Annotated in this window: 42 protein-coding genes and 9 pseudogenes (1 of these 51 running past the window's edge); 31 read left to right on the top strand and 20 right to left on the bottom strand. The window is 35.3% G+C overall.

Translation table 11 applies throughout. The annotated features are described in order from the left end of the window. The 10 genes and pseudogenes from STRPS_RS01720 to STRPS_RS01680 form a co-directional block, all read left to right on the top strand. Positions 1-1,475 carry the 3' portion of a CD1107 family mobile element protein gene (locus tag STRPS_RS01720; RefSeq protein ID WP_007896303.1) on the top strand. Its footprint begins 715 nt before the window's first position, so the window shows 1,475 of its 2,190 coding nt (coding positions 716-2,190); the start codon falls outside the window, past its left edge; its stop codon occupies positions 1,473-1,475. A gap of 97 nt (positions 1,476-1,572) precedes the next feature. Then, on the top strand, positions 1,573-3,279 hold the full coding sequence (locus STRPS_RS01715; RefSeq protein WP_007896555.1) for a DNA topoisomerase 3: 1,707 nt from the start codon (positions 1,573-1,575) through the stop codon (positions 3,277-3,279). A gap of 84 nt (positions 3,280-3,363) precedes the next feature. Beyond that, on the top strand, positions 3,364-4,167 hold the full coding sequence (locus STRPS_RS01710; protein ID WP_002843620.1) for a KilA-N domain-containing protein: 804 nt from the start codon (positions 3,364-3,366) through the stop codon (positions 4,165-4,167). Positions 4,168-4,249: 82 nt separating this feature from the next. Next, positions 4,250-11,573: pseudogene (locus tag STRPS_RS01705) on the top strand (helicase-related protein); the annotation flags it as partial. Between the two features lie 576 nt (positions 11,574-12,149). Continuing rightward, positions 12,150-13,822, top strand: a pseudogene (gene ltrA / locus STRPS_RS01700) (group II intron reverse transcriptase/maturase). Between the two features lie 88 nt (positions 13,823-13,910). Beyond that, a pseudogene (locus tag STRPS_RS01695) lies at positions 13,911-15,305 on the top strand (helicase-related protein); the annotation flags it as partial. 40 nt (positions 15,306-15,345) lie between these two features. Then, positions 15,346-16,005: a hypothetical protein gene (locus STRPS_RS01690; RefSeq protein WP_007896208.1), complete on the top strand. Its 660-nt coding sequence runs from the start codon at positions 15,346-15,348 to the stop codon at positions 16,003-16,005. Between the two features lie 110 nt (positions 16,006-16,115). Further along, positions 16,116-16,337, top strand: a complete 222-nt coding sequence (locus STRPS_RS01685; RefSeq protein WP_007894591.1) for a helix-turn-helix domain-containing protein — start codon at positions 16,116-16,118, stop codon at positions 16,335-16,337. 167 nt (positions 16,338-16,504) lie between these two features. Continuing rightward, positions 16,505-16,681, top strand: a complete 177-nt coding sequence (locus STRPS_RS10325; RefSeq protein ID WP_009346340.1) for a sensor histidine kinase — start codon at positions 16,505-16,507, stop codon at positions 16,679-16,681. A 75-nt stretch (positions 16,682-16,756) separates the two neighbouring features. Beyond that, positions 16,757-17,098: pseudogene (locus tag STRPS_RS01680) on the top strand (response regulator transcription factor); the annotation flags it as partial. 179 nt (positions 17,099-17,277) lie between these two features. On the opposite strand, the gene STRPS_RS01675 reads toward STRPS_RS01680, so the two are convergent. The 4 genes from STRPS_RS01675 to STRPS_RS01660 form a co-directional block, all read right to left on the bottom strand. Next, positions 17,278-18,495: a tyrosine-type recombinase/integrase gene (locus STRPS_RS01675; RefSeq protein ID WP_001291561.1), complete on the bottom strand. Its 1,218-nt coding sequence runs from the start codon at positions 18,493-18,495 to the stop codon at positions 17,278-17,280. Positions 18,496-18,576: 81 nt separating this feature from the next. Then, the gene (locus STRPS_RS01670; RefSeq protein WP_000814511.1) at positions 18,577-18,780 is read right to left on the bottom strand and encodes an excisionase; all 204 of its coding nucleotides are present in this window, start codon (positions 18,778-18,780) and stop codon (positions 18,577-18,579) included. A gap of 460 nt (positions 18,781-19,240) precedes the next feature. Then, positions 19,241-19,471 carry a helix-turn-helix domain-containing protein gene (locus STRPS_RS01665; protein WP_000857133.1) on the bottom strand — a complete coding sequence of 77 codons (231 nt, stop codon included), beginning with the start codon at positions 19,469-19,471 and terminating at the stop codon, positions 19,241-19,243. Next, the gene (locus STRPS_RS01660) at positions 19,468-19,890 is read right to left on the bottom strand and encodes a sigma-70 family RNA polymerase sigma factor (protein WP_000804885.1); all 423 of its coding nucleotides are present in this window, start codon (positions 19,888-19,890) and stop codon (positions 19,468-19,470) included. The genes STRPS_RS01665 and STRPS_RS01660 overlap by 4 nt, the downstream gene beginning before the upstream one ends. A gap of 504 nt (positions 19,891-20,394) precedes the next feature. On the opposite strand from STRPS_RS01660, the gene STRPS_RS01655 reads away from it, so the two are divergent. Continuing rightward, entirely contained in the window at positions 20,395-20,748 is a 354-nt protein-coding gene (locus STRPS_RS01655; RefSeq protein WP_001227347.1) for a helix-turn-helix transcriptional regulator, read from the top strand. A gap of 59 nt (positions 20,749-20,807) precedes the next feature. On the opposite strand, the gene STRPS_RS10315 is transcribed toward STRPS_RS01655, so the two are convergent. The 14 genes and pseudogenes from STRPS_RS10315 to STRPS_RS01590 all read right to left on the bottom strand — a co-directional run bounded on the left by STRPS_RS10315 (position 20,808) and on the right by STRPS_RS01590 (position 34,800). Further along, the gene (locus STRPS_RS10315) at positions 20,808-20,993 is read right to left on the bottom strand and encodes a cysteine-rich KTR domain-containing protein (RefSeq protein WP_011058338.1); all 186 of its coding nucleotides are present in this window, start codon (positions 20,991-20,993) and stop codon (positions 20,808-20,810) included. 100 nt (positions 20,994-21,093) lie between these two features. Continuing rightward, entirely contained in the window at positions 21,094-23,013 is a 1,920-nt protein-coding gene (tet(M), locus tag STRPS_RS01645; protein WP_000691727.1) for a tetracycline resistance ribosomal protection protein Tet(M), read from the bottom strand. 15 nt (positions 23,014-23,028) lie between these two features. Further along, positions 23,029-23,076: pseudogene (locus STRPS_RS10930) on the bottom strand (hypothetical protein); the annotation flags it as partial. Between the two features lie 313 nt (positions 23,077-23,389). Then, complete coding sequence (locus STRPS_RS01640) at positions 23,390-24,322, bottom strand: conjugal transfer protein (RefSeq protein ID WP_001224319.1); 933 nt, start codon at positions 24,320-24,322, stop codon at positions 23,390-23,392. Beyond that, the gene (locus STRPS_RS01635) at positions 24,319-25,320 is read right to left on the bottom strand and encodes a bifunctional lytic transglycosylase/C40 family peptidase (protein ID WP_000769868.1); all 1,002 of its coding nucleotides are present in this window, start codon (positions 25,318-25,320) and stop codon (positions 24,319-24,321) included. The genes STRPS_RS01640 and STRPS_RS01635 overlap by 4 nt, the downstream gene beginning before the upstream one ends. After that, on the bottom strand, positions 25,317-27,494 hold the full coding sequence (locus STRPS_RS01630) for a CD3337/EF1877 family mobilome membrane protein (RefSeq protein WP_000804748.1): 2,178 nt from the start codon (positions 27,492-27,494) through the stop codon (positions 25,317-25,319). Before STRPS_RS01630 ends, STRPS_RS01635 begins: the two co-directional genes overlap by 4 nt. Positions 27,495-27,496: 2 nt before the next feature. Beyond that, on the bottom strand, positions 27,497-29,944 hold the full coding sequence (tcpF, locus tag STRPS_RS01625; RefSeq protein ID WP_000331160.1) for a conjugal transfer ATPase TcpF: 2,448 nt from the start codon (positions 29,942-29,944) through the stop codon (positions 27,497-27,499). Further along, a complete protein-coding gene (locus STRPS_RS01620) occupies positions 29,928-30,320 on the bottom strand; it encodes a conjugal transfer protein (RefSeq protein ID WP_000723888.1) in 393 nt (130 codons plus the stop codon). Before STRPS_RS01620 ends, tcpF begins: the two co-directional genes overlap by 17 nt. 88 nt (positions 30,321-30,408) lie before the next feature. After that, on the bottom strand, positions 30,409-30,906 hold the full coding sequence (locus tag STRPS_RS01615) for an antirestriction protein ArdA (protein ID WP_000342539.1): 498 nt from the start codon (positions 30,904-30,906) through the stop codon (positions 30,409-30,411). Between the two features lie 116 nt (positions 30,907-31,022). Continuing rightward, positions 31,023-31,244 (bottom strand): hypothetical protein, encoded by a 222-nt coding sequence (locus tag STRPS_RS01610; RefSeq protein ID WP_001009056.1) that lies wholly within the window; start codon positions 31,242-31,244, stop codon positions 31,023-31,025. A gap of 42 nt (positions 31,245-31,286) precedes the next feature. Further along, positions 31,287-32,492, bottom strand: coding sequence for a MobT family relaxase (gene mobT, locus STRPS_RS01605; RefSeq protein ID WP_000398284.1), 1,206 nt, complete (start codon positions 32,490-32,492; stop codon positions 31,287-31,289). A 177-nt stretch (positions 32,493-32,669) separates the two neighbouring features. Continuing rightward, on the bottom strand, positions 32,670-34,055 hold the full coding sequence (locus tag STRPS_RS01600; protein ID WP_000813488.1) for an FtsK/SpoIIIE domain-containing protein: 1,386 nt from the start codon (positions 34,053-34,055) through the stop codon (positions 32,670-32,672). A 28-nt stretch (positions 34,056-34,083) separates the two neighbouring features. After that, positions 34,084-34,470 (bottom strand): YdcP family protein, encoded by a 387-nt coding sequence (locus tag STRPS_RS01595; protein ID WP_000985015.1) that lies wholly within the window; start codon positions 34,468-34,470, stop codon positions 34,084-34,086. A 15-nt stretch (positions 34,471-34,485) separates the two neighbouring features. Further along, on the bottom strand, positions 34,486-34,800 hold the full coding sequence (locus STRPS_RS01590; protein ID WP_000420682.1) for a YdcP family protein: 315 nt from the start codon (positions 34,798-34,800) through the stop codon (positions 34,486-34,488). A 330-nt stretch (positions 34,801-35,130) separates the two neighbouring features. Between STRPS_RS01590 and STRPS_RS01585 the strand changes: the two are divergent. From STRPS_RS01585 to STRPS_RS01565, 5 genes and pseudogenes are all read left to right on the top strand, one after another. After that, positions 35,131-35,454 (top strand): annotated as a pseudogene (locus STRPS_RS01585) (winged helix-turn-helix domain-containing protein); the annotation flags it as partial. Continuing rightward, positions 35,447-36,424 (top strand): sensor histidine kinase, encoded by a 978-nt coding sequence (locus STRPS_RS01580; RefSeq protein WP_007896182.1) that lies wholly within the window; start codon positions 35,447-35,449, stop codon positions 36,422-36,424. The pseudogene STRPS_RS01585 and the gene STRPS_RS01580, both read left to right, overlap by 8 nt. A 100-nt stretch (positions 36,425-36,524) precedes the next feature. Continuing rightward, positions 36,525-37,214 (top strand): ABC transporter ATP-binding protein, encoded by a 690-nt coding sequence (locus STRPS_RS01575; protein ID WP_007894576.1) that lies wholly within the window; start codon positions 36,525-36,527, stop codon positions 37,212-37,214. Continuing rightward, positions 37,201-39,696 carry an FtsX-like permease family protein gene (locus tag STRPS_RS01570; RefSeq protein ID WP_007896358.1) on the top strand — a complete coding sequence of 832 codons (2,496 nt, stop codon included), beginning with the start codon at positions 37,201-37,203 and terminating at the stop codon, positions 39,694-39,696. Before STRPS_RS01575 ends, STRPS_RS01570 begins: the two co-directional genes overlap by 14 nt. Positions 39,697-39,910: 214 nt before the next feature. Further along, entirely contained in the window at positions 39,911-40,495 is a 585-nt protein-coding gene (locus tag STRPS_RS01565; protein WP_007896416.1) for an ABC transporter permease, read from the top strand. Positions 40,496-40,536: 41 nt separating this feature from the next. Here the strand turns inward: STRPS_RS01565 and STRPS_RS01560 are convergent, their stop codons facing one another. Together STRPS_RS01560 and STRPS_RS01555 are read right to left on the bottom strand one after the other, a co-directional pair. Beyond that, positions 40,537-41,868 carry a relaxase/mobilization nuclease domain-containing protein gene (locus STRPS_RS01560; RefSeq protein WP_007896471.1) on the bottom strand — a complete coding sequence of 444 codons (1,332 nt, stop codon included), beginning with the start codon at positions 41,866-41,868 and terminating at the stop codon, positions 40,537-40,539. Between the two features lie 5 nt (positions 41,869-41,873). Then, positions 41,874-42,224, bottom strand: a complete 351-nt coding sequence (locus STRPS_RS01555; RefSeq protein ID WP_000013643.1) for a plasmid mobilization protein — start codon at positions 42,222-42,224, stop codon at positions 41,874-41,876. A gap of 340 nt (positions 42,225-42,564) precedes the next feature. On the opposite strand from STRPS_RS01555, the gene STRPS_RS01550 reads away from it, so the two are divergent. From STRPS_RS01550 to STRPS_RS01475, 15 genes and pseudogenes are all read left to right on the top strand, one after another. Next, positions 42,565-43,155 (top strand): TetR/AcrR family transcriptional regulator, encoded by a 591-nt coding sequence (locus tag STRPS_RS01550; RefSeq protein WP_002989371.1) that lies wholly within the window; start codon positions 42,565-42,567, stop codon positions 43,153-43,155. 11 nt (positions 43,156-43,166) lie between these two features. Further along, positions 43,167-43,754, top strand: coding sequence for an MptD family putative ECF transporter S component (locus STRPS_RS01545; protein WP_007896325.1), 588 nt, complete (start codon positions 43,167-43,169; stop codon positions 43,752-43,754). A 20-nt stretch (positions 43,755-43,774) separates the two neighbouring features. Then, entirely contained in the window at positions 43,775-44,389 is a 615-nt protein-coding gene (locus STRPS_RS01540) for an energy-coupling factor transporter transmembrane component T (RefSeq protein WP_007896495.1), read from the top strand. An 80-nt stretch (positions 44,390-44,469) separates the two neighbouring features. Further along, a complete protein-coding gene (locus STRPS_RS01535; protein ID WP_007895192.1) occupies positions 44,470-45,867 on the top strand; it encodes an ATP-binding cassette domain-containing protein in 1,398 nt (465 codons plus the stop codon). A gap of 33 nt (positions 45,868-45,900) precedes the next feature. Further along, positions 45,901-47,646 (top strand): ABC transporter ATP-binding protein, encoded by a 1,746-nt coding sequence (locus tag STRPS_RS01530; protein WP_007895173.1) that lies wholly within the window; start codon positions 45,901-45,903, stop codon positions 47,644-47,646. Then, positions 47,640-49,373: an ABC transporter ATP-binding protein gene (locus STRPS_RS01525; protein ID WP_007896127.1), complete on the top strand. Its 1,734-nt coding sequence runs from the start codon at positions 47,640-47,642 to the stop codon at positions 49,371-49,373. Before STRPS_RS01530 ends, STRPS_RS01525 begins: the two co-directional genes overlap by 7 nt. A 35-nt stretch (positions 49,374-49,408) precedes the next feature. Next, entirely contained in the window at positions 49,409-50,767 is a 1,359-nt protein-coding gene (locus STRPS_RS01520) for an MATE family efflux transporter (RefSeq protein ID WP_002989491.1), read from the top strand. 343 nt (positions 50,768-51,110) lie between these two features. Further along, positions 51,111-51,521 (top strand): annotated as a pseudogene (locus STRPS_RS01515) (sigma-70 RNA polymerase sigma factor region 4 domain-containing protein). A gap of 666 nt (positions 51,522-52,187) precedes the next feature. Further along, positions 52,188-53,981: a recombinase family protein gene (locus tag STRPS_RS01505; RefSeq protein WP_007896252.1), complete on the top strand. Its 1,794-nt coding sequence runs from the start codon at positions 52,188-52,190 to the stop codon at positions 53,979-53,981. Continuing rightward, a pseudogene (locus STRPS_RS01500) lies at positions 53,941-54,258 on the top strand (23S rRNA (uracil(1939)-C(5))-methyltransferase RlmD); the annotation flags it as partial. The gene STRPS_RS01505 and the pseudogene STRPS_RS01500, both read left to right, overlap by 41 nt. A 153-nt stretch (positions 54,259-54,411) precedes the next feature. Beyond that, positions 54,412-55,032 (top strand): class I SAM-dependent methyltransferase, encoded by a 621-nt coding sequence (locus tag STRPS_RS01495; RefSeq protein ID WP_007895229.1) that lies wholly within the window; start codon positions 54,412-54,414, stop codon positions 55,030-55,032. 106 nt (positions 55,033-55,138) lie between these two features. Continuing rightward, positions 55,139-55,918: a replication initiator protein A gene (locus tag STRPS_RS01490; RefSeq protein WP_037598976.1), complete on the top strand. Its 780-nt coding sequence runs from the start codon at positions 55,139-55,141 to the stop codon at positions 55,916-55,918. After that, entirely contained in the window at positions 55,915-56,766 is an 852-nt protein-coding gene (locus STRPS_RS01485; protein WP_007895243.1) for an ATP-binding protein, read from the top strand. Before STRPS_RS01490 ends, STRPS_RS01485 begins: the two co-directional genes overlap by 4 nt. Further along, positions 56,763-57,248 (top strand): PcfB family protein, encoded by a 486-nt coding sequence (locus STRPS_RS01480; RefSeq protein WP_007895175.1) that lies wholly within the window; start codon positions 56,763-56,765, stop codon positions 57,246-57,248. Before STRPS_RS01485 ends, STRPS_RS01480 begins: the two co-directional genes overlap by 4 nt. Further along, positions 57,245-57,671 (top strand): annotated as a pseudogene (locus STRPS_RS01475) (VirD4-like conjugal transfer protein, CD1115 family); the annotation flags it as partial. The gene STRPS_RS01480 and the pseudogene STRPS_RS01475, both read left to right, overlap by 4 nt.

Raw genomic sequence — 57,671 nt, 5'->3', positions numbered from 1 at the left:
GTGTCCCATATCTTGAATTACCTTTAGAGGATTTATATAAGAGGGTAGCGAATGCGTCAGCTCAAACAGACAATAAGGATACAAAGAATCAGGAAAGTCAGACAAAAAGTGAAGTAAAGGTCAAATATCAATATCAGGATGGAAAGGTATATAAGGAGTATTCAGCTTTCTTTGACAAAAATCAGGTGATTGACGCTTCTGATCTTGAAATGCTTCCTGATAACATGAGCTTTAATGACGATTTTGTAAACTACACAGTAAAAGGTGATGGAAGCGATAGTATTATCCGAATTGTAAAAAAGTTAGAAAGTAATGCTCAGACGCAGACAGAAAAGCCAAAAACAGAAGATAAGGGAACTCAAACAGAGCTTAGCAAAGATGATATTTCAAAAATGGAAAAGGAATCTAAGGAACTTCAGGAAAAACTTGATAAGCTAAGTCAGGAGATTAAGGACAAGGATAAATTAAGCGACAAGCAAAAGGAGAAAATCAAAGACCTTGAGGAAAAAATAGATAAGCTGAAGGAAAAACTTGAAAAGAGAAAAGACGATAAGGACTTATCGGCGGATATGAAAAAGGAGATTGAGAAGCTAACTGAGAAAATTAAGGAGCTTGAGAAAAAGACGAATGAGGTTGGCAAGGCTACAGTTACGCATAATCCTACTGTAACACCAATCAGCCCTATCTCTGGAATGAAAACAGGAACAGGAAACTTTCCTCAAACATCTGTAAGTGATACGGGTAAAGGCTCATCATCACAGGATAATACAGGAAAGATTACAAAGGACACAAATGTTGACAAGACCGATGAAAAAGAAAAAGAAGTTCGTTATCCCAATAAGCTGACACCGAAACAGCCTGCCAATAACAGCAGTCAGGATTCCTCTATGGATGGTTCAAGTAAGAATGTAAATACCAATAAAGGAGTTGCTTCTGCTCCATCAAAGGCACGAGGAACTGTTACGGAAAATAAGGATAATGCGAACAAGGATTATCCAATTCGCCATAATGACAGTAAAGATAATAAAGAAACGGATAAATATTCTGCTGATGCAAGACAGTTTGTTACCTTTACTACTAAGAATGGCAAGACCTTTCATTTAATCATCAATCACGATGAGGATAGCGAGAATGTCATGCTCCTAACAGAAGTATCAGAAGATGATCTTCTCAATATGGTTGAAAAGAAAGAAGCTCCGAAACAGGAAATTAAAAAGGAAGAACCTGAAAAAGAAGAACCTAAGCCAGTAAAAAAAGAAGAAAGCAGCAATATGGGAACTTACTTAATTCTCATTCTTGTAGTAGCAGGAGCATTAGGGGCAGGATATTATTTCAAGGTCATTAAGAAAAAAGAAGATAAGGAGCTTGAAGGCTTTGAGGAGGAAGATGATGATTTCTTTTCGGAGGAAGAAGAAAGTGAAAATGAAGTAGATGAAGCAGAAACAGAAGATAAACAGGCTGATGAGGTAGAATGAGTTTGCACCCAAAACTATACAATATTTGGTGCAAAACACAGGGCGAGAGAGTAAAATCTTTCGCCCTTTTATATTGAAAACAGGAGGAAAAATATAGATGAAACTTGTAATTGCTGAAAAGCCAAGTGTTGCAATTTCTATTGCAAAAGTAATTGGAGCTACAAAAAAGAAAGACGGATATTATGAAGGAAACGGATACAAGGTAAGCTGGTGTGTTGGACATTTAATTCAAATGGCAAATCCTGATAGTTATGATGAAAAATATGCGAAGTGGAATATGGCTGATTTACCGATTATTCCAAAGGAATATAAGTATGAGATTGCAAAGTCTACAAAGAAACAATTTACGATTCTTAAAAAGCTAATGAATGATAAGGACATAGATATTGTGATAAATGCCTGCGATGCAGGGCGTGAAGGAGAAGCCATCTTTAGGCTTGTATATAATCAGGCAAATTGTAAAAAGCAGATGAAACGCTTTTGGATTTCATCAATGGAAGATAGTGCAATTAAAGAGGGCTTTGATAACCTAAAAGATGGAAGTTTTTACGATAATCTATTTGAATCATCACAAGCAAGGGCAATAGCAGATTGGCTTGTGGGAATGAATTTAAGCAGACTGTATTCGTGCCTATATAAACAGAGTTATTCTGTTGGGAGGGTACAAACACCAACTCTTGCAATGATTGTAAATAGAGATGATGAGATAGCAAATTTTAAGAAAGAAAAATATTATACAGTGGAATTAAGCCTTAATGGCTTTACACTATCAACAGATAGAATTGATGATGAAATAACAGCGGAACAGCTCTTAAATTTAGTAGGCGATAAGATAGAAATTACCGATGTTATTCAAAAGGAAAAGATAACAAAGCCTGAGCTGCCATTTGACCTGACAACGCTTCAAAGAGAGTGCAATAAATATTTTGGATACTCAGCTAAGCAGACACTTGATTATGCTCAAAGTCTTTACGAAAAGAAACTGATTACCTATCCGAGAACAGACAGCAGATGCTTAACGGAAGATATGATTACAAGTACCATCAATCATATCTTAGGAAAGAATGACTTTGATACGGGTCGTATTAAGACGGTATTTAACTCTAAAAAGGTTACAGATCATCATGCGATTATCCCGACAATCAGTTCCTTAAAAGAAGATGTTTCAGAACTTCCTTTAAGTGAAGCTAAAGTTTACTTCCTTATATCCGATAAATTCCACACAAGTGTGGGCTATCCTTTAGTGGAAAACACAAGGAAGATTGTAGCTGAATTTGACGGTTTTGAATTTACAAGCTCCGGCAAGACAATTAAAGATGAAGGCTTTACAAAATATCTTAAAGAATACAAGTCTAAGAAAAATGAAGATATGGCACTTCCTGATGTGAACATTGGTGATGTATTGAGCATTGAAAACAAGGAAATAAAAGAAAAGTATACAACATCACCTAAACACTTTACTGAAGATACTCTTCTTAAATCTATGGAGCTTGCAGGAAATGATGCACTTGAAAAAGGAGTAGAGGTTGAGCGAAAAGGACTTGGAACACCTGCAACAAGAGCAGGGATTATTGAAAATTTGATTTTCAAGGGATTTGTAGAAAGAGATAAAAAGAACCTTATTGCTACACATAAAGGAATCAGCCTTGTAACGATTGTAGCCGATACTTTTAAATCAGCAGAAACAACAGCAAAGTGGGAAATGGAGTTATCGGATATTGCACAGGGGCAATCTTCAAAGGAAAATTTTTTAGAAGCGATTGAAAATGAGATAAAAGAAGTGGTTTCCACTTATACCAAGTAAGATGCCACTAATTTCAAGGTGGAAAAAATGCCCTAAAAATGCTATAATATAAGGTAATCAATTTAATGATTGAGAGGTGATTATGTGTCTAAAATAAATGTTGAAGGTTCAGAAATCAGCATTATTGCCATAGATAATAGGGACTACATTTCTTTGACAGATATGGTTAGAAATATTGAGAACGGCTCTGCTTTAATAGAAAAATGGCTTAGAAACAAGAATACAATAGAGTTTTTAGGTATTTGGGAAGAAATGTATAATACAAATTTTAATTCCCCCGAATTCGAGGGAATTAAAAATGAAGCAGGATTTAACCGATTTATTTTATCTGTTAAGCAGTGGGTAGAAAAAACGAATTCTATCGGTATAGTTGCGAGAGCAGGAAGATATGGCGGAACTTATGCTCACAAAGATATAGCATTTGAGTTTGCTTCTTGGGTATCTCCATACTTTAAATTGTATTTGATTAAAGAATTTGAACGCCTAAAGGAAGAAGAACAAAAGAAGTTAGGCTGGGATATAAAAAGGAATTTGGCAAAAATCAATTATAGGATTCATACAGATGCCATTAAAAATAAACTTGTACCTGAAAAACTTTCAAAAGAAAAAATTAACTTTATTTATGCAAGTGAGGCAGATATTCTTAATGTTTCTTTGTTTGGAATAACAGCGAAAGAATGGCGTGATGAAAATCCGGATTTGAAAGGAAATATTAGAGATTATGCAGATATATCGCAGCTTGTATGCCTTTCTAATCTTGAAAATCTTAATGCGGTATTTATAAATGAGGGCATGAGTCAATCTGAAAGACTGGAAAAACTAAATTCAATAGCAATTGAACAGATGAAGATATTATCCGAGAGTGAATCAATTAAAAAGCTGAAATAGGATGATAATGCAATATTATTACAAAGGTGATTAGAGTAAAATCTAACCGCCTTTTTTATTTGTAAAAAAGAAGGAGGTAAACATGCGAATAAATGATTTTCATAACATTTTGGAACTAATAAAACAAGATGTTCTGCAGAGTGAAGCAGAATATCTGAAGCTCTTAAAGGTTGTCGGAAACAATCAGAAATATGATTTTAGAAGTCAGTTAAGTATTTATGATAAAAATCCTGAAGCGACAGCTTGTGCCAAGTTTGATTACTGGAGGGAACGCTTCGGAAGAACCGTTATGCGAGGTCAAAAGGGTATTCCCATTTTAGAGGACTACGGCACATACAAAAAGGTGGACTATATCTTTGATATTAGTCAGACAGTTTCCAAAAACAGAGATGTCAATGAGGTAAATCTTTGGAGATTTGATAAAGAAGCTCATAGAGATGTATTAAAAGAAATGATAAAAGCTGAAGGGTATGAAGAAAGTGAAAACACCTTAGAAAATATCTTTTCTTTAAGTAGGCTCTACGGAGATGAAAAGATAGATAGCCTTATGAATGAGCTTAGAATATCTGATGAGGACAGAATATCCTTTACCAAGTTTGCAAGGGACTCAGTGAGCTATGCAGTAGCTTCAAGATTTAAGTTAGACTATCCTATGGATAAGGAGCTGTTAAAGGAAAACTTTGCAATGCTTGACAGCATTTCTCTTATGAGCCTTGGAGAAACGGTATCGGACATTAGCGGAACAGTCATTGATGCAACCATTCAAAAAAGCAAAGAGTTAGAGCTTCAAAAAGAAGTTTTAAGAGGTAAAGAAGCAGGATATAATAGAATAAAAGAAAAATTAGAGGAGGTAGAAGAAAATGTACTTCGACGAGATGATCAGGAAAGAATTAGTGAAAACGAGCGAATTTTCCGAAATGGAGAGTACGGACGAGATAATAGAGAAAATCAAAGAGAATACACTGAATCAGTTGGAGGAAGAGATGGACTTTATGAGGGAATATCCGAATCCGACATACGCAGTGATGAGACTGGATTATCTTTCAAACAGCGAGGAGCAGAGCAACTTCGAGATGTTAGTGGATCTATACAAGGAGAAGAAACTGATAGGGCACCTGATGGATACTCAGAAACAGGCGATAGAATTTATGCGAGCAGAGAAGCCGAAACTGATGATGGCTTGGAAGATAGAGGACGAGAGCCATCCGCAGTACAAAGCGATGATTTCAGCCCTCAAAGAAATGACAATCAAGGAGATAGTGGAAATCTAAAAGAAAATACGGATAAAGAGATAAGAGAAGCTGACAAGGCTTCTTTTTCTTTACCCGAAAACAGATCAGGACAGATTAAACTTACAATACCTCTTACTCAAAATGATATTGACAGTATTCTTGTAAACGGTGGAAACCATGAGGGCGAAAGACTTCCTATCATTGCTGAATTTTCCAAAGGGAAAACAGTAGAAGAATTAGGAGAATACCTTAAAGATACCTTTAGAGGCGGAAATGGAATATATATTGATGAAAGAGAGGTATCTTCCTGGTATTCGGATAAAGGCGTTCATTTAGCTTATGGAACATCAGCAAGAGAAGATATGACGCAAATTTTAAGCTGGAGTGATGCTGCAAGAAGAATCAGTGAGCTTTTAGAAACAGGAGAGTTTGCTACAAATGTAGAGCTTTTAGAAGCACAGGACTATGAAAGAGATAGAGTTTCAGAATCGCTATGGTATCTATATCACGATTTAAGTGAAGAAGGGAAAGCACAAGGCTATTTTGACTTTATAGAAAGAGGTGGTGGCTTTCCGGAAGAAACAAAAATATTATCTGAGGCATTAAAAAATCCCCAATATCTGAAAGACACAATTAGGGAGTACAGCCGTTTTTTAGCAGGATACAAAGAAAACAAAGATGTACTAAGATTTCATTATCACAAGGTAGATAGCCTTTATCAAAAATTGCAGGAGCTTGAACTTCCGAGAAAGGAATATACCTCTTATCTTACCGAACTTCCAAAGGTACAAGGCTTTATTACTGAAGATGAAGTTCTTGCTACGATTTCAAGAGGAAGTGGAGTATCTCAAGGAAAAGAGCGAATTACTAAGTTTTTCAAAGAAAATCATACGCTTCAGGAAAAAGCGAATTTCTTAAAAGATGAGTATGGGATCGGAGGTCATTCTCATGCCGTTTCAGGAGCAAAGGGAAGTGATGAATGGCACGATGCAAAGGGACTTAAATTACAGAAGAATCATTGTAACGATGTATTTCTTACATGGTCAAATGTAGCAAAGCATATCGACGAGCTGTTTTCTAAAAAACTTTATTTTGAAGAAAAGGAAACAGAAAGTACAAAAGAGATAGAAGAACCACAATATTATTCTAAAGATAATCCTGAAAACCTAATGACTGAAGAAATGCTTGAAAGAGTGCCGGAGCTATATGCACAGGAGGATGTAGCATTAGCGGATAAAGAGGTTCATGCTGCATATATTATACCTTTCCGTTCTAATTGGACTTGGTATATGACGGAATATGATAAAGAAAGCGGCGATGCCTTTGGACTGGTACTTGGGATTGAACCTGAATGGGGATATTTTAATCTTGAAGAACTAAAGGAATTAAATGCCCAAAGGCTTATTTTAGAAGATTTTCCAAAGACCTTTAGAGAGCTGAAAGATACAGAACTTAAAAAGCAGATGGATGAGCGGGAGCTTCAATCCGTCTTTAACGGAGAACTTAGTTTTGAAAATAAAGCGGAACTTGAAGCATCTGAAGAAGCAGAAGAATTTACAAAGCCTGATGCAGTTCAAGCTACCTTATTTGATTACCTAAAGGATAGAGAAGAAGTAGAGCTTAATGAAAAAGAGGGAAACCATTTAGATGATTTTGCAGTTAAAGAGGGTAATACCGTCTATTTCAACCATGAAGAATATACTATAAAGGAGATTTCTAAAAACCAAATCACAGGAAGGAATGATTTATGGCTTGATCCGGTAAGAAGTGGAAATCATCAAATACCGGTTGTAACATTTGATGATAATGAGGACTTATTAAAGCAGGTAAGCCTTGAAAGACCAAACTTTATCGTTGGAGATGAAGTCAGATACAAGGATAAAGACTATACCATTACACGCTTTGATGATATGGGAAACAATCTAAAGACGGTAACGGTTAAGGACAATACAGAATATCTTGGCGGTATGATAACAGGCTCCGATGTGATTCCTTATCGTCTTGAAAGTGACCTTGAGAGGATATTTGAAAATCTGACATATCAGAATCCTGAAAAGACAACTGAAGAAATTGAAATAAATAAAGCTGATGCTCATAACTTCAAAATTAGAGAAGAAACGCTCCCTGAAAAGTTAAGTCCAAGCGAAAGGTTAAACCAAAACCTTGAAGCAATTTCTATGCTAAACAGAATCGAAAGTGGACAAAGAGAACTTGACAGTACAGCTCAGGAAGTTTTGGCAAAGTATGTCGGATGGGGCGGACTTGCTGATGTGTTTGATGAAAGTAAAGAGGGACAATGGGAAGTTGCAAGAAGTTTCTTAGAGGAAAATCTATCGCCATCTGAATATGAAGCTGCAAGAGAATCTACTCTAACGAGCTTTTACACACAGAAAACCGTTATTGACAGCATATATAAGACACTGGCAGGTATGGGATTTAAGCAGGGTAATATCTTAGAGCCAAGTATGGGTGTCGGAAACTTTATCGGCAATATCCCTGATGAAATGAATAAGTCTAAGTTTTATGGTGTAGAGCTTGACTCGGTAAGCGGTCGAATTGGAAAACTCTTATATCCTGAAAGTGACATACAGATCAAAGGGTTTGAAGAAACTTCTTTTTCCAATAACTTTTTCGATGTAGCAATCGGTAATGTACCTTTTGGAGAATACAAGGTAAACGACAGAGAGTATAACAAAAATAACTTCCTTATCCATGATTATTTCTTTGCAAAGTCCATTGATAAAGTTCGTAACGGTGGTGTTATCGCCTTTATCACATCAAGCGGGACGATGGATAAAAAGGACGAAAGTGTCAGACGCTACATTGCAGCAAGAGCAGAATTTTTAGGAGCCATCAGACTTCCAAATGATACCTTTAAGGGAGTTGCCGGAACGGAAGTAACATCGGACATTATTTTCCTAAAGAAAAGAGACAGTATTAGAGAGCGTGATGAGGACTGGATACATCTATCTGAAGATGAAAAGGGACTTGTATATAACAAATACTTTGTAGATCATCCTGAACAGGTGCTTGGTTCTATGGAAGAAGTATCGGGAAGATTTGGAAATACTCTTGCTTGTCTACCGAAAGAAAATGCTGACTTAAAGGGATTACTTACAAAAGCAAGTGAGGAAATCTCTAAAGATGCAAAGTATGAAGAAATAGAGCTACTTGATGATGAAATTACCTCAATTCCCGCAACAGACGATGTCAAGAACTTTTCCTATACCATTATTGACGATGAGGTGTATTACAGAGAAAACTCCCTGTTTGTAAAGAAAGAAGTAACGGATAAAAACAAGGAAAAGATTAAGGACTATCTTGAGTTAAATGCTGCCTTAAAGGATGTTATTTACAAACAGAAAGAAGATTTTTCAGATGATGAAGTAAAGAAAGCTCAGGAAAAACTAAATGAAATTTATGACAGCTTTTCTAAGAAGCATGGATATGTCAATAACCTTTCTAATACCAGAGCCTTAAAAGAGGATAGTAACTTCCCACTTGTTTCTTCCATTGAAATCCTTGATGAAGTAGAAAGCTTTAAGGCAAAGGGAGATATTTTTTCAAAAAGAACAATAACAAAGGCAAAGACAATCGACCATGTAGATACTTCCCTTGAAGCCCTTGTCTTATCTATGTCGGAAAAAGGTTATGTAGACTTTGACTATATGGGAAGTCTTACAGATAAAGACAGACCGACTTTGATAGAAGAACTTAGAGGGGAAATCTATCTAAACATCAGAGAAGAACAAAACTTTTATAGACCGTTATCCTTTAACTTGGAGGATGGTGATTTACCTTTCGCTTGTGCAAATGGCAGTAATTCCTATAAATATGGTTATGTAACAAAAGATGAGTACCTATCAGGAAATATCAGAGATAAGATTGCGATTGTTGACAGTTATCTTTCTAAGCTCAGACAAACGGAAAGAGAATTACCTCATCTTGGCTATTCAGAAGATGGCAAAGAAAAAGAGCTGATAAGCTATGAGATGAACCGTTTGGAATATCAAAAGGCAGAGCTTACAAAAGTTCTTCCAAAGGAGCTTGAAGCAAGTGAAATTAATGTGCGTCTTGGTGCTACTTGGATACCGAATAAGGATATTGAAAAATTCATCTTTGAAACGCTGAAAACTCCAGGATATGCCAAATGGGATATTAAGGTTAAATTTTCAAATCTGACAAGTGAATGGAATGTAGAAGGAAAGAGCAGGGACAGAGGAAATGACCTTGCAGAGATGACCTACGGCACCTCAAGGGTAAACGCCTATAAGCTGGTAGAAGATGCCTTAAATTTAAAAGAAACAAAGGTGTTTGATCAGATTGTAAATCCGGACGGTTCAAAAACTTCAGTATTAAATAAAAAGGAAACCCTTCTTGCAGGACAAAAGCAGGAGCTTCTAAAAGAAGAATTTAAGAACTGGATATTTAACGATCAGGAAAGAAGAAACCGCCTTGTAAAGCTATATAACGAGCGTTTTAACTCTATCAGAAATCGTGAATATGATGGAAGAAATCTCTCTTTTGAGGGAATGAATACGAAAATAGATTTAAGACCTCATCAAAGAAATGCTATAGCAAGAAGTTTGTATGGAGGGAATACGCTTCTTGCCCATGTGGTAGGTAGTGGAAAGACCTTTGAGATGGTAGCTTCTGCAATGGAAAGTAAAAGGCTTGGGATGTGTTCCAAGTCTTTATTTGTTGTACCGAATCACTTAACAGGTCAAATCGGCAGAGAGTTTATGCAGCTTTATCCTTCAGCCAATATCATGGTGGCAGATAAGAAAGACTTTGAGCCGAAAAATAGAAAAAGGTTTATCGGTCGAATTGCAACAGGAGAATATGATGCGGTTGTAATCGGGCATACGCAGTTTGAAAAAATCCCTATGTCAAAGGAATATCAGGAGAAACACATTCAGGATCAGATTGATGAAATCATAAACTATGTAGAGGAATATAAGCATGATAGAAATCAAAACTTTACGGTAAAACAGCTTGAAAAGACAAAGAAAAAGCTGGAAACAAGGCTTGAAAAATTAAATGATGATTTTAAGAAAGACGATGTTATTACCTTTGAGGAACTTGGTGTAGATAAGCTCTTTATTGACGAGGCACATAACTACAAAAACCTATACCTTTATACGAAAATGAGAAATGTAGCAGGTATCGGGCAGTCTGAAGCCTTTAAGTCCTCCGATATGTTTATGAAGTGCAGGTACATGGACGAAATGACAGGGGGTAAAGGTATTGTCTTTGCCACAGGAACACCTGTATCAAACTCTATGACCGAGCTTTATACCTCTTCAGTACGAAAGCCTTAAAAAGAATAATTTGGAGCATTTTGACGCTTGGGCAAGCACATTTGGAGAAACTCAGTCCGCTTTTGAGCTTTCTCCGGAGGGAACGGGGTACAGAGTTAAGACAAGATTTTCAAAGTTCTACAATCTGCCTGAGCTTATGTCTATGTTCAAGGAGGTTGCAGATATTCAGACAGCGGATATGCTTAATCTTCCTACGCCGGAAGCACACTATGAGGTTATAAAGACAATGCCAAGTGATGAACAAAAGGAAATCTTAAAAAGCCTATCTGAAAGAGCGGACGATGTTAGAAATAAAGTGGTAGAACCGGATGTAGATAATATGCTGAAGATTACCAATGATGGTAAGAAACTTGCCTTAGATCAGCGTTTAATAAATCCTCTGCTACCCGATAATTCTGAAAGTAAGGTCAATGTCTGCGTGAAAAATGTGTTTGCTATTTGGGATAAGACAAAAGATGATAGGTCAACACAGCTTCTTTTCTCTGATATGTCCACACCGAAGGGAAATGGAGAGTTTAATATCTATGATGATATTAGAGAGAAACTTGTAGCTATGGGCATACCGAAAGAAGAAATCGCCTTTATCCATGAAGCAAATTCCGACAAGCAAAAAGATGAGCTTTTTGCAAAGGTAAGAAAAGGAGAAATCCGTATTCTTATGGGTTCAACACAGAAGATGGGAGCCGGAACGAATGTGCAAAACAAGCTGATTGCACTTCATGATTTAGATGTCCCATGGCGTCCTGCCGACCTTGAGCAGAGAGCCGGAAGAATTGTAAGACAGGGCAATGAAAACAAAGAAGTGAATATCTATCGTTATGTTACGGAGAATACCTTTGATGCGTATTTGTGGGTGCGACATGAAGTCGCTTAATTTAACTGTTTGGTAAAATGACCAAACCAACTATTCCGTTAGTTGAGCCGAGTATCGACTGCACTTAGGTGTGGTAAGCCGATATTAAAGTAGCCCTACTTGAGGTAAAACCGTGAGGTAATACCGAAACTACTAGCAACAAAGTGGTTAGGGAGCGAGGCTTGATAATATGGCTAACATATGTGAACTACTGATAAATGTCGTTAAGGCGAACAGGCTAAAGTTGCTGATAAGCCTGAACCAAAATGGTGTGTAGTCGGATAATCCTTTCCATAGTGAGATTACACGGACAAAAAGACTACCGGCAGAGAGGTAGAGCCTAAGTTATCAACGTTAATTAAGTGAAACATGGTAAGCCTGTACTATTGCCATAAGGCAAGGCAAATCGTAAGAAATGCTGATAATGGTGCAGGTAAAGGAGAATGGAAAAAGCGAATGCCATCTTGTAATTAGATGGATAGGGGTTCAAAATTTGCCCTAACTTGAAAGAGTGCAGACTTCCATTTGGTTTTTAATCACAAGAGAACTTGTAGAATTTTTGAAAGGAGAAAGCAAATGAACAGTAAAATGTGTGCTACTACTAACAGAGCTAAAAACTGGGAAAGTATAGACTTTTCTCTAGCAGAAAGCTATGTTAAAAAACTACAAATGCGTATTGTGAAAGCGTGGGAAATGAGTAAATATGGAAAGGTAAAATCTTTACAACATTTACTCACAACTTCATTTTATGCAAAAGCCTTGACTATTAAGAGGGTAACTGAAAATCAAGGCAAGAAAACAAGTGGTGTTGATGGTGAATTATGGCTAACACCACAGGCAAAGTATAAGGCGATAGAAAAGTTAAATTTAAGAGGATATAAACCTAAGCCTCTTAAAAGAGTGTATATACCAAAGAAAAATGGCAAGAAAAGACCTCTCAGCATTCCTACAATGACAGATAGAGCAATGCAAACCCTATATAAATTTGCACTTGAGCCAATAGCAGAAACTACTGCTGACCCTAATTCTTATGGATTTAGGGCAAAAAGATGTACACAAGATGCTATCGAGCAGTGTTTTACATCACTTAATAAAAAGAAATCTGCAAAATGGGTACTGGAGGGAGATATAAAAGGTTGTTTTGATAATATAAGTCATGAATGGATATTAAATAATATCCCAATGAACAAGAAACTATTAAAACTTTGGCTTGAGTGTGGATATATAGAAAAACAAAAACTATTTCCAACAGAAACAGGAAGTCTCCAAGGCTCGCCAATATCACCTATTATTTCTAATATGGTATTAGATGGTCTAGAAAAAGCAATCAAAGAGAAATACCATAGAAGAACAGTAAATAAGAAAACATATTTCCCAAAGGTTAATTTTGTTAGATATGCAGATGATTTCATTGTTACAGGAGAAAGTGCAGAATTGCTTGAAAATGGTGTAAAGCCAATCATTGTAAAATTCTTGGCTGAAAGAGGGTTAGAACTGTCTGAGGAAAAGACACTCATAACGCACATAAATGACGGTTTCGATTTTCTTGGAGTTAATATTAGGATGTATAAAGATAAGTTGCTGACAAAACCATCTGATAAGAACTTTCAAGGCTATTGTCGATAAAATCAGACGAATCATAAAAGATAATCCGTCAATGAAACAAGAAATTTTAGATTAGAAAATTAAATCCAATCATTATAGGTTGGGTAAACTATCAGAAGTATAATGTTTCATCGAAAGCCTTTGAAAAACTTGACTATGAAATATATAAAAGTTTGTGGACCTGGTGCGTTCGTCGACACCCAAAGAAAGGTAGAAAATGGATAGCTAAGAAATACTTCCATACCATTGGGAATAGAACTTGGACTTTCAGTGTAGCAACTGGTGACAGAATGGAAAATGGCGAGAAATACTATCTTCGTCTTAAATATGCTACAGATACTGATATTAAGAGATTTACCAAGATACAAGCTGAAGCAAATCCATTTGATGAAAATTGGCAAATATACTTTGAAGAAAGAGAGGAGTTAAAAATACGAAACGAACTTAAAGGGCGTACAGTTATAAATAGACTGTATAAAACTCAAAACGGAATATGCCCTGTTTGTGGAGAGAAAATAACTCTGGATACAGACTTTAGAGTACATCAAACAACTCAAAACAATATTACCCTTAAAACATTAGTACACCCTTGGTGTCATAGAAAATTGCATATAAATGATAAAGAAAATACGCTGGCTCTCTAATTAGGGCTTATAAAAACTTGAGCCGTGTGAGGGGAAACTCTCATGCACGGTTCTTAGAGGGGAAAGGGATAGTAATATCCCCGACCTACTCGACCAGACGATAGAGAATAAGCAGAAATTTATTTCACAGATTATGACTTCAAAGACTCCTGTTCGTGTGGCGGAAGATGTGGACGAAAGCTCCCTTAACTATGCAGAGATTAAAGCTCTTGCCACAGGCGATCCTAAGATTAAGGAAAAGATGGATTTGGACAACGAAGTTACGAAACTAAAAATACTTGAAGCAAACTATAAGTCTAACCGTTACAGATTAGAGGATAAGGTGGCGAAAAACTATCCTGAAGAAATTACAAGAACGGAAAAACTAATTGAAGCTGTCAAAAAAGATATATCTGATGTAGAGCCTAAAGCGGAAGGTGAGGAAAAGTTTACTTCCATTACCATTTTAGGCGAAAAGATTACCGACAAGAAATTAGCCGGAGAAAGACTGCTTGAAGCAATTTCAAAGGTTAAAATCAATGAAAGCAAGGTTATAGGAAAGTATAGAAATATGGATTTAGAAGTAAGCTATAACTTCTTTACCAACGATCATAACTTTAGCCTAAACGGTGCTGCAAAGCATTCAGGAGAGCTTGGAACAAGTGCGGACGGTAATATTACAAGACTGGATAACGCTCTTGAGAAAATGCCTGAGAAATTAAATAGGCTTGAAGAAAAACTTATCAGTACAAAAGAACAACTTGAAAATGCCAAAGAAGAACTCAAAAAGCCTTTTGAAAAAGCTAATGAGCTGAAAACTAAGGTATTAAGACTTGCAGAACTGAATAAGCTCCTTGATATGGGAGAAGTGGAAGAAAAGAGAAATGACAATCCACTTGTAGAAGATGTAAAACGAGCCATCATTGACTTCTGTAACAGAGAGTACGAAGAAAATCACAGCTATGATGAATTTAATACCTTGTATCCTGATTTAAAACATATCGGTATCGCCTATACCAATACACCGGATGAAAGGCATGGTATTCAGTATGAGCTTGATTTAGAGGAGAAAACTTGGACGCAGTACATTGATGATACGCCTATCAAAACAGAGAGCTTTGATTATGAAAACAAGGGAGAGAATGAAGCTCTAAAGAATATGAAAAATGAAATAGAAATGTCCTCTTTTAACGATTTGGTTTATGTTGATTCAGAAGATTTAAGAGCAGCAACGGGACTTGACATTGATGATAAAGGTAACTTCTATGATCCACTTTCTAAAGATATTGATAATGATGGCATTCCTGACAGATATGACAATGACTTTAGGGATAGCGACTATTTTGAGTCAACCTACGATGTAGAGGACAATCTTCATAGCAAAGAAGAAACCGCACAAAAATCTGAGGATAAGCCATCTATCTTAGGACAGATAAGAGCCTATCAAAATGAAAGTAAAACAGAAGAAAAGCAAAAAACAAAAGAACAGGAATTTTTAAGATAGGGAGGGGAATCTCCCTTTTGCCATGAAAGGAGATAAAAACATGGATTACAAAACAATGAGAAATCAGATTGAAGATATGGTAAGTGATAACCACAAGGACTTTGTAAAGGCGATTATAAGCATGGAAAAAGGTATCAATGATGAAAGTGCCTTAGATAAGCTCTATGATGCTTATATGGACAATGACAGCCTTAATTTGCTGCATGAGGAATTTGACTATATGATTGAGGATTTGAGGGAACAGGGGCAGATAAAAGACCTGCCTTATGCTCAGGAAGAAAAGGATAATCTTATCAATATTGTCGGAAATATTGTTGGAGAGGTCGATGTAGTAGAAAGGGAAAACAAAAGCGGAGAAGCCTTTAAGGTGGCGAATTTCTCCGTAGTATCCAAAGACGATGAAGGAAACAAGGTGTATCATAATTGTTCAGCTTATGGAGAAAAAAGTGATATTCCAAAGAACTTTAAGCAGGGAGATTTTGTTAAGCTCTTTGGACAAATAAGAACCTCTATTGATGATAACGGAAAGGAACATAGCAATATCAGAATACTTTCTTCAAAGCTACTAAAGGCAAAGGAACAAATGAAAGGACAAGAAGAAAAGAAAAAGTCTGTACTTGGAGCTATTAAGAAATATCAGGCTGAAGATAAGGAAAAACCAAAAGAAAAGAAAGAAGTAAACAAAGAAGCTGAGAGGTAAATTTATGGTCGGTGTGGTCTTAGGGCTGCACCGACTCTTTTTTATTTGGTGAAATTATGATATAATTAAAGAAATAAAAGTTCAACTATATGAATATTAAGGATGGTAATATGAAAATAAACTATAATGGGCTGTGGAAACTTTTAATAGATAAAAATATGAAAAAAAGAGACCTACAGGAAAAAGTTGGTATAGCTCCTGCAACGATAGCTAAAATGGGAAAAGGTGAATTTGTCAGCATGGAAATTCTCTATAGAATTTGTATTGAACTGGATACAGATTTTGGTGAACTAATTTCATTGAATAGGACGAATAATATAAATAAGTTTTAATTTTTATAAAGAACCTTTAGACTTTAGATTGTATATCAAATGATGTATTTTCCTTTGATGATGACTATGTTGAATAGGTATTATGGAGGTATGAGATATGAGAGAGATAATAATTATAGATGATGATATTGCATTATGTAATTTAATTAAAAAATGTTTAAGCACAGATGGATATTCTGTATATATTTGACAGAATGTATCAGGCAGATAGTTCAAGATTAACAAAAGGTTCAGGACTTGGATTATCAATCTCCAAAGAATTACTGCGAGTAAATAATGCTAAAATAAGCGTAAGTAGTGTGCCAAATATAAAAACTGTTTTTACTGTAGAGTTTGCAATGTAAATAGCTGATTTAGAAAGTCTCTTTGGCAGAATTTGTAGTTATTTTAAATGTGATATCTCAGAAAGGAGTATAGAATTGAAAATACTAATGATTGAAGACGACAGCACAATTTCTTTTGCTGTTAAAACTTACTTAAACAAGCATAATATTGAAACTATTATTTATAACAATCTTTCTCAGACAGAGAATCTTAATTTTAATGATTTTGATTTAATTCTTCTTGATGCTAATCTCCCAGATGGATCAGGCTTTAATTTTTTAAAGTGGCTGAGAGAATTTTCTGACCTTCCTGTAATAATGCTTACTGTAAAAGACGAAGATAAGTATGTTATCAAAGGTCTTTCTCAAGGAGCAGATGATTATATTACAAAACCTTTTTCTCTTCCTGTCCTAAAGGCGAGAATAGACAATGTTTTTAAATTAAACAAAGTATAAATTTCTAATTATCTTTTTATATTTTCTTAAATGCTCGTAAAGCCTTATTCTATGTGCTTTCGAGTATTTTTACTGTAGGAAGATACTTCACGTTTCTTTGCATATTTCCTCATGTCTTAGCTGTCAGAAGTGGTAAATAAGTAGTAAATTCATTTGTACTACTAAGCAACAAGACGCTCCTGTTGCTTCTCTTTATTCAAGCGTTTCATTTCTGCCATTGCAGAATCGAATGTTGCATGTGCGTAATAGTTCAGCGTCATGGCTATATTAGCATGTCCCATAATGTACTGTAATGCCTTTGGATTCATTCCTGCATTTGCATAGTTGGTACAGAATGTATGTCGCAAACTATGTGGAGTGATGTGTGGCAATTTATCCTCGTTATACTTATTGTATTTCTTAACAAGACCTTTCATCATGCCGTTGTAATCACTTGCCACTTTTGGATAGTTCTTTCTATTAAGAAAGAGGAAATCACTATATCCATCAATCTCAACACGCTTATCATTCTTTCGATTCGCTAACACTCGCTTAAATGCTTGATAGGCTTCTTCAACCATAGGAACTTGACGTTCGCCACTTTTGGTCTTTGGTGTTTCAATGTAGTACCCAATTTCAGTATCTCTCAATAGCTGATGGTCTATATTGACAAGACGATTCTCAAAATCTAAATCTGGAAGTGTCAAACCACCAAACTCTGAAATACGAAGACCTGTTTTTAAGAGTATCAGAATTTCATCATAATTTTTGCTGTAGGTTTTATCAGCTTTTGCAAAGGCTAACAGTTTTTCTTCCTGTTCTTCTGTTAGTACGGTCTTAGGGACAGTATCATCATCAAGAACTGCTTTCAGTTGAAAGTCAAATGGATTCTTCCGAACACAATCATCTTGTATAGCAATATAGAATGAAGCCTTTAAAGAACGTTTGTAGTTATTGATGGTTTGATAAGCATAACCATTTTCACTCATTCTAATAGCCCATTCTTTAGCGTCTGATGGCTTAATACTGTCAATACTTCTTACACCTAACTTGTCTTTCTTCAAAATATCCATAAGATATTTGCGTCCAGTTTCAGTGTTTTTTCTAACCTTTGGTCTTTGAGCGTTCTGTTTTGCGTAAAGCTGGCAGAGTGTCATTTTCTTTCCTACAACATCAATACCATCATGAATGTCTTTCTGTAACTCTGCGATTTTCTCTCTAAGTGAGATACAATCACGCTTTCCTGCTGGTACTCGGTCTGTAGCCACAAGTTTCCACGAGTAAACAAATTGCGGTTCTCCAAATGAATCTATATATTTGTATAAGTATCTTCCGTCTTTTCGTTGGCTCTCTCCAGTCTTTAAGATTCGACCTTTATTGTCACGTCTTTTTTCTGACATGGCATTTGCTCCTTTCCTTTATGGAAAGAGCCTTGATACGACTTAATACTATTTTATCATATACAAGACCCTTTGGCGACGCTAGATTGCGTCCAATGTATCTATAATTTTTTCAAATTGTTTTCGTTTAATCTGAATACGATTGCCATTCATAATCAGCCAATTTGCATTTTTATTTTCCTCTGCCAAGCGTCGTAGCTTGTTTTCGCCAATACGAAAATATTTTGACGCTTCTTCAATGGTTAGGGTATAACGTTCCCAAATAGGAATGTCAGTCTGCTTCATAAAATCCTCCTTTCCAAATCACTTATTTGGATTTCATAAAAGTTGTTTTACCAGCAATCGAACAGCTTTAGCAAAGCTCACGGGAGTTCCACCCCTGCATGGTTCTCATGTAGCCATACTCATTGCCTGCGACGGTTTTATCACGCTCGGACTATTGACTGTATGGGAGTATCATTATCACGATAAGAATGTCGTTGCAGGCAATCCTGCTAAAGATTGCTTCTCGGATCACTAACATGAATCGCTCGCTATCTTTATAAGATAGGTCATGGCGGTTAGTTCCGTTGGCTCTTTTCTTATCGAAACGTATTCGATTACTTTTATTCAGTTTTCAAAGAACAATGGCTCGTTAGCCTATCAAAACACATTGAAAGCTCAATATGCTTTGGTGGAATAACAAACCTCCCTGTTCGGGAAGCGTGGAATGGTTTAGCACGCTTCCACGAAAGGAGAGAGGATATTACTTAATTTCAAATGACAAAATCTTTGTAATCAGTCTGGTTTCCATTCTTCCACGTAAGACTTCATCAACGACCATACTTTGATTGCCATATTCATCTTTCATAAGTCGTAGGGAACGCTTCGTTATGTACCCTCTGTAATGATGTAGAATCTGGTTAATCGCTTCGGTATCGCCATCTGTTGCCTTTACAATGAGAGGAAAGGGAATCATAGGATATTGTGTTTTCATTCTTCAAATTCCTCCATAAACTTTTTAATTAAGGCTAGTCCACTGGTTCTATGCCGATAGACAGTAGAACGGTTCAATTTCAACAGGTCTGCAATTTCTGAATCGCTCATGTCCATAAAGTAAAACAGCAGTAGAATTTCACGTTTCTTGTCTGGCAACTCACGTAATGCTTCACTCAACAAATCATTTTCAACGCCTACTGATAACCCATTGAGTGTAAAAATCTGAAAGTCAGTTGAATAGTTATCTGTTGTCGCAAACTGGCTAACAAGATAATCGCCAACATCCGAAAAGGACACCTCACGCTTTGCAATCCTTGAAAGATAAAGCATATAATTCTTTCGCTCGTCTTCCATAGCACGTTTACAGATATAGTCAAACTGATTTTCTATTGTGGTCTGAAAAGAAGATGGTTTCATGTTTCTCACCCCCTTTCTGTCTAGGAAAGGAAGTGAGCCTTGCTCGTTTATCTCCTTTCACTCTTAGTCCCAATGTGAAAGGGGGATTTGTTGCATTACTGATAAATAAACTTTGTAAAAAAGTTCTGAATAGCCAAAAAAGCATATAAACAGATTTATTTCTCTGTTTACATGCTTCTGTTATTCTATCTATATGATTTATAAAACCACATTGGTGGACGTACTTATCTATTGCAGATAGACGACTTTTTTTGACAAGAACCCAATGTAAGGAAATTTATTGTATATGATGTACTTCATGGCGACGTTGACCTCCAACAAACCGCCATTTGGAAGTAATATACAATATTTTAACAGCGTAAATAGCACTACCATATAACGGTTTTTTTTATTGGCGTTTAGTAGTGCTTTTTATTAAATATAAACCTATAAACCATATAACACGTTTTTCTATACCTGTTTTTAATTCAGTAGGAACAATAAAATGTATAGAGGTGGTCTACTATGCGTAAAAAAGAAGATAAATATGATTTTAGAGCCTTTGGTTTAGCCATTAAAGAAGCTCGATTGAAACGAGGTTTAACTCGTGAACAAGTGGGAGCATTGATTGAAATTGACCCACGGTACTTAACTAATATTGAAAATAAAGGGCAACACCCCAGCATACAAGTTCTTTATGACCTTGTATCGTTACTTCATGTTTCCGTTGATGAATTTTTCTTACCTGCTAATAACTTGGTAAAAAGCACCCGACGATTACAGATAGAGAAATACATGGATAGCTTTACAGACAAAGAACTATCCTTAATGGAATCTTTAGCCAGCGGTATCAACGAAGCAAGAAACATCGAAGACTAATTAAAAGAATCCATACATAACGGAAAGAGCCGATAAAATGAGATTGTATTAATCTCATTTTATCGGCTCTGCGTCTTTGCGTCTGGCTCTGTAATCACAGTTACTTTGAACTGCTTTATTTCAATTAAATTTTCTTGTCTGCATTTCGGACAATAGAGGGGGAATTTTTTTAATTCAGTATCTTCCCTTATCTTTAATCGTGTTTTATTTCCACATACAGGACACAATATCCACTTGTAGTTTATAATAACTATCTCCTCCTTTACACTTTAATTCAAATCTTTATTAAAAAATATTTCATCTTATTTAACAAGAAACCATATTTATATAACAACATAAAATACACTAAGTTATTTTATTGAACATATATCGTACTTTATCTATCCGACTATTTGGACGACGGGGCTGGCAAACAGGTTCACCGGTAGTAACATGGTACCCTTTTAACTCTGTTAAACAAACACTACGTCCATTTGTAAAGAAAGTTAAATCACTACGATATTCTTGAATACACCGAGCAGGGATTTCTCCACTAAGAATGACCTCATTATTTTTCAATTGAGTGTCTACGATGTTCGCACAATATTTAGGAGCATCGTTGTATGCTCGTGAAAGATATTCCTGTGGCGCATAAATTTTAAAACTAAGATATGGCTCTAACAATTCTGTTCCAGCTTTTTTTAAGACTTGTTCCAATACAATAGGAGCAAGCATCCGAAAATCTGCTGGGGTACTAACAGGGCTATAGTATAAGCCATACTTAAAACAGATTTTACAATCCGTCACATTCCAACCATATAATCCTTGTTCGCAACCATAGCGTATCCCTTCCATAACTGCATTTTGAAATGATTGATTTAAGTATCCAAGAGAAACCGAGCTCTCATACTGCATTCCACTTCCCAACGGAAGCGGTGATACAGATAAACCAATGGAAGCCCAGAAAGGATTTGGCGGCACTTCGATGTGAATGGTATATTCTGCATTTTTTAACGGTCTCTCCATATAAATGACTGTAGGCTCTTTTAGTTCTATCTCCACATGATACTTTTCTTGCAACAGTGCACTAATCACTTCCATTTGTACTTTCCCTAAGAAAGAAAGTATAATTTCATGTGTCGTAGAATCCACGTAATATCGTAGAAGCGGATCACTATCTGAGATTTCCAAAAGGGCATCAAGCAACATTTCTCTCTGTTCAGGTTTACTCGGTTCAACAGTTGTTTGTAGTAGAGGGTGCGGATTTTCAATCTTTTTTCTCTGTGGCAATAGTTTTGTATCTCCAAGAACACTATTTAACTTCAAAAACTCATTTTGCAAAATAACAATTTCTCCAGAATAAGCTCTATCAATCTTACATAATTCACCATTTATTGAAGTATACATTTCTGTAACTTTTATTTTTTCTTTTTCTGATACTCTAACCGAATCTCGTAAATGTAGTACTCCACTATAAAGGCGTATATATGCAAGACGTTGTCTTTTTTTTGTATATTCAATTTTGAAAACATTTCCGCAAAGTTCAGACGGACCTCGATGTGTTGATGAATAAAATTTATTCGTAATCACTTCTATAAGGTTATCAATCCCTATATTGTTTTTTGCACTTCCGTGATAAACAGGGAACAGGGAACAATTATGAAATCTTATGCTTTCCTCTTGTTCGAGTTCCAATGCTTCTAATGATTTACCGGACATATATTTCTCTAAAAGGTCATCGTTTCCCTCTATTACCGTATCCCATTGTTCAGATTCGGTAAAGTTCGTCACACACATATTAGGATACAGTTCTACCTTCTGTTTGATTACAATTTCGGCAGAAAGTTTCTCTTTAATATCCTGATAAACCGTTGATAAATCAATTCCATTTTGGTCAATCTTATTGATAAAAAAGATTGTGGGAATCCCCATTTTCCTAAGTGCATGAAATAATATACGAGTTTGTGCTTGTACGCCATCTTTTGCAGAAATCAGTAGAATTGCCCCATCTAAAACTGATAATGAACGATATACTTCTGCTAAGAAATCCATATGTCCTGGCGTGTCTATGATGTTCACCTTCGTATTTTCCCACTGAAAAGAGGTTATTCCTGTCTGAATTGTAATTCCTCTCTGACGTTCTAAAAGCGTATTATCCGTCCTCGTTGTACCTTTGTCCACGCTTCCTAATTCTGTAATCGCTCCACTGTTATATAATAAGCTTTCTGTTAAGGTAGTTTTTCCTGCATCAACATGAGCTAAAACTCCAATATTAATAATTTTCATGTGATTTTCCTCCATTCAAAAACCCAAAAGGGCATAAAAATCCCAGTGATAAATACTTTTATCACTGGGATTTTTATGCATAACCATAGGTATACAAAGCATACAGATATTCTCTGGATACTTTAGAATCACATGATAAAGGTATTCTTAAACTGGGTACAAAAAACTAAGCCCTCCTAAAAAAGGACATCTAATTATTTGTTCCCGCTATCAAATTGACAGTTTATTTAAGAATACCTTGCCGCATATTTATTAACTCCTTTTAAATAGTCACTTAAATAATAGCACGTAAGAGCATATTTGTCAAGGAATCTCCAATTTTTTATCAAAAAGAGTACATGATTACAAAGTATCTGTAATCATGTACCAATATTTGTTATTTTACAATCTTCCAATTACTCCCGTTCTTTTCAAGTACCAAATCAAATTGAGATACCTGCGTTGCTTTGGTCTGCTGGTCGATATACTCCACTGTCAGCGATACCGTGACTTGATTATCCTTACGATTGTGAATAGGATTTACCAGTTCTTGAAAGATGTACTCTTTTCCGATTGGTTTTAATATCCCGTCATTCACATAGTAGGAAAGTTCACTGGCTGTCGCTGTAGGATAGAGCTTGAAGAACGTCGTTAAAAACTCATTGATTTCATTGGTTGTAATGGAATCAACCGTCCCCTCACTTTCAATGGCTTTTGGTTTATAACTTGATTTCTTAGGTATGTTGGTAATGGTCGGATTCTTAACCAGTACCATATTTCCAGAACCATCTACATAGACACTCACTATATAAGCAGAGTGGACGGTCTTTGTATTTTCTCCCTCTGTAATGAGCTGGTCTACACTGTAGGTTACATTAAACTCATTGTCGCCAGTTGGCTCTACCGTCCATATCTGAAATCCTCTTACAGAAGACGATACAGGAATATCTTTGCGTACTGTATCAACATTGAGAGCTTGAAGTTCATCTGTCAGATAGCCTTTTAGACTTTCCATTCGATTATCAATGGACTTATCGGATTGCTCCCATGAATAGTAGACTTTCGCAAAGTTCTCTACAAAATTTTCTACATGATGAGTATCAACGTATTCCTTTTCTATGATAGTTGTTTCGTGAATAGTATGAGTATCTATAGCTGTAAAGTGCTTGAATATCGCAAAGCTGAAACTAAGCCCTAAAAGTACCCACAAGGCAATCACAACCTTTTTATGAGGATTGACCTTATAGACACGAGGTTTCTTTTCCTTTGGTATCTGTTTTTCTTTATTCTGATTTTTTCTAAATTTCATCATTAAATCTTCCTTTCTCATTGTTTGATTCGTCCTGCTCCCACTAAATGCTGTTGCCAGTAGGGGCTTGTTAAGTCGGCATAACCGATTGGGTCGCCTGCATGAAACATACGGTTATTGCCAAGGTATATCCCAACATGAGTAATATAAGAGCCAGCGTTATAGGTAGAATGAAAGAAAACCAAATCGCCAGCTTGTGCTTCCGATAGTGGGATATGCTGGGTCACATCATATTGCTGTTGTGCGGTTCGTGGTAAGTTAATTCCAGCTTTTCCATACGTCCATTGTGTCAGTCCGCTACAATCAAAAGAAGTAGTCGGGGAAGCTCCACCGTAAACGTATCGCCAGCCCTCATATTTCAGTGCTTCGTCCATGATGGCTTGTACCGTATCATCATCAAACTCTGTTGTGACAAGATACTGCGTTACCAGTTGCACATAAAACATATTGCCATAGTTGTATCGCCAGCCCCCATTGATAGGTATGGCTATGGGATTGGGGTAAGACACTTTTTCGCCACCTGAATACTCTTTTGAGAAACTTTGAGCCAGTTCAAAGGTATATTTATTTCCACGATTAGCCACATACCCTAAGAAACCACCACCATAATTGTAGGACTGGATAACCGATTCTAAATCTACACTGAGCCTTTCGCTACTGGCTAATAATTCACTGAAATACTTCACACCTTGCTTAATGGATTCTTCTGTACTCAATGAATTAGGTGGAAGACCGAGGGATTCCGAGGACTGCATAACATCTTCCGCAGTACCGCCCGATTCCACCTGTATAATCGCAAGAAGTATGTTGACATATTCTTCAACGCCATATTCTTTGGCATATTTTTCTACCATAGGCTTATGAGCCAGCACTTCTGCGGAAACATTCACACCTCCATAATGAATATTGGAAATTCCGCTGTCCTGTTCATCTGAAAATAAAATGGCAACAAACAGAAGCAGTGAGAAGACCATCAAGAATAATCCAGAACCACCAATCACTAAAGTTTTCAACTTCATGGTTTCTTACCGACTTTCTTAATGGTGGCGGTTTTGATTGGTGGTCTACTTCTTGTATTTTGTAGTGGTACTCTTTGAACAGTAGACGGACGTTCTTTTGTGATTGGACGTTGTGAAGTTCTATCTGCTGTAGTGGTTGAAGTTGCTGGCTTTTGAACGGTTTTTTCTTGAACGGTATTGCCTTGGCGTTCCACTTTTGGACTTGAAAAATCGGACTTAACTGCTGGACGCTCTTGTTTGGCTTGTTGAGATTCCTTATATGAAGTCTGAATATTAGACTGTTTTGAGGTCTGTTCATCATGATATTGTTCTTGTCTTGTAGTCGGTCTTTCATGAACAGAAGAAGCAGGCTGTTTTTTCTGTTTGACCTGTTCCATTTCAGAGCGACGCTTCGCAATGGTTTTTCGCCTTTGTTCCTGCTGTTCCTTGCGTCCACTGGCTCTGTCCGCTTTGGTTTGAGAAATACTACTGGTTAAATCACGGACATTCTCTTTTACTTTGGATTTTCCTTGATATACTGCATATCTTGCATTGGTCGGCAAATCTTTAACCTGTTCTTTCAAACCACTAGCAGTGTCTACCATTCTGTCTTTGGTATCAGCTACTGTACCGATGGTTTGACCGATACGTTTTCCAAGTGTTGATTTTTCCTTTCCGTCTGGTCGGGAGTGATCTGCTTGTGTCCTTGCAGAACTCCCCGAACCCGACTGTCCTTTTTTACCTGTAACAATGGCAGACCCAGCCCCTAGAGTAGTCATGGAACGTCCAAGTTTCCGCTGTAGACGGTGCATGTGAGCGTGCATAAGCATACGAGGTTTTCTCATCACACGACTTCCCACACTTTGAGAATCGTTACTCTGTAGAGAAAACATACTCATTAAATCGCCCAGCTTGAAGTAGATTCCTGCAAAGGTCACAATCTGTAGAAAAGCAATCAAAAAGAACGGATAACCAGCCGATAAGGTATAGAGCATGGTTGAAATACTAAATGCTGTCGTAATAATCAATGTGATTCCAGCTCGTGTCAAAATGGTATTAAAGAGCTTTGTTATGGCTCGTTTTGACATACCATCAAATGATGGAATCATGCTTAAAATAAAGCTCACAGGCAGAAACATAGCATAGATGATAAAAAGTACCTGCGAGAAAATCATGATTCCTGTTAATAGGAATACAAATATGGAAATCCCAATATTGAAGACAAATAGGAAGAAGACTGTACCTAAACGGTTAATGGTCTTTGTAATGGTTAGATTGGTATTGCTTCTGTCTTCAATTTCTTCCGCAACAATTTTTTCTCTGTCTTCGCCATTGTTGGAATCTGGGCTGGTGGAGAGCAGGCTTTCCACACGGTCAATACCGATACTTTCAATGTCTGAACTGTTGTATTGAAGCAGTAGCCACGGTTGCTGAACCTGTATGGAAAACAGGCTATCTCTGATTAAGTCCACGCTGTCCTTGCCTTGACTATCGGAATGGGGCATGACAATCTTCGTGCCAAGTGATAAACTGGCATTACTGATGTCTGATGAAAAGTCATTGATTTTTTTAATGTAGTCGGGAGCGTAGGCAATAAAGGAAGCCGATAGGATAAACACCAGCACAAAATTCATAATGGCATGAATTGCCTTTGTGGTTTCTCTCTTTATCAGTCCCGTATAGGCAACATAAACCCCAAGAACCAAAATCAAGAGTAAGAGGAATCCAACATAGAAACCCTCTGTTGAAAATCCGTTTGCACTCACACCAGCTAAGGTCTGCATATTCTTACCAATGGAATCTGCTGTAGCGGAAATGAAGTCTAAGGAATAGGCTTCCTGTACTAAGTAACCTGTCGCATTGGAAACATACAAACTGATTGTCCAAATAAAATTGGTAATGGCATATAGTCCATACATGACCTGTTTTCCAATCCCGTCCGACCAGTTCCACGGAAGCCAGCCCCAGCTATTATCCACATAAAAATCCAGTTGATAGTTTTCAAGTGGGTATCGGCTGTATTCATTTGCCACATTGACCGTATCATCTACCAAGCCCGCAGCTTGAACCACCGTTCCCAGCATGGCTAAAAGAAAAATGGCAATCACAAGTGTGAAAGCCACTGTCATTGCCACTTTACCTAGACGTTTCAGCGTCCAGTTTGATTTTATTCTGTTTACTATTGATGGTTTCACATTTACACCTCTTTTCGCACAGGTGGTCTGGTATCAAAGGCATGGAGCAGTTCTTCAAATACAGGGTGGAACTGTATCACACCGACACGACCATATAAATCACTGATAAGGCATTGCCCGTTTTCCAAATCACGCAATCGCTTCTGATTGTTTTCGTCCTCTGGGTCTACACCAAAAAAGGCTAAGGTCTTTTTAATCTCGTTAAGGTCAGTGGAACGAAATGCAAATTTTAAGCCGAGGTTATTTTTCAGTTTTTCATCTAAGAGGTCGTCTGTATTTTGGGTCACGAAATATACCCCAGCGTTCATAGCACGACCAGCCCGAACCAGCTTCATAGATAGTGTTTTTCCTTGTGCTACCTGTAAAAAGCTCCATGCTTCGTCTAAATCTACAATCTTGAAAATGCTTCGGTCTGTATGGATAAAGTCTAAAGCAAAGGTACTAATGACAATCAGCATAGCAACGGATAAAAGCTCCATAGTGGTATATTCCTCAAAGGAAGTTTCCTTGTCGGGAAGTACCAAGTCCGCAACCTGTATAATGTTCAGTTGTTTTTCTAAGCTGATAGACTGCTCCACATAACCATTACTGAATAATAAATGTGCAAAGTCATAGTCTGTAAAACTTTCGATATGGTCGGCTATACTGGTACTTAGTGGCGTATTCTCAACCCGTAATTCCTCAATCACTTTCATCAACCCTCGTACTTCACTATTGGTTACTGCACGAATGGCTTTTCTAAGGATTGGGAAGCGTTCCCCATCACGAGAGGAAATCCCCGTAAGGAATGTCAGAATATCAATAGCCAGTGATTCAGAATCTTTGGGATTTTTCATAATCACATAAGGGTCAAGTAAGCCTTTGTTTTTCTCATCAGAAGTCAGAGTGACGATATTGATTTCATGGGAAATCTCTGGCAAGGTTTCTTTCCATCTGCCACGTTCTGCTTTTGGGTCTACAATCACTGCTTGTGCCCCATAAAGCACCGCATAATAGACGATAAGGTTATTCGCAAAGGATTTACCACCACCCAGCGAACCAACAAAAGCCGACGCTAACGCATTGGTTACTGAACCCTTAACCCCTTGACTGGCAAGAGCAGGTTTCAGATAGACATTGCGTCCAGTATCTAAGCTGTAGCCAACATAAATCCCCTCATTTTCCCCCAGCATTTGAGTAGCACCAAAACCTAAACCAGCGAGGAAATCAGAGGTCACGTATTGAATATAATCATTCATATAACGCTTGCTGGCAGGTAAAAATTCTTCATGTAAGCCGAGCATATCCCCAAATGGTCGTACCAGTTTTACGCTTAAATCGTCATAAAAATCTTTCACTTCATTACAACGACGTTTGAGTTCGTCAAGATCATTTGCTGATACCCTTACCACATAAGACAGCTTGTACATAGATTCCTTGCTTTGGTCTAAATTGGTTTCCAGCTCATTCACACTTTCCAGAGCTTCCGCCACATTGGAGCTGGTTTCATTATCACTTTGCCAAGCGTGGTTATCCAAGTCTTTCAGTTCTTTCTTTTTATTGCGGACAGTAGATAGGGCTTTACGATTCGCTACAATTTCCACATTCATTGACGTATCAATCGGGAATGTAAATTGCTGTTGCTGGTAGTAGAAGATTTCAGAGGACGGGAAGTCCAGTTCTCCGACAATGCTGTTAATGGTAAAGTAAGCTACATAGACGGTTTCATCTTCCTGCTGGATTTTCAAATATCGCTGTTTTTCTTCCACCAAACAGCGAGTAGGCTTAATCAAGTCATAGTATTTAATCAGCGTTTCATTATCCAGCTTTTTCTTTGATAGATGGTACTCATACTCTTCATAGGCAGTGCCTGTCTGTCCGTAAAGGTGTTCAATCAGATAGCCGAAGTCGTCCTTATCTAACCTGCGGATTTTGAAACGACGAGAGATTTTATTTTCTAAGAGCTTTTCCATCTTCTGAAAACGCAGGATTTCATCATTACTCATACTAACAAAATCGCCCATCAGCTTATGGTTCACATCATAGACAAAATCAGACAAAGCATTTTTTGCTTCAACGGTAAGACTTTTCATAGAAAACTCCTGATCGTTGAGAAGCAACTTAAAGCCGATAAAGAAACGGTAGTTCACTTGATTTTCGCCAATCATGGATATTAAAGCGTCTGTCTGTTGGTCGATTTTGTCATAGGCAACCGCTTTGAGCTTGCCAGTGACTTCATTTTTGGAACGCTCTTGTGCAGAACGTATGCTGGATTCTGTACTGATTTGTAAAGCATGAATTTTGCCATCACGATTTTGTGCGATAAGCTGTCTGAAAGAATCATGCACTTGTATTTTCTGTTCTGGACTTAGAAATGAGTAATTGTAAGGAACAAGCTCATAGTAAGCATAACATTCCCCGTCTTTATTCCAGACGAGATTGTTTTCAATGTATTTAATTGGATATGCCATAAAATTCACTCCTAACTGCTGTAATGGCTTCTTGTGGCTGGTTTCTGCCAAGCGTTACTTTTTTTCCTGCATAGGTCAGCTTTGGTCGCAGTGCATAAGCAATGACAGACTTCAAAAATCCATAAGGCTTTTTACCATCAAAAGTTTTTGTAGACATAAACCATGTGAAAGCCACAGGAATCCCAAAGTATTTGAGAAATGCTCCCTCTATCATGGAAAGAGGGGGCAAGTTGCCAAGTATCATCACTGCAAAGAGTGACACGACAAACCATGTCATTTGCGTAAAGGTTATGGGAAACGGAAGTCTAAAATCATTGATAGAATACAGTACCTTTTCCACAGACCAGATACTGGTATAGCTTCGTATTTTCTTCATGTAATCAATCCTTTCATAAAAAATAGGGGTAGCTGATTGAGCCACCCCGTAAAATAGAAAATCTGCCAGTAGTAATGTACCGACAGATTTAATAGACGATTTCAAAAATCCCATGATTGGTTGAGATAAACGTTCCTGAAAGGTCTAAATCCCGACCATAGGCTTGATAATCAATATAGTTTTGAAGACTAGCTGGTACTTCGCCTAAAGCACCCGTTTCTTCAATGTAGTAGCGTGCCACGTCATACATATCATCACAATCGGAATGAATGATAATATCCTCTTGATGTTCGCTTAGTTCTTCAATGCTTGAAAAATGAGTGAGCAGAGCAGATAGCTCCGATTGTAATTCTTCGGGTAATTCCGATACCATTTCCCATAGTCGATTGAGTTCGCCAATGGAAGTGTATTCGTCAACCGTAAAGGGTAACTCGTAGTCATGAATGGCGTATTCCTCATATTCATCATTCAAGCCGATTTTCTCTTTGACTTCCTCAAAGTCAATGGGAAAGGTAAACCACGCACCGACCAATTCGCCCTCATTGTATTTGCCTAAATTCGCAATATAGACTTGCATATCGTCCATATATTCACGTCCTTTCTTTGTAGAGATTCAAAAATCCCTACCGCACTTCGTTTGGTGTACCATTCCTTTGCGGAACATAAGAAAACCACTTATATTCCACAAAAGAACGGTTTTATTTAAGCACCAATAATGCGATTGAATAGCTCTAGTAAAATGTCTTTTACTCCAGCAGCGTTGAAGACTAAGCCAACCGCAATAATCGCAATAATTAAAAAGCCAATCAGTTTGCTAAACTCACGCTTGAAGCCAAGATACAAGCCAATCACAACGATTGCTAAAAGCACCAGTGATTGAGCGTTTGATAGAAACCAGTTATAAAGGTTTTGTCCAAAATTCATAAAAATGTTCTCCTCTCTATATTCAATGAATTTGTATTTGAGTTATTTTTTTGTTGTTATCACGTCCTGTTCTTTTACTGACTGTTGCTTCAAAATCTGCTTGTGTCGGTCTGTCAGTTTCGCATGGTCGAGAATGTCTTTTACAACCTGCGTCTGGTTGATTTCATCAAGTTTAATCGCAACCTTTAAGGTCGGGGCAACTTGATGAGATAGCCAGTTCAGCGTCCTTTGGAAGGAGTAAGGCTCTGGTTTTGTGGTTAGTTTTAATCGTTCACGATTGTTCCCAATAAACCAAGCCCATTCTTCATTCAGTTTCCAATCAGAACGAGGTTTGGAATCGTCTTTATCTACAAAACGGATATACCGATTGATAATTTTAAAGGCGGTATGCTCTGGATTGTCATAGACGAGTAAATCACGGACTGCATAATAGGCACGCTCATTTTTCAATCGAATCTCAAAACGGTTTTTTACTTCTGCGTCTTCAATGGGAATATCATTTTTCTTGTACTGCTCGTAGTCCTTTTCATAGATACAGAAATAAACTTCACTTTGTAATGAACCGATATAGAGGGTGTTTCCCATACATTCCTTTTCCTCTTTGCGTACCAGTTCGCCACTGCGATAGCTTTTAAAACTGCGGAAGACGGAGATACATTCTTCCTGTTGGCACTTTTCAGTGAGTACAGGGATATTTAAAATCCCTGTCTTATCGTTAATGGCAAGGTCAAGGCGTTTCATCACACCGCCAGCCACCAAAACGTCCATAAAGAACTCATACCAGCTTCTTTGTTGTGCCAGAAGATAGCTTTCAAATTGTCTGCACCCACGACCTTTCAATTCCACCAGAACTCCTTTGTCCAGTTCATGGGAGCAAAGGACGAATATGTCGCCTAAAGCATAATGCTCTGAATAAGAATAGAAACCATAGTCCTCATGAAGAAAATAGGACAGTTTCAGTTGTAAGATGTTTTCGACCACCTGCTGTACGTCTGTTGTCGGAAAGCGAATTCTTACATAATCAAACAGCATTTCAAGGGGAGCGTCGGGATTGAAGCGTTCCAGAGCTTCCCAAAGGGACTGCTGTAAATCCTCTGATGGCTTGACTTTTCCTGTTTCAATATCGCTTAGATACTGCCTTGTAATACCAGTCGCAACAGCTAAACGGTTTTGAGATAGTCCATAAGCCAAGCGTTTTTCTTTTAAATGCTGTAACCAAGTTTGTTCATTCAGTAAAAATCCCTCCAATCAAAAAGGCGTATGTCAACTTTTAAAGCCCATTTGACATACGCTGAAATTTTGTAAATCCCTTGTAACCAAAGGATTTTCTAATGTTTTTTTGACTGTTTCCTGTCGATTTGTACCCCCCTGTTAGATACGGGGGGTTAAGTGCTGGCGTGGCTATTGCCACACCAGCCAGCAAGATCAGTCCACACCTGCGACTTCCGCTTCGCACGTCGCCTGCGTGGACTGTCTGCTGTTGGATAACTTTTTAATTTCCTCCAAGAAATCATATCCTTTTGGTACAAGGGGAGTATAAAACTCTGATATGACACTTGTTCCTACATCAACATAGCCACGACCTTTGATTCGCTTTAAGAAGAAATCCTTTTGTACGTCACTGCCAAACATCATGCCATAGCCCATTTCAGACATACGACCTAAAGCCACTCTGAAATTAAACTGATCACGGATTCCGTCGCCTAAATATTTTGCGTCTGGACGTTGACAAGCCAGTATTAGAAAGAAGCCAGCTTGACGACCTAACATGACAATCTGTTTCAGCTTATTCATAACTGCGGTGTTTTCTTTTGTTCCCAGCATTTCCATGAAAGCGACGTATTCATCAAAGATTAAGAAGTGTGCCGGGAGACCTAAGTAAGCATAATTTTTGCCAGTCTTATAGTTCTTCATCTGCTTCATTTCCTCACTACGTTTCATCATTTCTTCATAGAATGTTTCAATGCAAGAAAGCAAGTCTTCTTTTCTATAGTAGACATTTGCCATCACAGAACCTAAGTCCGCAAGATCAGCATTTTTCGGGTCAAGAATATACAGTTTTGAATCTGTATGAAGCAAGGCTTCAATCAGTGTCAGTATAAAGTAAGTTTTACCGCCACCTGTACCACCAGCAATCAACATATGAGGGAGCTTATCATATTCCCACCATACGTTTTTCATTAAGCGAAGTTTACCATCTTTAGCTTCTACTTCATCAATAGAAATACGACTGGCTATGGTGTCATAGAGCAAAGTATATTCCACATAGGAATCCTTTAACTCTTTATCCGTCAGCTCACAGTACAAGCCACTCTCTAATTTCTTTTCCAAGTGTAAGAGTTGGTCTTGATATTTTCCCAGCGTGATTTCCACCCGTATCTGTATCAAGCCATTTTTAAGTCGATAATACATTTTAGGGAAGTAGGTTATCTTTTCCTTTGTACGACCAGCACTATCTTTAAAGAAACCCTCTGTTTTGACCTGTTCAGATTCATACCACTTGTTTTCAAGTATCATCTTTGCCAGTTTTTGACGGTGGTAAAGTTGTTTAACCGTATCATAGCGAACCCGTTTGAATACAAACGCTACCAGCAAGCAGATAAGAATTGCGACACTGAAACTGATAATTAAATAGGGAATGTCAATCTTATCTGCTTGTGATAGGTTAAAATCCTGCCAGTTGATCTGCTGGATTGTCTTCACATGAAACAGTCCGACAACCAGCAGGAAAACAGGCAGGAGTGACGCTATCGTAAAATGAAAGACTAAATCTTTACCAGATGGGCGAATCCTTTTACCACGCTGTTTCATGCGAAAAAGTCTCCTTTCTACCTAGCGACTATTTGTCTTGTGTCGGTTCTTTCTTTGCTTGTGGTTGAGCTTTGAATGAACTAGAATCCTTTGTCAGCACAATATCGTCTGCCTTGATATACCAGTCAACATCTGCTCCTTGATAGGTGGCAGTAGCAACGGTGTCCGCAATGGGATTGATAAGTTCCACCCGTGCGTTATAATCAAACTCTTTCAAAGGCACGCTGGCAGGAATACTTACTTGAATCATGCGTCCTTGTCCTTTGGATTTTAAGTCATAGGTACGTTCCTTGATTTCATCTGAAACCGACCCGTCTTCATTTTGGATTCTCACTTCACGACGTAGAGCAGAGAATTTCAATTCTCCAAAAGTCGTGTCTTTATCTAATACAATGCCATTTGCTAATCTCATCATTTTTCCTCTCTTTCTTTATTCTTTTATCATGTCGTCAGCATGTAAAAGGTAATTTGTAAAACCACGAGTGCCGATTTTGTAGCCCTCTGCGGTAATACGTGGATTGACTAACTTCACACGTTCCTCAAAGCCGAAATGTTTTTCGCCAGCTTCAGCAGGAAGCACCACCACAATATCATCTGCTCTTTGAACATCAGAATAGAGATTATAGCTTCTTGATAAGACAGTTAGCCGTCCGTTGATTCTTCGCTGAACGACTTTATCCTCGCCAGCAAATTCTAAATTGCCGAATGTTTTTTCCATGTTGGGAATCACAAATTTAAGTTCCATATTTTTACCTATCCTTTCTTTTTTATTGGCTGAATGAATGTTTGATGGTCTTAAAGAGTGGGGAACGACCTTTTGATTCTTGATTTTTTGTTTTCATAAGTTCACTTCCTTTCAAAATCGGGTAAAAAAATAGACACCTCATTTTTTGAAGTGTCTACCTATTAAATATTCAAATTTTATTGGAAGTATCTTTATATCTTCACTTTTCAAGGATAAATCGTCGTATCAAAGCTCATTCATAAGTAGTAAATTAGTAGTAAATTGAGTGGTTTTGACCTTGATAAAGTGTGATAAGTCCAGTTTTTATGCGGATAACTAGATTTTTATGCTATTTTTAGTAGAAAAATTAAAAAAGTGAATGAGCTGACTTTTGAAAATTTATCTTTAGATCTAATTTCAAAACAAGCTTCGATAGATGGAAAAGATTTAGACCTTAACTTAAAAGAGTTTGCTATATTGGAGATGCTTTTAGAAAACCAAAATATAAATCTACTAAGAGAGCGAATTTTAGATTATGTTTGGGGTTATGATTTTTATGAAGTAAATGACAATACCCTTACTGTCACCATAAAAAGACTCAGATCTAAACTTGGAGATTATGGCAGTCATATAAAAACTCTTAGAGGGATAGGATATAGGTGGGACAATGAATAAAAGCAAAAATATTTTACTTGCCTTAATTTTAAATGTAGTAATGTCTTTGTTTGTAATTTATCTTAATCCAAGATTTGATATTCTAACACTTATTGGTTTTTTACTTATAAATATAATTCTATTTATAGTTATTTCAAAAATTGAAAAGAAAAAAGAAAAAGCTCTTGAGGATAAGATTAATAATATATTTAAACTACTCCATTCGCTTGATATTGATTCAGATAATTACGAAATTATAGACGATGAATTTGGTAAACTCAGAGATGAGATTATTAAAATTATTATAGAGAATAAGAGAATAGCTGAAAATGCAGAGAAAAACAAGGAAACTTTAAGAGAATATACTGAAGATATTGCCCATCAAATAAAAACTCCGTTGACTGGATCACTATTATTGTTAGACCTATTAGAAGACGAAATTGATAATGTTTCAGAAGAATATATAGAAAGACTTAGAGATAATTTACTTAGACTCCATAACTTATCTGACATTTTATTAAAATTGGCAGCCCTTGATTCTGGAACAATAGAAATGGCAAAAGACAGAATATCAGCTAGAGAGTTAATTGAAGATATCATACGAAACCTGCAAGATTATTTTATTAATGATAATATTGAAATTTCTCTTGATGGAGAAGACTTTTATCTTATATGCGATAAGAAATGGACCTATGAAGCACTTTTCAATGTGATGAAAAATGGCATAGAAGCTACAGAGGGTAGACATATAGAAATTCACTTAAAAGAAACGAACTTATATAAGAGTATTTTTGTGGAAGATTTTTCTAAAGGTTTGGATCGTGAAATGTTAGAAAAAGTTTTTAAACGTTTTTATAAGCTGGATCCGAATTCAAAAGGTTATGGGATTGGGCTTCCTATGGCAAAATCTGTTATGGAAAGACAAAATGGAGAGCTTTTATATCATAAGGGGAAGAAATCAAATACCTTTGAAATGAGATTTTATAACTGATTTAATTATGGCTGTGTAAATAAAGCACAGTCTTTTTTTTCTAGTCACTTTCCAGTCACTTAAGTCTAATATAATCTAAGAAAGATAAGGAGGACTAAATATGAATATTGTAAAAACAGTAGATTTAACAAAAACTTACAATAGTGGAGTAGAAGTACACGCTCTATCAAATGTGAATTTTGAACTAGAAAAAGGAGATCTTGTCGCCATTATTGGAGATAGCGGGTCAGGAAAGTCTACCTTGCTTCATCTATTAGCAGGAGTTGATAAACCAACAAGTGGTGATATATTTATTCAAGATAAAAATATTACCAAGTTTAACAAAGATGAAATGACAGTATTCCGCAGAAGGAATATAGGCGTAGTATATCAATTTTTTAATTTGATTCCAAACATCAACGTTCGAAAAAATATTTTACTTCCTCTTTTGTTAGACAATAAAAAGGCAGATGAAGAATATTTAAAGGAAATTTTATCGATACTAGGAATAGAAGGAAAGCTTGATAGGTATCCAAAACAATTATCCGGTGGAGAGCAACAAAGAGTCGCTATTGCTAGAAGTCTTATTACAAGACCTGCCATCATTCTAGCAGATGAACCTACAGGAAATCTCGATAGAAAAAATTCTGAAGAAATCACAGGACTTTTCAGACTTGTAAATAAGAGATTAAATTCTACAATTATGATAATAACTCATGATGAAAAAGTAGCAAATTCTTGTGATAAGGTCTATAGAATGGTAGATGGTAGGTTAAATTTCTTAGGAGATGAAACTTATGAAAATTATTAATGACCTAGCTGATGGAGCTGTAAAAAATAATAAGAAAGACAGTTTTGCTATTAAAATTTCCATACTTTTGGCAGTAATTTTACTAGGAACTGTAATTTTTATCTTCAACTCGTTAAAAACTGACAAGTATGAGTATGTAAAGAAAACTTTTGGAGATTATCATGTGAATATAAGTGGAATTGACCAAGGTTTTTATGATAAATTAAAAAACGATAAAGATATAGAAAAAGTTTCTTTCAATAAAGTAATAAAAACAGACTTAAATGCAGTTATATATGAAAATGGAGATCCTGAAAGCCTTTTACGTTATGATATTAAGGAAGGAAAAAAGCCAGAAAAAGCAAATGAACTTTTAGTTCCAGAGATATTTTTGATAAAAAATAAAGAATATGATTTGGGTTCTGAAATAACTGTTCGTGATAAAACTTATAAAATAGTTGGTACTTATGAAGATTTTAGCTATTCATTTGAAGAGGCTATGCTTGTAGGTTTATCTAAAAGTGATGATAAAAAAGTCTTGTTTGAAAAAAATGTTGGTACCGAAGCAGAAATTTGGTATAAAAATATAAGAGATACCTATACAAAGACTAGGGAAATTTTATCAGAAATGAATATTGATGAGAACCATGCCCTAGATATTGGTAGAGTATTTTATAATAAAGATATCTTAGAATATAAAATGGTCTATCCAAAAGGAATCATTCCGCCAAAAAGTGTTGTAAACTCAGCTTTAGAACAATATGGAGCAGCCTTCTTTCTTTGTCTACTTTTTGCATTTATCATTTATGGGGCTTTTAATGTATGGAACAATAGGGATTTAAAGGAAATTGCTCTATTAAAAAGCACTGGGATGACAGATAAGCAGGTAAAGCAATTAATTCGAAAGAAAGCATTTAAACTTTCAACCTTACCAATAGCCTTGGGAACAATCTTATCTTTGGCTTCTGCAAATCTGCTCTTATATTTGATGTGGCTTAATAATACAAAATCTTATCAAAACATATCAAATATTTTAGGTCAAAGTGTAAAATCTATGGATTTCCATTTCATATTTCCAAGCCCTATATCTATTTTAATAATTATTTTGTTATCCTTGATAATGGTTTATTTTTCAGCATTGATCCCTGCCAAGAAAAGTGCGAAGATAAATGTTATCGAAGGTTTAAATGGTATTACAGAAAAAAATATTAAATTAGGAAAATCAAAAATAAATGGACCAATAGAAAAGACTTTAGCAAAAGATTATTACAGGTCTTATCGTTCAACCTATCGAATTGTTGTAATTTCCATGGCTCTGTCTGCCTTGGTACTGACTACAGTTTTAGTTGACCAGTCATATAGAGCTTTAAATGAAAAATATAATTCTTATAAAAGTCCTTACAATTTTGAATCTAGTATTTATGTAGGTGATTTTTTGGATAAAAACTTTGTTCATGATATAGAAGAAGTTGAAGGCATAGACCAATTGCATGTATACCAAAGAGTTGATACAAAATTTTACGTTGGTGAAAATGAGGACTTTATTTCTAAGGATTTAAATGAAGCTTTAAATAGCGGTAAAATACCGGAAGATAAATTATATTCCAATATATATGCCTTAAAAGATGAGGATTTCGAAAAACTTTTAAATGAAAATAATATTTCGAATGCAAAGTATTTACTACTAAATAAAATTGCAAAAGATAGTAGAAGTCCTTATTCTTTAAATGAATATATAAAAATTTCTGATAAGGATACAGGAAAAGTTACTTTAAAATATAATGCAGATGGTAAGTCCATGCCTATAAAAATAGATTCAAGTATCGATGAAATGCCTTATAATCTAGAAGCTTATAATGACAATCAAATATCTTTCTTTACAAGTGAAAGTACCATGAAAAAATTTATTGATGAATATGGAATCTATAAAGGCAACCCAGTTTATTATTACTTTGTAAAAATTAAAGCCGATAAAAACAAAGAAAGAGTATTTGAAGATGCCGAAAAAGTGATTTCGAGCTATGTTCCAAAATCAGATCATGGCACTTCTACAGAAATTATAAAAGCTGCTATGAATAAAGAACAAACAAGAAATGAAAAACTATTAAATCTTGGCATCCAAATCATTCTTATAACCATCGCTCTGTCCAATGCCTATAATAGCTTTAAAGGAAACCTTAGAGCGAGAGCCAATGACTTTAAACTTCTATCAACAGCAGGTATGACAGAAAAACAAGTTGAAAATATGGTTTTCGGAGAGGGGAAAATATTGTTTAAAAATATTTTCTTAGCCTATATCTTTATGTTCATTATTGGAATTGTATTAAGAGCCTACAGGAGCAACTATGAATTAGCATTTGCAATAAAAGGTTTGATAACAAATATGAATTATGTCCCTCTATTAATAGTATTTGTATTTATGATTGCAGGAGTTTTATTTGCAATAAAAAGTGGTTTTAAAACAATAAACGAAAACTCAGATAATACTTTCAAGAGTATATAAGAAAAAGGCTGTGAGCATTTGATATGTACCCTCCTTACTGGTTTGTCCAGTAAAGAGGGTACTATCATAATGAAGACGCTTGTATTAGCTGAATATAAAAAACTTCACAGATCAAAATTGATTTTTTTGCTTGTATTCGCACTCATAATGACGTTAGGGGTTGTGTTTCTTCAAGGACAATTTTCATTTGGTGACAAAAAGTATATAGATACATTTGTGGTATATTTTACAGGTGCAGTCTTTAACAACATATTATGTATTGCCAAGTTTGATAGCGTTGTTTGGAGGATATATTATTTGCCGTGAAGAACAAGAAGATGTACTCAAATCATTGAAGCTAATACCGATAGATGAGAGGAATATGATTACTGCAAAAATGATAATTACTCTGTTGGGTAGCATTTTTGTTTATCTAATATTGTTTATGGTATCTTTAATTGTAGAAGCGGTATTGCATTTAAATGCGGTAAACATGAGTGAAGTAGTTCATTATTTTGCTGTATATGTATTAACTGGAATAGGTGTTTTTATGGCAATATCTCCAATTATTGCATTTATTGGACTTGTAAAAAGAAGCTACTGGATAGCTCTGATTATCGCTGAAATATACTCCTTTATAGGAATTTTCTTTGCCTCAAAGGAAGTTGTAAGGGCCATATATCTAATATCATCTGTATTCGTTTTATCGGGACTATATAAAACACCGGTTATGGAATTGCTGATTAGCATAATCGTAAATATTGGTTGCTGTTTTATTTCATATAGAATACTAAAGAAAATGAGAGTTCGTAAAAAATAGTTATGAAAATAAATTTAGGAATTTAAAAAGAGGAGAGAACACTATCTCTCCATCTCCTTGCCCATGTAAATTCCATAGTTCTTTCGTATTTGATAAAGCTCGTCCATAGTAGATTTTGAGGAAGAATACTCTTTCATGAGGATATTCTTTTTTTCTTGCAGTTTATCAAGTCTATCTAAAATATTCTTTGAATTTGGAAGTTTAGAATAGGAGCTTTTCAGCTTGGAAAGAGCAGTTTCATAGAGCGTGATTTGCGATTTGTATTCTTCATAAAATGCCTTGTCCGATGGATTTGCCTTATATTCCTTGTAATAGGCTCGATACTTTTTAACGGTATGAACTTGTTCCATCGTATCAGAAAGTAGCTGCATTTCCTTATCAATTTCTTTGATTTTATCTTGTAAACCTTGTCTTTCTTCAGCACTTTTCCTAATGTATTCATCAAGCTGCTTAACGGATTTAATGCCATGTTCCCTGATGAAAACAACTGACTCAGCCATTGTATTTAAGTTATGTTTTGTTGCCCAATATTCATAGCCTTTGCTCTCTTTCACTTTGGCATTGGTACTCATATTGATGATATTTCCGATTCGTTTTTTGACAGGTGGGGCTTTAATAGATTGATTTTCTGTAATACGCTCTTTTAATCTTTCTTCGGTATAATCTTCACCAATCGTCTTAGCCCTTGTAAATCTCTGCTTATCTTTTGGCTTAAAGGCAATGTGTTTGCCATGTTTTATTTCATAACCAAGTTCAGCCATCTTCTTTAGGAATTCTTCCCAATCCTTAGACTGTTTTATCAGACGATCAATATCAAATTGAAGCCTGCTTTTCCAAGAAGTACCTTTCTTAGATTGCTCATTTTCATACCATGACTTTCCATTTGTTTTGTACTTTCTCTTATAGCTCTCGTAGAACTCATCAATCACAGATAGGTTATTTTCTTTACATAACTTATCGCTCTGATACCTGATTTGGTGGTAACTTCTTTTGTTGGATTGATAGCACTTACCAGTAACCATATTGACATTATTGAATATGATGTGATTGTGGATATGCCCTTTATCTATATGGGTAGATAAGACAAATTCGTACTCATCCTTTAATATCTTTTTACATAGTTCAAGACCGATCTGATGTGCCATTTCAGGACTTGCTTCTCCGGGTAAAAAGGATTGAATGAGGTGTCTTGCAAGAACAGTTCCGTTTGTTCCCGCATCATTTCGTGTTCTTATAAATTGAGTATGAGCAGTTTCCTGATGGCATTTATGAGTGCTTACTAAGATTTGCTCGTCCGTTTTTTCTCCATTAACAATATATGAAATGGCGAGATTAAGTGTTGATTTTATAGGATGTATTTTTGTAATAGCCATAAAATTTAATCACCTCCGGAAGTTCTGTTAAGAAGCAGAGAATGTATTTGCCACAACTCTTTTGAGAAATATTCAATCTGCTTTTTCATATCGTTTATATCGTCTTTGTAGATTATTCCGGTAGAATTTACACGCTTTGCAATCTGATTGATGTTGTTTGTAGCATTGGAAAGCAAGCCTTGTAAATCTCTAAAGGGTTCTAAATCCACTTGATATATTTCCTTTTCTAAAACGCACTTGCGAATGAAATGGCTCATATTTTTGCATTTCGCAAGTTTTCTTTTCTCCTCAAAAAGAGCCTTTTCTTCTTCAGTTAATTTAATTTCAAGTCTTTCATTTCGTGTTCTATTTGCCATAGGTAAATCCTCCTTTGAATGTATTTCGGGGTCTTAGGGTACACCCTAACAAGTTAAAAAATTGATAAAAAAAGAAGCAGATCCCAGAGGGCTGCTTCATCAATTTTTTTCGTAAGTGTCCGTACACTTACTGTGCTTGCTACAAAAGAATGATTAGGGTAGCAAGCGTTAAGCATCTATTAACTTTTAGATAATTTTACAATAAAATTTGCTGAAAGTCAAAGCTATAAAGAAGATTGTTATTCAACTTAAAAGTTAGTTGACATTAACTATCATTTATGATAAATAAAATTCGACAGTAGTGTCGGTTTTTATTACGATATGAAATGAGGTCTTTATTTTGAAAGAAGAAAAACAAAAAGTTGGACAAATTAGAAAAAAAGAGATTCGAGAAGCTGCAAAGAAATGCTTTCTAAATAAAGGGTTTCAACTTACAACAATGGAAGATGTTATCACAGAGGTAGGAATGAGTAGAGGAGGTGTCTATCATCATTATGGTAATACAAACGAAATGTTTAAAGACTTAATGCTTGATGGTAATGATTATAGAAACAACTTGATAAATGAGTATTTAAAAAACAATCGAGGAAAAGATAAATATCAGCAAATGGGTGATATTTTGGTTGATAAGTCGCTGGCTGATACAGAATTGATGAGATTGTATACACTCCTTTTACAAGCAAAAAAATATAATCAGGATTTGGAAAAATTGTATCAAGAATTGAAACTTAATACGACTAATGAGCTAAGTTTAATCGCCAAGCAGCTTGGAATTAAGGCAGATATATTTGGTGACGGTTTTTTAGTGAATTATATCAATGCGATGATATTAAGTTCTGAAGTTCTCTGTGCAAGAAATTCTTTTTCACAACATAAAAAATATATAAAAGAAACAATGGTAAATTACATTGTTGATATTGACAAGAGATAGGGAGGTTTAAAATGAGTAAACGATTAGAAGTAAAGGATTTAATCAACATAGGATTATTTTCTGTATTAGGTTTTGTATTTATGATGATTGGATCATTTTTAGGAATGGTTCCAGTTTTAATGCCGGTTGTTCCATTTGCACAGGGAGTTTTAGTAGGACCTGTAAATATGCTGTATTCCACAAAGATTAAAAAAAGAGGAATGGTGTTTATTCAATCATTACTTATTGCATTAGTATATGTTGCTATGGGACATGGACCTTGGGCATTATTGACCGCTGTTATTGCTGGTATTATTGCTGAAGTTATTTTGAAATCAGGAGAATATACGGATGTTAATAAGGCAAGATTAGCATTTTCTATTGCTCCACTTTGCACATTAGGAAATTGGTTGCCAATTTTTATATCAAGAAATGAATATGTCAAGCAGATGTTAGAGCAAGGATATAACCAAGAATTTATTGATAAGATGCTTAGTGTAATGCCGAATTGGATTATTGTCGTAATGGCAATAGGTGGAATTATAGGAGCATATATTGGTTGTAGTATAGGTATGGCTTTCCTAAAAAAACATTTTAAAAAGGCTGGTATGGAAAAATAAGGATTCATAAGGAGTTAAGGATGACAATCAAACTTGATTTTCGTACAAAACTTTTTATGACAATAGTTCTTTCATATGTGATGGTTTTAGGCAATATTCAAGTAAAGTATTTCTTGCAAGCCCTTATAATATCCGTAATTCCGATAGTGCTTTTAATAAATACAAAACATACAAGAGTAGCTATTATTGGGATGGCTACTCTTGTGTTCGTTTATGGTGCTGATAGATTTTTAATGAAATTAGAATACAGTCCCTTGGTAGCGATTTTACTGATATTAGTAATGGTTGTTAAGAAAATACTTCCCGCATTTTTAATGGGGAAATATACCATACTCACATCAAATGTAGGGGAAAGTATTTATTCATTGAAAAAAATGAAATGTCCCGATGAAATAGCAATACCATTGACTGTGATGGTTCGTTTCTTTTATGCCGCAAGGATTGATTATAGCCAGATAAAAAAAGCTATGCGTTTGAGAGGACTAACGCTTAAAAAGTTAATAAAAAATCCAATTCTATTATTTGAATATAGATTAGTGCCACTATTGATGTGTTTGTCTAAGACGGCAGATGATTTAACAGTATCCGCAATGACAAAAGGGTTAGCTGTTAATCAAAAAGCGAACAAGTATTAGTGAATCACGCATTGGTGGCATTGATTGCATATTTTTTGTGATAATGGTATGGGCAATCTATTTATATATAAGGGGTAAGTATGCTTAGTTTACAAAATTTAGTATTAAAGTTTGATGGAGAAAGCATATTAGAAAATGTAAATCTAAATTTCAAACCCGGAGAGGTAACTGTTATAACGGGACACTCAGGTACGGGGAAAAGTAGTTTGTTAAAAGTAATAAACGGCATTATTCCCGAATATGATTGTGGAGATGTAAAAGGAGATGTTTTATACAAGGACAAATCTTTATTAGGGATGAGTATATTAGAACGATCCAAGTTTATATCTACAGTGTTTCAAAATCCTAAAACACAGTTTTATTGTATCAATTCCACAGATGAATTGGCTTTTCAATTAGAAAATAGATGTATAGAAAGAAATTTAATTTTAGATAAAATACACTATTATTCAGATGTTTTAGGTAGTAAAGATTTGTTAGACAAGAATATTTTTGAACTGTCCGGTGGAGAGAAGCAGTTAATTGCTATAACTGCTAGTGGAATTTCAGAAAATGAAATTATTCTTTTAGATGAACCATCTTCATCTTTGGATTATGAATCAATTAAGAACTTAAAAAGAGCTATTATCGAGCTAAAAAAAAGAAATAAAATCATAATCATTGTCGAGCATAGATTATTTTATTTGAAAGACATTGTAGACAAGCTGTGTGTAATAGAAAATAAAACTTTTAAAGAATACACGAAAGAATATTTTAGTGATGATTTCTTTGTAAGAGTTTCAGAAAAACATAATTTAAGAAATTTCAATGAAATTTTTAAGAGTGATTTCTTAAATAGACAATATGAAAAAGTAGATATGTTACAAAAAAATACTCCATCAAACTTTGTTAATGAATCAATAACATGTCTACATTTCAAAAAAACATACGATAAGAATACAATTTTTGATTTTAGTGTTTCTTTTAATACCGGGATAAATTTCATTATTGGACAAAACGGTGTTGGGAAAAGTACTTTTATCAATTTACTTATGGGAACTATAAAAGGCAAGGGAGAAGTTTTTTATAAGGGAGAAAAGCTCAAAAAACGGTACGAGAATATCTTTGCAGTCATGCAAGATGTTAATTATCAACTTTTCACAGAATCTGTATGGCAGGAAATTGGAACAGTTACAAAACAGGATAATTTGAAAAATGAAGCCTTAAGAAAGGTACATTTATTTAATAAAAAAGAAATGCACCCAAGTTCGTTATCAGGTGGTGAAAAACAGAGATTGTTGCTTGCTATGTCTATGGTAAGTCAAAAACCAATCATAGTGTTTGATGAGCCAACGAGTGGACTTTGCAAAATGCAAATGGATATTTTGATTGGATTTTTAAATCAAATGGTAGAGCAAGGAAAAACTATTATTATAATCACGCATGATTTTGAATTTATAAAACAATGCGATGGTGCAATATATGAATTTTTGAAATGAAATGTAAATAGATAGAACTATGGAGGTGTTGAAATGAAAGAAAAAAGTCCTACTGCAATATTGTGGGAGCTTGCACATGATGAACATCCAAAATTAAAGACATCAGTATTTATAGCGAGTATTGGTGTTTTAGCGGGGATTGTTCCATACATTGCGGCAAGTCGCATTTTAGTTTATTTAGTGAATGGAATTGAAGACAGCAAGGTTTATCTTATGTGGCTTGGCATAAGCTTGCTATCATATGCTTTGAAATCAATTTTATATTCTTTGGCATTATCAGTATCTCATAAAGCGACTTTTAGTGTACTAAAAGATATTCGTTTAAGAATGCTTGATAAACTTCCAAAGATGCCATTGGGAGAAATAATAAATATTCCAAGCGGTAATTTAAAGCAAATTATAGTCGATCAGGTCGAAAGTATGGAGAAACCTCTTGCACACTTATTACCTGAAATGACATCCAATATATTAGGCTCTTTGAGTATATTCATATATTTGTTATTTCTTGACTGGAGAATGGCGTTATTGTCATTAGTTTCTATTCCTTTAGGAATGTTTTTCATGGGACTTGTGATGAAAAACTACGCTGCTCAGTATGAAGGATCTGTAAAAGTTAGTCGTGAAATGAACTCGGCAATTGTGGAGTATGTTAACGGAATAGAAGTGATCAAAACCTTCAATCAGGATAAAAGGTCATATGCAAAATATAAAGATAAGGTTATTGCAAATGCAAAGTATTTCTATGAATGGATGAGAAGCTGTCAACTTCCTGTGTCTTTATCAAAAAATATATCGCCTACTACAATGATAACAATCCTTCCGGTTGGCTGGTATTTTTACATCAATGGAAGCTTGAGTATAGAAACATTTATAGTAGTTATTATTTTGTCGTTAGGAATTGCAGGACCTTTACTTGAAACGATGAATTTTGTTGATGGTCTTGCAAAGATAGGAACTATTGCAAATTCCATTAATTCAATTTTAGAAGGAAAAGAGCAAATTCATTCCAATGTTGATGTGAAAATAAACAAATATGATATTGCCCTGCAAGATGTGAAGTTTGGATATGAAGAAGGAAAGGAAATTCTTCATGGAGTGTCGTTAAACATAGAAGAAGGGACAACGGTAGCTTTTGTTGGACCGAGCGGTAGTGGAAAGTCAACTTTGGCAAAACTGATAGCAGGATATTGGGACATAAATACAGGAAGCATAAAAATTGGTGGATATAATCTCCAAGAGATTCCTCTTAAACAGTTATATAGCTTAGTAGCATTTGTTTCTCAAGACAATTTCCTTTTTAATGAAAGCATTAGGGAAAACATACGAATGGGAAATCCAAGTGCAAGTGATAAAGAAGTTGAAAATATTGCAAAGAAGTCAGGCTGCCATGATTTTATTATGAATATGGAAAAAGGCTATGACACAGTTGTCGGAAGCAGTGGTAGCCATATTTCAGGAGGAGAAAGACAAAGAATCTCAATAGCAAGAGCAATGCTTAAAAAATCCCCGATAGTGATATTGGATGAAGCAACTTCATATATTGATCCGGAGAATGAGGTGATTATCAAAGAAGCTCTATCAAAATTGATACAAAATAAAACTGTTATCGTTATTGCACACAGGTTATCAACAATAACAGATGTTCAACAAATCTTTTTTGTTGAGAATGGAGAGCTTATTTCACATGGTAAACATAACGAGTTAATGGAAGATTGTGAGCTATATAAAAAAATGTGGAATGCTCATATTGGAGTAAAGGATGGTGAAATAAAATGCTAAGTGCTTTAAAAAAAATTTTAGATTTCTCAGGTGATGAGAAGAAAAATATATACCATTCTATATGGGTAAGTTTCTTGTTTGCAATTTTTCACATGCTTCAAATCAGTGCAATTTATTTTATAGTTAAAGCTGTTGCTGAAAAAGATATGAGTATGACACCTGCGTGGATTGCTTTGATACTTCTTGTTGTAAGCATAGTAGGCAGAAGTATTGCAAATTATTATTCACAGTTACAACAATGCCATGCAAGCTATTTTATGGTTGCAAATAAAAGAATTTCAATAGGGGAAATGCTCAAAAAAATTCCTATGGGATTTTTTAATGAAAACAATGGGGGAGAAGTCGTTGGTATTTCTACAACCGTTTTAGAAGACGTGGAAAATACGGCTGCGATGGTTATGGTAAATACCTTGTCGGGATTTATAAATACTATAATCTTTACTTTGATGATTTTAATATTTGAATGGAGAATAGGTTTTATTGTAACTGTCGGAAGTCTATTATATTTGGTTATTTTGTCAAAAATGGAAAAGAAGTCAAGAGAGGTTCTTCCTAAACGACAAATGGCTTCAGCAAAATTAGTAGATACTGTTTTAGAACAGATTGGAGGAATGTCTGTTATAAAATCCTTTAATTTAACCGGTAAAGGTGATGAGAAAGTTAGAGGTGCTATTGAAAATACCAGAAAAACAAATCTTGATTGTGAAAAGTTGTTTACACCTTACACGATTGTTCAAAATATTCTTTTAGATTTGTTCAGCATTTTAATCATAGGTGCAGGTATTTTCTTCTACCAAAGAGGAGAACTTTCGTTTCTGAATACAGTTATGACAATCATAATTTCATTTCTTGCTTTTTCACAAATTAAATTGGCAGGAAGTGCGACAACTGCCCTTAGAGTTGTTAGTGGCTCTATTGAACAAACCAAGAAATTAGAAGAATTTCCACAAATGGATATTGAAGGAAAAGATATAAAACCTGCTAATTTTAATATTTCTTTTGAAAATGTAGAATTTGCATATTCAGGAAAGAAAATTCTTGATGATATATCTGTTGATATACCACAAAACCAAATGACTGCAATAGTCGGACCTTCAGGAGCTGGAAAAACCACATTTTGTAACTTGATTGCAAGGTTTTGGGATATAGATAACGGGAAGATTAGTATAGGAGGATATAATATAAAGGAATATTCCTTAGAGTCATTGATGAAACAAATCAGTATGGTTTTCCAAAATGTGTATTTGTTCCAAGATACTATAGAAAATAATATAAAGTTTGCTAAGCCTAATGCTACCCATGAAGAAGTAGTAGATGCTGCTAAAAAGGCTTGCTGTCATGATTTTATTATGAACCTTCCTGAACAATACCAAACTGTTATAGGAGAAGGTGGTGCAAGTTTATCAGGTGGTGAAAAACAAAGAATTTCAATAGCAAGAGCTATGATAAAAAATGCCCCAATTATTATTTTTGATGAAGCCACAGCAAATGTTGATCCTGAAAATGAGGATAAATTACAGCTTGCAATGGAGGAACTTACGAGAAATAAAACTGTGATTATGATTGCACATAGGCTAAAAACTATAAAAAATGCAAATCAAATTCTTGTATTGGCTAATGGAAAGATAATGCAAAAAGGAACACACGAAGAACTAATTCAAACAGATGGTATTTACAGAAATTTTGTTGAAGCAAGACAAGTAGCAACCAAGTGGCAGTTATCATAAGCTGAAAAATATTAAAAACAATAGGAGGAAGTCATATGGGAAAACAAGATATGAAAACACAACTTTTAACAAAAAGTCCTAAAGATTTATTGTTTCAATTAGCTATTCCAGGAATTATAGGAATGGTTGTTATAGGACTTTATCCATTTATGGATGGAATATTTGCTGGGTGGATTATAGGGGATTATGCTATGTCTGCCATTAGTATATCAATGTCTTTAACAATAATAAATGGTGGTATATCAGCACTTATTGGAGTTGGTAGTGCGTCGATTTTGTCAAGGGCTATTGGAAAGGGAGATAAAGAAACAACGGATAAAATATTTGGAAATTTTTGTTATTGGGTAATTTTATTCTCTATAGTAATCACCGTATTAGGCTTGGTATTTGCACCTAATTTTCTTGACTTGGTAGGAGCAAAAGGGAATATTAAAGAACTTGGAGTTAGATATTTAAGAGTAGTTTTCTTTGGTTCAATATTTGTGAATTTTGCTCAAGCAGGTAATATGACAATGCGTGGTGAAGGTGCATTGAAGCAATCTATGATGATTATGGGAGTAGGTGCTTTATTAAATATTATTTTAGATCCTATTTTTATGAAGTTGATGGGAGAGTATGCAATTGAAGGTGCAGCCATTGCAACTGTAATATCTCAAATTGTACAGGCGATATTAACATTTCACTATTTTTCAAAGAAAAGTGCTTTTGTTGGTATCCATAAAATTCAAAAGAGCAAGGCAATCTACAGTGAAATGTTTAGTATAGGAAGTTCGGCTATGATGATGCAAATTTTATTTGCAGTACAACAAACATTTTTGTTCAAACAGGCTTTCGCTTATGGTGGAGATAATTGGGGAATTCTAATGTCTGCAACAATGAGACTTTATATGTTCTCATTTATTCCATTGTGGGGAATGAGTCAAGGGTTACAGCCTGTTATAGGAGCTAATTTTGGAGCAAAACAATATCAAAGAGTAAAAGATACTATGAAGATTTTCATGTATGGGGCAACAATACTTGCTGCTATTTCTTGGATACCATCCATGTTTTTCTCCGAAAAATTATTGTCATTGTTTAATGTGAGAAGTGAAATAATTGAAGCTGGAGTTATGAACTTTAAATTGTTCTATTCTACCTTTATCCTGTATGGAATTATGATTATGACTCTTACATTTTTCCAATCTATTGGAGATGGGAAAAAAGCGAGCATGATTGTAATGCTTAGACAACTGATTTTATTTATTCCGGCGATATTGTTATTGCCAAAGGTATTTGGAGGATTAGCAGTTTGGTGGGCTGAACCTATTGTAGATTTTAGTATGATTTTGCTCGGCTTGTTTTTAATGCTTAGCAGACTTAGAAAAATTGGAAAAGAAGAAGCGATAAATTGTTAAGTATCTTATTATCCAAAGGTGAAAATAAACTATTAGAAAGGTTTGATATATGAATATTAGTTAGATATAAGGATATATGAATATTAGTTCGATATAAGAATGAGGGAGGAAATTATGAAGAAATCTTTATATTCAATAATAAAAAATAGTAAGAACATTTTCTTCCCTTTTTTCGGTTTGCTTTATAGAAGATAATGAATCTACAAATTATATTGAAAAATTAAATAGTGTTTATAAAAGAACAAGTTTCTTTCGTTTTAGAGGACTTCTCATGCCAAGATGCAGGAGTCCTCCTTTTTTTGCCTGAAAACAAGCAGACAAAAAAAGAATGGAGGAAACATATATGCCAAAAGAATATTACCTTTATGTCAACGGACAAAGGGTTAAAGTCAGCGAGCAGATATACAAAGTCTACTGGCGAGAACGAGAACACGAAAAGTATTTAGGAGCAGGTGGACAGTAAAAACCACTTGCTCTTTTTTCATCATTGGATCATGACGGACACTTTGTAGATAATATTGTTGATGAAAGTGTTGATGTAGAAAAGATTGTTGAAACACAGATGATGATTGAAGCAGTTAGAAATGCTATATCAAGGCTTAATGCTGAAGAAAGAGATATTATTGAACGCTTGTATTTCAATGATGAAACGGTTCGCTCAGTGGCAAAGCTCAAAAGTATTACACATCCGGCTTTAATCAAAAGAAGAAACAAAATTCTTGAAAAGCTGAAAAAATTCATCGAAGAACTTTAGAAATTCGGTAACCAAAGGGGTCAAATTTTCCTTATGTAAAGTGAAGGGGAGTTTGACCTCCTTTACTTTCTTGAATAAGAGATAGCCTGCTTATGGCAAATAGGGAAATGTAAAGAAAACAATCCCTTTCAAATATTGCTCTTTGACAACTGAATAGACCAAGGTAGGACTTTATCTACTTGTGGAGGATTATGACTTACGCCATGACCTTTCTGCTGAGAATAATTTCGGTTTAATGAATACTGGTTAGCCAAGGATATAAGAAAGCGAGCGATAAATAAGAATACATAAAAAACAGAGGTGGCAATCTGTTCGGTGATACAAGTAGTGATAATGATACTTCAATAGTTTAAGCCGGCTCGTCTTAATAAGGGGCGGAGGTGAGATTCCTATGTTGCTGCCAAGCACCTACCAATGTCAAAAAACTTAAAAATGAATTTTAACAAGGAGGGTTTCGAATGAATAACGAATTACTAAAATATAGCCTCCAATTATCTATGCTATCTATTTTGCTTTCCAAACATTTACTAAATGACATTGAATACAGGAAGATAAAGTTAAAACTGATGAAAAAGTACAACATTTCAACAGAATTATATTTATAATGTTTTGCAAGTGTGGTATAATAAGACTGCATAGAAAGATACAAAAAAGGAGGCGGATGCAGTGAAGAAAGATGTAAAAGTTATTAAAGGTGATACCACACTAAAAAGAACTGCATCAGGCTGTGTTGAACGCTCAATAAAGAGAGTGGCAGCTTATTGCAGAGTTAGTACGGATACAGAAGATCAGATTAACAGCTATAATTCTCAGGTAGAACACTACACAGAATTTATACAGAAGAATAACGAGTGGACTCTTGCCGGAATATATGCTGACGAAGCGATAACAGGAACACAGGTTGATCGAAGAATTGACTTTCAAAGGTTGATAAATGACTGTATAAATGGCGATATAGATATGATAATTACAAAGTCTATATCAAGATTTGCGAGAAATACATTAGATACCTTAAAGTATGTAAGAAAGCTGAAAGAATTTAATGTTGCAGTCTTTTTTGAAGAAGAAAATATAAACACCTTAACAATGGACGGTGAGTTGCTTTTAACAATTTTAAGTTCAGTTGCTCAACAGGAAGTAGAGAACATTTCAGCCAATGTCAAAAAAGGTTTGAGAATGAAGATGGAAAGAGGAGAAATGGTCGGCTTTCAAGGGTGTTTAGGCTATGACTATGATCCGGAAACTAAAAGCATTTCTATCAATGAAAAAGAAGCTGAGATTGTAAGATATATTTTCAGAAGATACATTGAAGGTGTTGGCGGTATGGTAATTTCCAGAGAACTGGAAGAACAAGGATATTTATCGCCAAGAGGAAATAAAAGATGGACTGAAACAACTGTTTTAGGAATCATAAAAAACGAAAAATATAAAGGGGATCTTATGATGGGAAAGACCTATACGGTTGATCCTATTTCAAAGAGAAGATTGGACAATTATGGAGAACAGGATAAGTTTTATATAGAAAACCATCACGAGCCAATCATTTCAGAAGAAGATTTTGAAAAAGCTCAAGGTATTAGATTGAGAAGGTCAAAAAACAGAAATACTGTTGCCAATAATGGTGGTAAAAGAGAAAAGTATTCAAGAAAATATGCTTTTAGCAGTATGCTTGAATGTGGATTTTGCGGTCATAATCTTTCAAGAAGAAATTGGCATTCGAGTTCAGAATATACAAAAGTTATATGGCAGTGTGTCAATGCCACTAAAAACGGAAAGAAGTATTGTCCGCATAGCAAAGGAATTGAGGAAGAAGCTATTGAAAAGGCATTCATGGAAAGCTATCGTCAGGTATGCCATAATAATGTGGAAATTACCAATGAATTCCTTAAAACTGTGGAAGAAGAATTGAAAGACAACAGCTTAGCTAAAGATCTGAAGAAGATAAATAATCAACTTGATAAGATACTAAAGAAAGAAAAGGATCTTGTTGAATTAAGGCTGAATGAGTCAATCAGCATGGATATATATCAGGACAAGTATAATGAAATAGCTATTAGTAAAGAGAAACTACTTGCAGAAAAGAGGACTTTAGAGGTAACACTTACCGATGAAAAAGCATTGAAGAAAAGGCTTGAGGGATTTAAAAAATTACTTGAGTCCAATAAATACCTTGAGGAATTTGATAGAGCTGTATTTGAAAGTATAGTAGATAAAATCATCATTGGAGGAACTAACGATGAAGGAGAAATTGATCCTGCAATGATTACAATCATATATAAAACAGGGAAAAAGGATTCTCAGGACGGAAGATTATTTAAGAGTAGAAGAAAAAATGCTAAGGAAGTTGATGAGAAAACTGATAACAAATTGTATCCTCAATCAAGCGACGAGGTTAATAATTTGTGTTCCTATCCTATGGACAACACACGTGGAGACGGTAGCACTTTTGTCCAAACTTGATGTCGATAAGCATATAAATATTGAAATTGAGCTGGATGAGCTTGATTTGACAAGTGCTGAAAGTAAGGCAACATATGCTCAAATCAAAGAATATGTTTGGAATAAATTTGAATTAAAAGTTCCGACATTATATATTGCACAGATAAAAAGGAAATGTGGAATAGAATTACGAGAACATTACAACAAGTCTAAAAAGGAGAAACAAATTATTCCACAGTGTACACCTGAAAAAGAAGAAGCCATTATGGACGCTTTGAGACACTTCAAAATGATTTAATAGAAAAGAATGACAGCATATGATTTTCTGCATTTATGACATTCCTACTTGGTATAGGAACAGCTATTATTCCTTTCTTGCAAGGTATCAATGAGAAAATAGGCTCAATATAAAGATCGATAGGATTATTTTTATACTAAAAGGAGCGTTGAAATGATTGATGAAAGCAATAAAAAATTTTGGGATAAATTTGCTAAGCTATATGCTCCTTTCATGAAAAAAGACAAAGGAGTATATGATAAAGTTTGCGAATACATTCGTCCTCATTTGAATAAAGACATGGAGGTGCTTGAACTTGCTTGTGGCTCAGGACAATTATCGTTTAGTCTTTCAAAGCATACGAAAAGTTGGATCGGTACAGACTTCTCCGAGCAAATGATTCAGGAAGCTAAAAAGTGTGGGGAATGCAAAAATCTTACATTTCAAACAGCCGATGCAACAGCATTATCTTTTGCAAATGAAAAATTTGATTGTGTGTTAATTGCTAATGCACTTCATATTATGCCTAAGCCGGATGAGGCGATGAAAGAAATATATAGGGTGTTAAAACCTAACGGCACTTTGTTTGCCCCTACTTTTCTATGGAAAGAAGGAAAGCAAAGAAAAATTATAAAAAGGTTGATGTCTATTTTAGGATTTAAGATGTATCAAGAATGGAATAAAAATCAATTTGAAGACTTTATTAAAGAATATGGATTTTCAGTAGTTGAAATGAAATTGGCATATGGAGGTCTTGCACCGATTGGTGTAATGATTGCCCAAAAAGTGGCTTAACAGATTCTATTCTTATGATTTAGAAAATTTCATCAAAATGGTAACCAAAGGCGATAGAAAAACTATCGTCTTTTTCTTTGCAAATTTTAAGGGAGGAGGTGAAGCGATGGACTTTGACTATTTCTATAACAGAGAAGCAGAGAGATTTAATTTTCTTAAAGTACCGGAGATATTAGTTGATGGAGAAGAATTTAAGGGGTTGTCAGCGGAAGCAATTATCCTTTATTCCATGCTTCTAAAACGAACGGGAATATCTTTTAAGAATAACTGGATAGACAAAGAAAATAGAGTATTTATCTATTTTACCGTTGAAGAAATTATGAGAAGAAGAAATATCTCAAAGCCGACAGCCATAAAAACATTGGACGAATTAGACAGCAAAAAAGGAATCGGACTGATTGAAAGAGTAAGGCTTGGACTTGGAAAACCTAATATCATTTATGTAAAAGACTTTATGAGTGTATTTCAGGTAAAAGGAAATGACTTTCAGAAGTCAAAAAACTTTACTTCAGAAGTAAAAGATGTTGACCTCAGAAGTAAAGAAAATGAACTTCAGGAAGTTAAAAATGTTGACTCTAACTATATAGAGAATAATAAGAGTAAGTATAGTAAGAGAGAATATAGTTTTTGTGAAAACGGACTTGGAATATTTCAAAATGTATTTTTAACTGATGAAGATATTTCTGATTTACAAATCACACTAAATACACAGCTTGATAATTACATTGAACGCTTATCTGCATATATCAAGAGTACCGGAAAGAGCTATAAAGACCATAAAGCGACGATTCTTTCTTGGTTTTATAAAGATCAGGGCAAAAGCAAGCAGGCGAAAACATCAAATGTCCCGACATGGGAAGAATATAACAAAGGAGAACATTTATGAAAAGAGAATTGGGAAAAATAATGATAGAGGATGTAGAATTTGCCTATGATTCTGAAAAAGAATACATCAAAGATGGACACGTATATTGCAAATTCTGCCACGAAAGAAAAGACGGTGATGTAATGGAATTTTTCGGAAACAAAATGATATTAAGGGTAGCTTGTAAATGCGATAGAGAAATAGAGAAACAAAAGAAACGAAGAGAAAAACAGATGGAAATTGAAAGGTTAAAAAGAACCTGCTTCAATTCCATGAGGGAGTGGTCATATACCTTTGAAAATTATCAGGGAGAAGAAAATCAAAGCCTCATGATTGCAAAGAATTTTGTAGAAGATTATGAGAAAATGAAAAAAGAAAATATCGGACTTCTCTTTTATGGCTCTGTAGGAAGCGGAAAGACTTATCTTGCCTGCTCCATTGCAAATAGCCTTATTGAACAGTATCAAATAAGCGTTAAGATTAGAAATTTTGCACAGATTATCAATGAACTTCAAAAAAGCAGTTTTGACTTTGATAAAAACGCATATATTGAATCTCTTGTAAATACTTCCGTTCTTATCTTAGATGACTTGGGAATTGAAAGGGATACAAGCTATGCTAAAGAGCAGGTATATAACATTGTCAATAGCAGGTACCTAAAACAGAAACCAACAATTTTCACAACAAATCTTTCCTACGAAACAATTCAAAACTGCAAGGACAGTGTTGAATATCAAAGAATCTATTCAAGAATTATTGAAATGTGTATTCCCGTTATGGTTGTAGGTGAGGATTTCAGAAAGTTTATTCAAAGAGATAAGCTAACTCGCAATAAAGATAGATTACTGAACGGAGGTGAGAGGACTTGATTAATGAAGAGATTGCAAGAAAAACGCTAAACATGGAAGTGAGAGCCGGCAAAGTAACAGGCAAGATACTTTTGGATTTGATAAGGAAATTACTGAGAGAATCAGAAAAAATCGGTGGACTCGAAAAGCTCGTTGGTAGTAAAGGGAATGAAGTAAAGCTAAAAGATATGGTTAAAAAAGGACAGCTTGAAGAGATACCAGTAGAAGAAACAGAATTGAAGGAACTGAAAAAAGAACTGAACAGATATGGAGTTAAGTTTTCGGTAATGAAAGATAAAGAATCAGGTAAATACTCAGTGTTCTTTCAAGCGAAAGATATGAAAGTGATGGACAAAGCATTTAAGCACGCACTTTCAGAATCAGAAAAGAAAACGGACAGGAAAGAATCTATTCATAAAAACATTGAGAAGTTTAAGGAGATGGCTAAAAACTCTGTTTCTAAAGATAGAATCAAGAATAAGCAAAAGGAGCAGAGCCTATGATAGACAAAATACTAAAGGACATCAAAGGCTTGTTTAAGGTGCAGGATAAGGCAAAGTTTCTAAAGCAGAACATTCCCTATCTTGCATTTTTCTATGTTGGAAATATCTTCTCTCACCATGTACGAGCCTATACTGGGGGCGATCTAATAGACAAAATTTTTCAAGGGATATTAGAGCTTAACACCATGAGCTTTATTCCAAGCGTTCATCTAACTGACATTCTAATAGGCATAGGAGTAGCAGCTTTAATTAAATTTATTGTCTACAGCAAAGGCAAAAATGCAAAAAAGTTCAGACAGGGAAAAGAATATGGTTCAGCAAGATGGGGAGAGAGCAAGGATATTGCTCCATATATTGACCCAAAGTTTGAAAACAATGTTCTTATAACTAATACCGAAAGACTTACAATGAACTCAAGACCTA

Source organism: Streptococcus pseudoporcinus LQ 940-04 (assembly GCF_000188035.1).
In the GTDB taxonomy this organism is placed as follows: domain Bacteria; phylum Bacillota; class Bacilli; order Lactobacillales; family Streptococcaceae; genus Streptococcus; species Streptococcus pseudoporcinus.
This window is presented reverse-complemented; position numbering and strand designations above follow the sequence as displayed.

Coding starts and splice junctions, on each gene's coding strand:
- STRPS_RS01525 (WP_007896127.1), top strand. CDS start 47,640: ATGCTAAGTGCTTTAAAAAAAATTTTAGATTTCTCAGGTGATGAGAAG.
- STRPS_RS01660 (WP_000804885.1), bottom strand. CDS start 19,890: ATGAAACCATCTTCTTTTCAGACCACAATAGAAAATCAGTTTGACTAT.
- STRPS_RS01555 (WP_000013643.1), bottom strand. CDS start 42,224: ATGGCAAATAGAACACGAAATGAAAGACTTGAAATTAAATTAACTGAA.
- STRPS_RS01540 (WP_007896495.1), top strand. CDS start 43,775: ATGACAATCAAACTTGATTTTCGTACAAAACTTTTTATGACAATAGTT.
- STRPS_RS01485 (WP_007895243.1), top strand. CDS start 55,915: ATGAAAAGAGAATTGGGAAAAATAATGATAGAGGATGTAGAATTTGCC.
- STRPS_RS01530 (WP_007895173.1), top strand. CDS start 45,901: ATGAAAGAAAAAAGTCCTACTGCAATATTGTGGGAGCTTGCACATGAT.
- STRPS_RS01595 (WP_000985015.1), bottom strand. CDS start 34,470: ATGATGAGATTAGCAAATGGCATTGTATTAGATAAAGACACGACTTTT.
- STRPS_RS01690 (WP_007896208.1), top strand. CDS start 15,346: ATGGATTACAAAACAATGAGAAATCAGATTGAAGATATGGTAAGTGAT.
- STRPS_RS01610 (WP_001009056.1), bottom strand. CDS start 31,244: ATGAATTTTGGACAAAACCTTTATAACTGGTTTCTATCAAACGCTCAA.
- STRPS_RS01560 (WP_007896471.1), bottom strand. CDS start 41,868: ATGGCTATTACAAAAATACATCCTATAAAATCAACACTTAATCTCGCC.
- STRPS_RS01570 (WP_007896358.1), top strand. CDS start 37,201: ATGAAAATTATTAATGACCTAGCTGATGGAGCTGTAAAAAATAATAAG.
- STRPS_RS01670 (WP_000814511.1), bottom strand. CDS start 18,780: ATGAAGCAGACTGACATTCCTATTTGGGAACGTTATACCCTAACCATT.
- STRPS_RS01545 (WP_007896325.1), top strand. CDS start 43,167: ATGAGTAAACGATTAGAAGTAAAGGATTTAATCAACATAGGATTATTT.
- STRPS_RS01635 (WP_000769868.1), bottom strand. CDS start 25,320: ATGAAGTTGAAAACTTTAGTGATTGGTGGTTCTGGATTATTCTTGATG.
- STRPS_RS01640 (WP_001224319.1), bottom strand. CDS start 24,322: ATGAGAAAGGAAGATTTAATGATGAAATTTAGAAAAAATCAGAATAAA.
- STRPS_RS01655 (WP_001227347.1), top strand. CDS start 20,395: ATGCGTAAAAAAGAAGATAAATATGATTTTAGAGCCTTTGGTTTAGCC.
- STRPS_RS01715 (WP_007896555.1), top strand. CDS start 1,573: ATGAAACTTGTAATTGCTGAAAAGCCAAGTGTTGCAATTTCTATTGCA.
- tcpF (WP_000331160.1), bottom strand. CDS start 29,944: ATGGCATATCCAATTAAATACATTGAAAACAATCTCGTCTGGAATAAA.
- STRPS_RS01675 (WP_001291561.1), bottom strand. CDS start 18,495: ATGTCAGAAAAAAGACGTGACAATAAAGGTCGAATCTTAAAGACTGGA.
- STRPS_RS01490 (WP_037598976.1), top strand. CDS start 55,139: ATGGACTTTGACTATTTCTATAACAGAGAAGCAGAGAGATTTAATTTT.
- STRPS_RS01665 (WP_000857133.1), bottom strand. CDS start 19,471: ATGAAAACACAATATCCTATGATTCCCTTTCCTCTCATTGTAAAGGCA.
- STRPS_RS01620 (WP_000723888.1), bottom strand. CDS start 30,320: ATGAAGAAAATACGAAGCTATACCAGTATCTGGTCTGTGGAAAAGGTA.
- STRPS_RS01495 (WP_007895229.1), top strand. CDS start 54,412: ATGATTGATGAAAGCAATAAAAAATTTTGGGATAAATTTGCTAAGCTA.
- STRPS_RS01520 (WP_002989491.1), top strand. CDS start 49,409: ATGGGAAAACAAGATATGAAAACACAACTTTTAACAAAAAGTCCTAAA.
- STRPS_RS01575 (WP_007894576.1), top strand. CDS start 36,525: ATGAATATTGTAAAAACAGTAGATTTAACAAAAACTTACAATAGTGGA.
- STRPS_RS01590 (WP_000420682.1), bottom strand. CDS start 34,800: ATGGAACTTAAATTTGTGATTCCCAACATGGAAAAAACATTCGGCAAT.
- STRPS_RS01600 (WP_000813488.1), bottom strand. CDS start 34,055: ATGAAACAGCGTGGTAAAAGGATTCGCCCATCTGGTAAAGATTTAGTC.
- STRPS_RS01535 (WP_007895192.1), top strand. CDS start 44,470: ATGCTTAGTTTACAAAATTTAGTATTAAAGTTTGATGGAGAAAGCATA.
- STRPS_RS10325 (WP_009346340.1), top strand. CDS start 16,505: ATGGATATTCTGTATATATTTGACAGAATGTATCAGGCAGATAGTTCA.
- STRPS_RS01615 (WP_000342539.1), bottom strand. CDS start 30,906: ATGGACGATATGCAAGTCTATATTGCGAATTTAGGCAAATACAATGAG.
- STRPS_RS01580 (WP_007896182.1), top strand. CDS start 35,447: ATGAATAAAAGCAAAAATATTTTACTTGCCTTAATTTTAAATGTAGTA.
- STRPS_RS01685 (WP_007894591.1), top strand. CDS start 16,116: ATGAAAATAAACTATAATGGGCTGTGGAAACTTTTAATAGATAAAAAT.